The following is a 57671-nucleotide window of genomic DNA, read 5'->3' on the forward strand; positions in this document are numbered from 1 at the left end:
TCATTTTGCTCTAATAAATCTACGGCATCGGTAACATTTTTTAAAAGTGTTCCAACCGATAGAATAGCAATGTCTGTACCATGTTTTAAACAAATTCCTTTTCCAATTGTTATTGTTTCAAAAGGCCTTTTCCAATTTAATATATGGCCACGACCTCTAGGGTAACGGATGGCCATGGGGAAATCAATTCCCAATTGTACCGTGTACATTATGTTTCTAAGTGCAATGGCATTACTCGGGGCAAAAATCACTAAATTAGGAATACAGTTAAGATAGGCTAAATCAAAAACACCATGGTGTGTTGCGCCATCTTCACCAACTAATCCTGCACGATCTAGACAGAAAACTACAGGTAAATTCTGCAGCGCTACATCATGGATGACCTGGTCGTAAGCCCGTTGTAAAAAGGTAGAGTAAATATTACAAAAGGGTATATAGCCTTGTGTGGCCATACCAGCAGCGAGTGTCACAGCATGTTGTTCTGCTATCCCAACATCAAAAGCGCGATTTGGGATAATTTCCATCATGTGTTTTAAAGAACTCCCTGTAGGCATAGCAGGTGTAATTCCTATAATTTTATCATTTTTTAAAGCTAACTCAACAATGGTCTCACCAAAGACATCTTGAAATTTTGGTGCGACTTTTATTTTAGATTTTACAGGTAATTCTCCGGTTTTAGCATCAAATTTTCCTGGTGCATGATATTTAACTTGATCAAGTTCTGCTTGTTTTAAGCCTTTCCCTTTGGTAGTAATTATGTGTAGAAACTTAGGGCCTTTTACGGTTTTTAGTCGGTTTAGTTCCATAAGCAATACAGGTAAATCATGACCATCAATGGGGCCAGAATAATTAAAATTAAGCGCTTCAAAAATATTGTCCTGCTTTTCGGTGCCTTTTTTAACGTTGGTTAAATATTGTTTTAATGCCCCTACACTTGGGTCGATACCAATGGCATTGTCATTTAAAATAACCAATAAATTAGCGTTTGTAACTCCAGCGTGATTTAAACCTTCAAAAGCCATTCCACTTGCAATTGACGCATCGCCAATCACGGCAATATGGTGTTTGTCTTTACCTTGGAGCTGTGAGGCAATCGCCATACCCAAGGCTGCAGAAATGGAGGTAGAGGAGTGGCCCACACCAAAGGCATCATAAATACTTTCTCTTCGTTTTGGGAAACCGCTAATCCCTTGGTATTGTCTGTTGGTATCAAAAACAGCTTTTCTTCCTGTAAGTATTTTATGGCCGTAGGCTTGGTGGCCAACATCCCAAATTAACTCGTCTTCTGGGGTGTTAAAAACGTAATGTAGGGCAATTGTTAATTCTATAACACCTAGACTAGCGCCTAAATGGCCTTCTTTAGTAGCGACGATATTAATAATAAAGCTACGTAATTCCTTAGCTAAAAGCGGTAAGTCTTCTGGCTTTAGTTGACGTAAATCTTCAGGTAGATTAATATGGTCTAAAAATGTTTTCATTTCATTGCAAATGTACAGCATGTAAATGTACTTTTTTATTCAAATAGAATTGTATTTTTACAATTATGATAAATCCATTTGATGATACTTACTTTATGAAATTTGCGCTTCAGGAAGCTGAGCTTGCTTTTGAAAAAGGTGAAATACCGGTTGGTGCAGTTATTGTAGTAGACAATAGAGTGATTGCAAGGACACATAATCTTACAGAGCTCTTAAATGATGTTACTGCACATGCCGAAATGCAAGCTATTACCTCGGCCGCAAATTTTTTAGGAGGTAAATACTTAAACAAATGCACATTGTATGTCACTTTAGAACCTTGTCAAATGTGCGCAGGTGCCTTGTATTGGAGTCAAATTTCTAAAGTGGTGTATGGCGCCTCTGATTTACAAAGAGGTTTTAAAATCATGGGCACGCAATTGCATCCTAAAACAGAGGTTGTTAGTGGTGTTTTGGCTGCTGAAGCCTCAGCGTTAATGAAACGCTTTTTTGTTGAAAAGCGTAATTTAAATTAAATAATTTTAAACTTTAAATCATGAAAACACCTATTTTAATAATACTAAGCTTAATGTTTGTTATGAGTTGTAAAAGCAAGCAAGAAGCAGTTTCCAATAGTTCAGTTGAACAACCGAGCACAGTTTTAATTTCTAAAGGAAATCTTCATGGTTCTGGAGCTGAAGGTATAACTGCGCAAAACATGGTGATTACCAATCAAAGTGACTGGAATAGCCTAATGAAACAAATGGATTCCGTTAATAATGTATCTAAAGGTTTTGAAGAAATAGACATTGATTTTTCTAATTATTTTATCATTGCCATATTTGCTAATGTTAAGAGTAGTGGTGGCCACCAAATAGAAGTTAATGTATCTGGTGATGAGACTCGCCAGTTGGTTAATGTTAAGCATATAGCTCCTAAAGGTATGGCTACTAGTGTTATGACACAGCCGTATTATATTGCTAAAATTCCAAAAACGGATTTACCGATAGTTTTTAAATAAAACCTACAAGGTTCTTTAGATCTTGTTGCAGGTTGAAAATAATGCAAAAAAAAACGCCCAACCAAAGGTTGAGCGTTGAAACTTGTAAGATATATTACTTATAATACCTGCACATTTGCAGCTACTAATCCTTTTCTTCCTTCTTCTTCGTCGTACTCAACGTTGTCACCTTCGCGTAATTCTACGCCATTAAGGTTTGATACGTGTACGAAGATGTCTTTTCCTGTTTCTTCGTTGGTAATGAATCCAAATCCTTTTGAATCATTAAAAAATTTAACTGTTCCAGTCATTATAATATAAATAAAAATTAAAGTGCAAAGATACTATAATTTTGAAGCCTAATGTTAATTAATTGTTTTATTTTGATTACTAGCTTTAATTATTGTAAATCAATGGGTTAATTTAGACGGGTGAAATAGGCTCTTACGCCTTATGTGTAAAGGTCTAAACTTGTACTGACTTTATCATAAAATGATTTTGATTATTTTTTTGAGTCGCGTTGGTTTTCGCGCATCTTATCTAGATTTTCCTTGGTAAGCATATAATCTTTAACATCTTTACCTTTCCAGCGGTAGTATGAAAACAACGGAAAAACGATTAAAAACATACCAACCACTCCAAACCCTATTAGCTTTTCTTTGTAATCTACATTAAAAATTAGACCGCAAGCAATACTTGTTATTGAGGCGATAAAGGCAATAAAGGTGATGATTTTAATGGGTTTCATAGTCATTATTTTACTTACAAAATGGTAAGCTTAATATTAAATTTCAGGGTTGTTAAGAGGTAATATTAATTAACTCTTGACGGTAAGCTGTTAGTAATTTAGATTTTGAAATAAAGCCAACGTAAACTCCATCTTTAATAACAGGTAGGTTCCACGCATTACTATTTTGGAATTTCTTCATAATAACGGTCATTTTATCCGTATCAAGATTAATAATGGCAGGTGGTTTTTGCATTACTTCCAAGGCTATAACTTCGTCGTACAATTTTTGGTCAAACATTATAGATCTAATGTCATCTAATAGAATAACCCCTTTTAAGGTTTTATTTTTTTCGTCTAAAACGGGGAAAATATTTCGATTCGATTTAATAACGGCATTATTCACAATCTCGCCTAAGGTCATTTTAGTCGTTACACTTGTAAAATTGGTTTCAATAACTTTATGTATGTCCATTAAGGTTAAGATGGCATGGTCTTTATCGTGCGTAATAAGATCCCCTTTTCGGGCTAATTCCATGGTATAAACCGAATGTGGTGTAAAGTGTCTCGTGATTGCAAATGAAATTGCAGCAGTAATCATCAACGGAATAAATAGATCATAACCACTCGTTAATTCAGCAATTAAAAATATGGCCGTTAAAGGCGCTTGTAATACACCAGCTAATAAGCCAGCCATACCAACTAGTGTAAAGTTACTTTCGGAGACGGGTGAATTAAACAGACCACAATGGTTAATAAACTTAGCAATACAATTGCCCATTAAACTTCCCATGAAAAGTGTAGGTGCAAAAATCCCCCCAACACCACCAGCACCAAAAGTTATAGCACTGGCAAAAATTTTAAAGAAAACTAGTCCGGCTAAAAGTCCAATAACGACCCAAATATTAGACAGGTCTAAGTCAAAAATATTCCCTTTTAATGCGCTTTCAGGATTCCCAGCAATTAGGCTGTTCATTGTATCAAAACCCTCTCCGTAGAGTGGTGGAATAAAAAAGACCAAAACACCAATGGCAACGCCGCCAACAAGTAGTCTTTTTATGGGGGAGTTTAATTTGTCAAAAAAAGCTTGAACTCTTACATAAACCTGATTAAAATAGATGGAGGTAAAGGCAGCACATACGCCTAAAAAAGCGTAAAATGGTACATCTGATATAACAAAATTATCTTCAATACTAAATGGTAACAACACATCATTTCCAAAGAAAAAATAGGAGGTTATTATAGCAGATAGCGAGGCTAATAGCAACGGTAGCATTGATACCATTGTTAAATCTAAACTAAACACTTCAATCGCAAAAATAATAGCCGCAATTGGTGCTTTAAATATCGAGGATAAGGCACCGGCAGCCGCACAACCTATAAGTAAGGTTTTAGTCTTCTGGTTCATTCTAAATAACCGAGAAATATTAGAGCTTATGGCAGCACCTGTAGCAACAGAAGGTCCTTCTAATCCCACAGACCCCCCAAAACCAATAGTTAAAGGCGCTGTAAAAATAGATCCAAACATTTGATATCGTTTTATAACGCCTTTACGTTTGGCAATGGCGTGCAAAGTTGAAGGGATACCATGGCTTACTTTTGCTCGTATAATGTATTTTATAATTAAATAAACCAAGAAGAATCCAATTAAAGGAAATACAAAATAAAAGGCATTATGATAATACCTTACTAAATTGCCTTCTAGTAAATGCTGAATAAAGTGTGTTAAGTTTTTAAGTATCACAGCTCCAATTCCTGAGGTAATACCAACTAGTACACTAAGAAAAAACACAAACTGTTTATCTGAGATGTGTTTAGTTCGCCATATTAAGATTTTTTTCAGTATGGGATGTTTTCTCGGCATAGTCTAAATCTAATAAAAAATCCTGCAATAAGCAGGATTAAATATTTTTAAGATTTTAAATTTAATTTTAGGCTTAATTCGCTGAGCTGCTGATCGTCAATTGGTGCAGGGGCATCAATCATCACATCGCGACCAGAATTGTTTTTAGGAAACGCAATAAAATCTCTAATGGTTTCTTGGCCGCCTAAAATAGCAACTAATCTATCTAACCCAAAGGCTAATCCGCCGTGTGGAGGTGCGCCATATTCAAAAGCATCCATTAAAAAGCCAAATTGTGCTTTAGCTTCTTCTTCAGAAAAACCTAAGTGTTTTAGCATAATGGCTTGAGTCGCTTTGTCGTGAATTCTAATAGAACCACCGCCTATTTCATTTCCGTTTAATACTAAATCGTAAGCGTTTGCTTTTACTTCGCCTGGATTGCTATCTAATAATTCTAACTGTCCTGGTTTAGGTGAGGTAAACGGGTGGTGCATGGCATGGTAATGTCCGGTTTCTTCATCTAATTCTAATAAAGGGAAATCCATAACCCATAATGGTGCAAATACTTTAGGGTCTCTTAAGCCTAAACGCTCCGCTAACTCCATACGTAAGGCACTTAATTGAGCTCTTACCTTATTGGTATCTCCAGATAATACTAAAACTAAATCACCTGCTTTAGCGCCTGTAACTTCGGCCCATTTTGCTAAATCATCTTGGTCATAAAACTTATCTACCGAAGATTTAAAACTTCCATCGTCATTACAACGCGAATAAATCATACCTAAAGCACCAACTTGTGGACGCTTTACCCAAGCAATAAGTTTATCAATTTCTTTTCTTGTATATGAGTTTCCTCCTGGTACAGCGATACCAACCACTAATTCCGCATTGTTAAATACACCGAAATCTTTGTGTTGGGTAACCTCGTTAAGTTCACCAAATTCCATCCCGAATCTAATATCTGGTTTGTCATTTCCATAAAGGCGCATGGCATCATCATAGAGCATTCTCGGGAATTTCTCAATCTCAACACCGTTGACTTCTTTTAGTAAATGACGGGTTAAGCCTTCAAAAACATTTAAAATATCTTCTTGCTCTACAAAGGCCATTTCACAATCTATTTGTGTGAATTCTGGCTGACGGTCCGCACGTAAATCTTCATCTCTAAAGCATTTTACAATCTGAAAATATTTATCCATGCCACCAACCATAAGCAATTGCTTGAAAGTTTGAGGCGATTGCGGAAGGGCGTAAAATTGGCCTTCATTCATACGAGAAGGTACCACAAAATCACGAGCCCCTTCTGGTGTCGATTTAATTAAATAAGGCGTTTCTACTTCTATAAAGTCTTGATTTGATAAATAATTACGAACCGCCTGTGTTACTTTGTGTCTAAAAATTAAACTGTTCTTTACAGGATTACGACGAATATCGATATAACGGTATTTCATACGTAAATCATCACCACCATCCGTTTTATCTTCAATGGTAAAAGGAGGTGTTAATGAAGTATTTAAAATGTTTAATTCAGAGACTAAAACTTCAATGTCACCAGTTGGAATATTTGGGTTTTTAGAAGCACGTTCAATCACCGTTCCTTTAACTTGAATAACAAATTCACGTCCTAATTTTGAGGCCTTTTCCATAATGGCTTTTGGCGTGCGTTCTTCATCAAAATATAATTGCGTGATACCATAACGATCGCGAAGGTCTAAATAAACCATAAATCCTTTATCGCGAACACCTTGAACCCATCCTGAAAGTGTAACTTCTGTATTGCTGTGTGATGCTCTTAATTCACCACAATTGTGACTTCTGTACATATTGAAATTTTAATTTTATCCGTCGTTGCTACTGCAATGTTGGATGCGGGTGCAAATTTAAGTAAGTTTAATTATTATTGGATAATGAAATGCGATTTTTCACTATTTTACTTTAGCTAATGCTGCTATTGTTTAATTAGCAACATTAGAAGTGTAAAAAAACAAAACACGTCTTATAAAATGTTTCTCTATTTTACATGACGTGTTTTGTAGCGTACTATCAAATGATATGCATTATCAATTTACTCCAGTGTTTCTACCTCATTAGCTCTTAGCGGTGAAGACGTAAATTTTAAGCGCATCCACATTTTTAGTCTTACGCTTAAGAAGAATAAAATAGGCACAACAATTAAGGTTAAGAATGTCGCCACTAATAAACCATAAATAACAGTCCATGCTAATGGTCCCCAGAATACTACGTTATCACCACCCATATAAATGTTTGGATTAAAATCGGCAAACAAGGTAAAGAAGTTAATGTTTAGACCAATAGCTAACGGAATTAAACCTAATATCGTTGTAATTGCCGTTAAGATTACAGGTCTTAAACGTGCTTTTCCTGCTTTTACAATACTTTCAAAAAGGTCTTTTGATTTTAAATAATCCGTTTCTTCTAAGTCTAACTCATTTTTCTTTCGGTCTATAATAAGTTGTGCGTAATCTAAGAGTACCACACCATTATTTACTACAATTCCGGCTAGTGATATAATACCAACCATGGTCATCATAATAACAAAAGCACTTCCAGAGATAACAATCCCTCCAAAGACACCAATAAAACTCAAGAAAATCGCAATCATAATAATGGTTGGTTTAGAGATGGAGTTAAATTGAAATATTAAAATGAAGAAAATTAAGCCAAGTCCTGTAAAGAAAGCCCCCATTAAAAAGGCCATTTGCTTGTTTTGCTCTTCAATTTGCCCTGTATAATCAATATGAATATCTTCAGGTAAATTTTCATAGCTTTTCATTTCATTTTGAATCTGAGTTACTATAGCGCCAGCATCATTATAGCCTGGAGCTAAAGCAGAATATACCGTTACAACACGTTTGGTATCCTTATGTTTTATGGCACTAAAACCAGAGTTGTTTTTTTGTTTAGCCACCGTAGATAAAGGAATCTCTTTGAGTTGACCCGTATTATCTCTAAAAGTAATATTCTGATTAAATAGCGCACTTTTATCATAACGATTAGCTTCATTAAAACGGACGTTTATATCAAAGTCATCGCCATCTTCTTTATAGATACCTGCTTTAGAGCCAAAGATAGAATTACGTAATTGATTTCCGATTTGTCGCGCTGAAACCCCTAATTCACCAGATTTTTCACGGTCAATTTCTACTAACATAGAAGGTTTATCCTTGTTAACGTCAATTTTAAGCTCGTCAATTCCGGCAATGTTTTTAGAATTGATAAAAGCACGCATCTGTTCTGCTGTTGAAATCAATTCATTATAATCATTCCCTTCGAGTTCAATATTAATTGGTGATCCTGCAGGTGGTCCATCTGCATTTTTTTCAACAGAAATTAAAACACCAGGATAAATACCGACTAAAGCTTCTTGTACCTTTTGGCGTAACAATTCGCTATCTTCTCCACGACGGAATTTGTATTCGCGCATAGAGGCTGTAATTTTAGCTTTATGTGGCATTTCTGCTCCAGATCCCATATCTGCTTGTGGGTTTCCAGCACCTTCGCCAACTTGAGAAACGGCACTTTCAACTAAAAAGTTTCTACCATCATCCATATACTGATCAGCGTTAATAACATCAAAAACACGTTCTTCAATCTGTTTGGTGATTGCATTTGTTTTTTCAATTGCTGTTCCTTGAGGGTATTCGATATAAACAATAATTTGGTTGGGCTTATTATCTGGAAAGAACTCTACACTGGTACGTTGCGTTGCTAATGAAATACCAAAAGCCACAAAAGCTGCAATTAATAAAAACAACGTGCTAAGACTTAAAATAATTGGTGTTTTACCAGATAGGGCATTTCTTAATCTGATTTCGTACCAATTTTCAAATTTCACTAAAGCTTTATTTTGAAAGCTATTTGCCCAGCCTCTAATAAAAAAGCGGTAGGCCCAAAGTAAGATTGCAGTAAAAATCATAATGGTACCTAAACCTCTATAAGAGCCACCTAAAATTAGAATTAATATCCCTAAACCACCTACTATAATGGTTGTTTTTATGATTTGTTTTAAAGGCATATCCCTATCTTCAGTAGTCATATAACGCGATACTAATACCGAATTAAAAAAAATAGCGACAATTAAAGATGATCCTAAAACGATAGATAGTGTTATAGGCAAAATCTTCATAAATTCACCCATAATACCAGGCCAAAGTCCTAGTGGGATAAATGCAGCAACTGTTGTTGCGGTTGAAATGATAATAGGAAAAGCAATTTCTCCAATCCCTTTTTTCGCCGCTTCAATACGCCCCATGCCTTCATCTTCCATTAAACGGTAAACGTTTTCTACGACTACAATTCCGTTATCGACTAGCATTCCTAGTCCCATAATAAGTCCAAAAAGTACCATAGTGTTTAAACTATAGCCAATGAGACCCAAAATCATGAGTGACATAAACATAGACATCGGAATTGCAAAACCAACAAATAAGGCATTCTTAAAACCTAAAAAGAACATTAAAACCGTGACCACGAGAATGACACCAAAAATGATATTGTTTACCAAATCATCAACCTGTCCTATAGTTACTGAGGATTGGTCGTTAGTAATGCTAACTTCAACATCTTGTGGAAATTCATTATCAATAGCATCTTGTACGATAACTTGAATTTGCTCCGCAGCAGCCACCATATTTTTACCAGCACGTTTTTTAACGTCTAGCATTACTACTGGCTTTCCAGATTTTCTTGCAAATGTGGTTTTATCTTCTTCATGAAAGGTCACTGAAGCCACATCTTTTAAATAAATAGGATTATTGTTTTCAGATTTAACCACAAAATTTTCGAGCTCAGAAGGGGTTTCAATTTCACCAATAATTCTTATGGTACGTCGTTGGCCACTCGCTTTTAGGTTACCCGCAGACTGGGTTACGTTTCCATTATTTATAGCGCCAAGGATATCATTAAAGGTCACTTTGGCAGCCATCATTTTATAAATGTCCACAGCAACTTCGACCTCTTTTTCTTGAGCACCACGAATATCTGCCTGTTTAATTTCCTGTAAATCTTCAATTTCTTCCTGAAGGTATTCGGCATAATCCTTAAGGCGTTCAATAGGGTAATCACCAGAAATGTTAATGTTAAGAATTGGCATTTCTTCAGAAAGACTCAATTCAAACACATCAGGTTCTACTTTGGCATCGTTAAAGGTTGGCCAATCTTCACCAGCGGTTTCCGAATCAATTTCATCTTTTACTTGTTGTTTAGCTTCTTCTACGGTGATATTTTCATCGAATTCTACAATAACCATAGAATAATCTTCCTGTGATGTTGAGGTAATTTCTACAACATTACTTACCGTTTTTAGGCGATCTTCTACAGGATCCGTAATTAGCTTTTCAATATCTTCAGCCGTATTTCCTGGGTAAATAGTACTAACGTAAATCTTAGTTTCATTGACTTCGGGAAAAGACTCTCTTGGCATGTCGAAAAAGGCTGATATTCCTAAATAGAAGAATACAGCAATTAGCACATACATTGTGGTTTTGTTGTTAATTGCCCACGATGACCATGCAAATTCTTTATCAGTGTTTTTTTTCTTTTTTGTCATTAGTGTGTAGTTTACAGGCGTTTGATGTTAACCTTAGCCTTTAAAGTTGTTGGGTAAGTACGTTTTAATTTATTAAGACTTAAGACGCGTTACTCTCGTCTATTTTAAGTACTTCTACTGATTGTCCGTCTCGTACACTTCGCGCACCTTCTTGAATGATTTCTACGCCAGCTTCAAGTCCATTTAAAACTTCAATAATGTCGCCTTGTGTTTTTCCTGTTTTAATAATAATACGTTTAGCGGTACCAATACCATCAGTACCTTTTTCAGTAACAACATAAACATACTGTTCGCCTTCTGAGTTTTCTGAAACCACACTTTGAGGGATTAGTAAAGCTTCTTCATTGGTATAATCATTGATCTTTAAACGCGCCGTTAAATTTGGTTTAATTGAGTTGTCTTTGTTAGGAATTTCAACTTCAATTTTGAATGTTCGGTTATCAGGATTAATAAAATCACCTGCTTGTCGAATTTTAGTTTCAATCGTTTTCCCTAAAACAGGAATCGTAACGTTAACATTTTTTCCTCTAGTTACATCCGAAACATAGCGCTCTGGTACTTCCGTTTCTATATACATATCGTTTAAATTAACAATACGCATCAATGGTGATTGACCTGCTGCAACCACATTTCCTTGCTCGGTAATGATATCATCAATAGTACCAGAAAAAGGGGCTTTTATAGTGGTCTTTGCAATTTCTTTGTTCATTTGATTAACGGACTCTTGCTGTGATTCATAAGTGGATTTTGATTGTAAAAAATCAATTTCACTACCGATGTTTTGTTCCCATAGGCGTTGTTGACGCTCATAGGTCGTTTTTGCTAATTCGGTTTGAATCTTTAATTGTGCCAACTGCTGGCTTAATCCACCATCATCAATTTTAGCTAGGGTTTGTCCTTTAGAAACTTTCTGGCCTTCCTTAACATAGACATTAGTTAAAATACCATTGTATTCTGGTGTAATTGTCAATAGGTTTTTAGTCGTAACATTTCCCTGAAGTTCTAAAACGTGATTAAAAACTTCAGTTTCAGCTTTAAATGTGGTGATTAAAGGCACATTTTTAGTAGTGTCTAAGGTTTTTATCTTTTCATCGAGACGTTTAATTTTGTCAGTGATGGCTTGTTGATCTTCAACCAGTTCAACCCTTTTTTTACGGATAGTTTCTAGGTTTCCGCTTTCTATAGCACTTTCTACAGAATTTTTTTTCTCCCCAGAACAAGAAACCGCTAATGTGGCAACGATTATTAAAAGATATATATGTTTCATTTTTTTGATAGTGTTAATCAGATTTATGGTTAGGTGTTTATTATTTTAATTGTAGTGACTAAAATTAGTTGTCAATTGGTGTGTTTAATACGGTTTCTAAAGCCGCTTTATAGTTCACAACATCTAACATGGCTTGTAACAACTCTTGTTGTGCTGTGTATAATTGCGTTTGTGCTTGTCTAAGATCAAAACTAGAACCGATACCTTCAAAAAATTTGGTTTGGTTTTTTGTTTCAATACGCTCGGCAAGTGCTAAGTTTTCTTTTTTATTCTGATAATCTTCAATAGCGAATTGATAATCGCTTTTTGCAGATGCAATTTCGAGTTTAATGCGCTGTTCCGTTTCGGTTAATTCTGTTTCAGATTTTTCTAAATTGATTTGTGCACGTTGGGTTGAGGCACTTCGCATTCCTGAACTAAAAATTGGGATGTCAAGGCTTAATCCAAATAAAGACGATCCAAACCAATCTTGAGATTTTTTGGCAAAAGTAAATTCGTCACTGTAACCAGAATAGCCACCATTAATAAAAGCATTTAAGGTTGGTAAGGCTTTACTTTTTTCGAGTTTCAATAACAAGGCTTTAGACTCAGCATCATTCTTTGCAATTAGATAATCTATAGTGCTTTCAGGGTTGGCTTCAGCTTCAAGAATTCCCAAGGTCATATTTTGTGTTGTTAAGGCCTCTAAACTGTCGGTTAATTCTAACGGCTCGTAAACATCCATCCCCAAGTTGATATTCAACATTTGATAAGCTAGTGTTTTAAGTCTTTTAGAATTGTTAAGATTGCTTTTTAAACCAGAGAGTGTGATTTTTAGTTGTTCAACACTTTCTTCTTCTTCCAATCCATTTTCAAAAATCTTTGTGGTTTCAAAAAGGTTCTTTTCAAGTACGTCTATATTACGTTCTAAAATAGTAATGCTTTCTTCTGCTAACAAGACATTGCCATAGGCATCAATAACGGATTTTCTAACTTCTAGATCTGTTTTTACTTTGGCATTTTTAGAAATTTCTAAATATACTTTTGCCGATTGTAAGCCAACAATGTAAGAGCCATCAAATACTTTTTGATTTAAGGTTGCAAAGCCAGTCATGCTTTGTTTAGTTCCAAAAATAACTTCTGAGAATTCGCCAGGTTGACCCCCAAAAAATTCAGCCGGAATCACTTGTACTTGTTGTTTTAAATTGTTCTGGTAATCTATACTTGCACTTATTTGCGGTAAACCACTGGCTGTAGTTTCCCATTTTTGTTGCTTTGCAGCATCAATGTCTCGCGTTGCGTTTATGGCTGATCGATTGTTTTCTAAAGCGTAGTCTATAGCTTCTTGTAGTGAAAGACTAGTAGGTTGGTCTTGTGAAAAGGCCATTTGAAAAACAATGAATCCGACTATTATAGTGAATGTTTTTTTCATTATTTAATTTTGATTGGTATGTAATTGAGTTAGTGTTTCTAAGCCTTTAGGCGAGCAAATACCTCTTAAATGGTATTCTAAATAATTATTCATTAGCATTGGTGTAGAGAAATTTTCGCGAGGAAAAATATCTTGATCTTTTAATGATATGATGCCATTAAAATATAATCGCGCTACAAAATTAATATCTATAGAGTCTCTATAGAGTTTTTGTGCAACACCACGTTCTAAATTTTCAGTGACGCACCCCAACATTTTTACAAATTGCTTACTTTTTAAAGAAGCATATATTTTTGGGTAATATTTTTGAAGCTGATATTGAGGCGAGGACTTTTCGTCCTTAAGATTGTGCATTACAAAACGTTTAATTTCATAAATTTCTTCAATAGGATTTTTATCTAAAGTGCAAATCTCATCAATACCGCACGAAATATTATCTAAAATGGTAAGCGCAGTTGCTTCAACTAATTTTGTTTTGTTTTGAAAATGTTGGTAAATGGTTTTTTTAGAAATCCCCATTTCATTAGCAATATCATCCATTGTTACGCTTTTAAAACCAAATTTTAAAAATAAATCAACAGATTTTTGTACTATTTTGTCTTTCATATTTAAGGTTCCATATAAAAATGGAATAACTATTTTATTAAAGCGCAAAACTACAATAGGAAACTTTAAAAACCTAAAAAGTTTCCTAAGTTTTAATGTTTATTTAACGTGTGCTTCTTATATCCTTAAAGCTTTAGTGTGTAACAGCCTTTATTATTGAAACAATTGAATTATTTTTGTTCCATGCAACACATTGAACAGTACCAAAAATCATTTCTAAAACATTTAGAAAGTTTTACCGAAAACAAAGAGCCACAGAACCTCTATAGTCCTATAAATTATATTCTTCAATTAGGAGGAAAGCGCTTAAGACCAGTTTTAACTTTAATGACGGCTGAAGTTTTTGGCGAAACGGCTCATAATGCAATGGATGCTGCTTTGTCCATTGAGGTTTTTCATAATTTTTCATTAGTTCACGATGACATTATGGACGATGCCCCTTTACGAAGAGGGAAACAAACAGTACATGAGAAATGGAACTTAAACACAGGAATCCTTTCTGGAGATGCCATGTTGATTATGGCTTATCAGCTGTTTGAGAATTATGATGCTGAAACATTTCAAGCTTTGGCAAAATTATTTAGTAAAACGGCTTTAGAAGTTTGTGAAGGTCAGCAATACGATATCGATTTTGAAACTCGGGATGACGTGTCTATACCAGAGTATCTTAGAATGATTGAGTTTAAAACCGCTGTTTTAGTAGGTGCAGCGATGAAAATGGGGGCGATTGTAGCCAAGACTTCTGAGGATAATCAAAATGCTATATATGAATTTGGGCGTTTATTAGGTGTTGCTTTTCAACTTCAAGATGATTATTTAGATGCTTTTGGAAATCCAGAAACCTTTGGGAAACAAGTTGGTGGTGATATTATAGAAAATAAAAAGACCTATTTGTATTTAAAAACATTAGAATTAGGTTCTGATGATGATAGATTGAATTTACAGACTTTTATGACGGATTCCGAGCTTTCAAATTCTGATAAAGTTGAAAAAGTAAAGGCGTTATTTTTAAAATCTACAGCTGCGGAAGCTACACAAAATGCCGTTGAAGCATATACTAATAAGGCTTTTGATGTTTTAAAAACTTTAAATATTTCAGAAGACAAAAAATCAGTACTTCGCTTGTTTGGAGAACAATTAATGAATAGACGTGTCTAATGGGGTTGCCATCAAATTTTGAAGCATTAATTAAAGCCGCTGAAGGCTTAAATCTATATAGAAAACTTATTATTCAACTCAATAAAGATTTGTTATATGCTAATATCGATTTAGAATTTAATGAAGAAACGTTGCCAACCAGTTTAAAATTGGTACTTCAGGAAACGGTTTTTCATCTTATAAATTCTAAATTTTCAGATTATCTAAATTTACTTTATATCGTGGATGTTTCTGAAGCTAAAGTCAAATCTCTCGATGGAAGCGATGCCTTAAAATTATCAGAGGACGTTACCTTTATTATTTTACAACGCGAATGGCAAAAGGTCTGGTATAAAGCTAAATATTCTTAAAATAAAAACTTATATCGGATAATTTTATCTTAATTAAAAAATATAGTGTATTTTTGTCCTCTAAATTAGTATTATAATATGTTTTCTAAAGCTTGTGAATACGGTATTAAAGCCACGATTTTTATCGCAGTTAATTCCTCTGAAAACAGACGGGTTAGTCCAAAGGAAATATCTGAAGAAATAGATTCACCCCAGGCGTTTACGGCTAAAATTCTTCAAGCCTTAGTGCGACATAAGGTTGTAAAATCGGTAAGAGGTGCCTATGGTGGTTTTGAGATTGATAAAGGGAAAATTGCAACAATAAAATTATCACAAATTGTTTTTGCTATAGATGGTGATCAAATTTATAAAGGCTGTGGTTTAGGGTTGCATACTTGTAATGAAAAGCACCCTTGTCCTGTTCACGATAAATTTATGGTGGTAAGAGAAGAACTTAGAGACATGCTAGAAAACACAACGTTAGAACAATTAGCCTTAGACATTAAATCTGGTGTTGCATTTTTAAAGATTTAACGCATCTAATTATAAGATTCCAATTTTAAATGGGTTGGGATTCATAAAAAAATTTGAACATAAATAGGATAAATTTATCCGAAATAAGATTAATATGGAAACACTTGAAAAAAACATTGAAAAAGAAATAGGACAATTTGTTGCCGACGATTTTAGAACTGCAGCGATATTCTCTAAATATAAAATTGATTTTTGTTGCAATGGCAACCGAACAGTAGAGGAGGCTTGCGAAAAAAAAGGTATCGATAGTCATGTTTTATTAGAAGAACTCAACCATGTTTTAAATTCTAAAACCGGTGAGTCTATAGATTATAAATCTTGGCCATTAGACTTATTAGCTGAGTATATTGAAAAGAAACATCACAGATATGTGGAAGAAAAAATACCGGTTTTACGTCAGTTTTTAGACAAATTATGTAAAGTGCATGGAGAACGTCACCCAGAGTTGTTTGAAGTTAATAAGTTATTTACGGCGTCTGCAGGTGAATTAGCATCGCATTTAAAGAAAGAAGAATTGATTCTTTTTCCTTTTGTTAAAAAGATGGTTAAAGCAACGTTAGATGGAGGAGCCGTGCCATCGCCACAGTTTGGTACAGTGGAAAACCCCATAGCGATGATGATGGAAGAGCATGATAATGAAGGGCAGCGTTTTAGAGATATCGCTGAGCTTACGGATAATTATAATCCACCAGCAGATGCTTGCAACACATATAAAGTTACTTATGCAATGTTAGACGAATTTGAAAAAGATTTGCATTTACACATTCATTTAGAAAACAATATTTTATTTCCTGCGGCTATAAAGTTAGAACAGCAATTTGGTTAATAGCAATCCTTAATTATTTTTAACTTTGAAAAAGGCTCAAAATGTTGTGATTCATTTTTGAGTCTTTTTCTATTAATTATTACATTTCAAAAACCAAAGTTGCCATAATGCCCAAAAAATTAGTTGTCATATGTTTTATTAATTTTCTTGTGGCCGCTTTAATGGGGTTGGCATTACGCTTTTCATTTTTAGAATCCATTGGTGTAAATTATCGGTTTTTAACGCATGCACATTCTCATGTTGCGATGTTGGGCTGGGTATATTTATTGCTGTTTACGCTTTTTGTCCATTATTTTACTAACGATAAACCTAAGGTTTTTAATCGCTTATTTTGGTTAACGGAATTTGCGGTTATTGGTATGATGGTGAGTTTTCCGCTTCAAGGTTACGCGGCAATTTCTATTTCATTTTCTACATTGCATATACTTTGTAGCTATTATTTTGCGTATTTAATATGGAAATATCATAAAACCAATTCTAGTGTTACTCAAAAGCTATTAAAGACCGCGTTGTTGTTTATGGTGATTTCCACTCTCGGAGTTTGGTGTTTAGGCCCCATAGTTTCAACATTAGGGTCAACATCTGCATTTTATCATATTGCCATTCAGTTTTTTTTACATTTTCAGTTTAATGGTTGGTTTTTAATTGCGGTCTTGGCTGTGTTTTTTTACCTTTTAAAAGTTGAAAACTCAAGGGTATTTAAGCAGTTTTTTAATCTGTTAATTATGTCAACGCTATTAACGATGGCTTTACCAATTCAATGGTATGCACCTCATAAAGGTTTACTTTGGCTAAATGGCTTTGGGGTTATACTTCAGGTTGTGGCACTTTATAAATTCTTTCAACTTATAAAACCCAGATTAAATGTTTTGGTAGCTGTTAAATCTAAACTAACGACTTATATGTTCAGTTTTGCGCTTGGATGTTTGGTTTTAAAAATAGTATTTCAATTCTTATCAGTATTACCAGAGTTTGCAGAAGTAGTGCATAACCATCATAATTTTGTTATTGGTTTTATTCATTTGTTAATGTTAGGTGTTATTTCAGGATTTCTATTTGCTTTCATTTTAAAAAGTGATTTAATAAACGCTTCTAAATCTTTATCTATTGGCATTTATTGCTTCCTTTTAGGCTTTGTTTTAACTGAATTATTACTTTTAATTCAGGGTGTGATGTTTTATTTCGGTATAGGATTACTTTCAAATTATTACCTATTACTATTTTTGTTTAGTATTTTTTTGCCACTGGGAATCGGATTCATATTATTTAATATTATGAAAAATAAGACTGAAAAACTAAATCATAAAAACGACACATTATATTTTTAGTCCTTAAGTTATGGAAATACAAAAGATAAATTCACATAGAAATTGCGACCTTGTCTTGGAAAATTATTCCAATCGGCATAGGTAGAGTAGTTGGTATCTAAAATATTTTCAACACCATATTTAAGGACTGTTTTTCCTAATTTATTATAAAAGATGTGACCTAAATTTAGATTTAAAATCGCATAATCAGCTGTTTCATTTTCTCCATACATACTACTATAATTGCTTTGGTTGCCGTTACCATCTAATTGTAATGCGGCATTAAATTTTGAAGTGTTATAATTGAATTCAGCAAAATAGGATATCGGTTTTATGAGTGGCAGGTTCTCGCCATTATTGCCTTTTCCGTAATTATATCCAAGTGTTCCATTGATAGCAAAGCGTTCAGATATTTTGTAACTACTATTCAAATACGTACTAAAAATTGAAGCATGGTCTAAAGCACTATTTACGCGCACACCATTGGCACCGATAGTCATAGAGCTTACATTTGGTGCTAAATCTCCAATAATGTAATCCATAATGTGGAAATAGGATGTTGTTATACCAATTTCAAAATCATTGAATTTTTGTTTAAAGTTAAAGTTGGCTTCTAGGGCTTTTTCGTCTTCTAAATTCGGGTTGCCTATATAATCGTAATTATCAAAATTGTTGAATAAATAAAAACCATAGCCTTCGCTAACTGAAGGTGCGCGTTCGCCATAACCTAAACCAAATGAAAGGTCATAATTTTCTTTTTTAAGTTGATATGTTGAAGCCAAACTTATAAGAAAACGGTCTTGTTCATCTTTAACTTCAGGATGAAAAATCTGAAGGCTTTGTACACCAACGGCTTTAGATATTTTGTTTCTGTGATAACCTAATCTTAGAGATGATGACAATGTTTCGTAATCATTAAAATGAAAATCGTCCTTAATAAAAACACCAGAATATAAAGTTCTAATATCTGGCCAAGTGTACATAAACATGTCAGGTTCGTTGGGGTTATTAGAATACATGGTCATTTCTGCCAAAGACTTATTGTAAAATCCATTTAGGTTGAGTATTAGACGATGTTTGTCTTTTATTACATGCGCTTTACTATAGAATCCATAGGTGTCGCTCCAACCAGGCATGTCCATTCTTATAGGTACAATAGGACGTTTAGTATCGTCCATAATATGCGTAATGGTATTGAAATACAATTTGGTTTCTATGGATTTTAATGCTTTGTCTTCAGGTTTGTAGTAATGTGTTAACGATGAAATTAAGGCTTCGGCCAAAGACACATCCATAGGCAAAGCAGGATAGCCAACATCTGTGGCTTTATCATAAATTAAATTGGCATCGATATGTTGGGTTTGAGAGAATTTGTAACCCGATTTTAATGATATATTATATTTTTCAAACTGAGAATATAAAATTTCTTCGTTGCCACCAGCATCATAATTATCGGATTTTCTATAAATACCATCGGTAGTTATAAAAAAAATGTTTCCTGTATAGGTTAAGTCTAATCCTGTAGCTTTATAGTTTCCGTTAGTTTCGTAACCCAAATCCAATCCAGATTTAAAACCTGAACCATTAAATTTTGATGTCGGTAATTTTAAGTCGATACCACCACCAATTGAATGGCCATGTTCTGTGCCTTCTTGTCCTGAGCCAATGGTTACTTTTTCGAGATTAGAGACATCGACATACGAGGTGATTGGGTCCATTTTATCTGTACATGCACCAAAAATTTGCATGCCATCAATAGTGACCACCAAACGTTCGGTTGCCATATTATTTAGCGTAGGTTCCCAAGCGTAATTGCCACGTTTTATCATGGTAACTTTATTCGACTTTTCTAAATAATCATCAATGCTAGATAGTGTTTTTTCTTGTCTGTGATTGCTTAGTTTTCGTCTTGAAACTACAATGACTTCTTCTAGTTTTGTAGTGTCTTTTTTTGTCTCATTGATGGCCTTTTGTGAAAATCCAAAAGAAGCCATTAACAGAGATAATACGACTGTTATTAGCGTTTTCATAGCTAAATGTTTTTGTGATTAAAATGATAGGGAAGCATCTTTTGCCGCTGTAGGTACTTTTTACCAACAGTTTCCTAATGTAACTCCGAGAATTGTTGCTGAAAAACATCGACAATGGCTACGTACTTGGAAATATATCTGTCATATTGAGCGTCGTTAAGAAATGTATTTTAGATATAGTATTTAAAGCATTTCGACCGCGCTCAATGTGACAGTAAAGAATAAATTAGAATTCCACTTCTAAATACAAGCTGCTAGATTCATTTTCATCCGTAACGTCTTCACCTTTTAAAACTTCGCCATTTTCATTCAATAATTTTAGGTTCAATTTCCAATAACCAGTCATGGTTAGGGATAAATCACCATAGTAGAAATTATCGGCATTATTATAGGTTAAATCAGTGTTATTTGGTGAGCTATGGTTTCCCATACCTGGCATACGTGGGTCTAAAGTGATGGTGTAGTCTTCCACAACGGGAAACGTCATCATGTTTTCCATTTTAAACAGGCCAACTTTCATAGTATTTACGGCAATATTTGGGTCTTTTGGTTCAATTAATGCCACAATATATTTAGTGTCATCGTTTCCCATAAAACTTGCAGAATTCTGGTTTTCATATTGCATAACCGAAATGGTTTCTGTCACTGAATAATCTGTATCATTTATATTGTAATTTAGAGTTAATGACCAACCCGAACCATCTTCATAAGTCATTTGATAGATGATAAAACCTTCGTAAACGGTATCTTTTCCTAAGGCTTTTGTTATGGCCGATTTTGGACAAGAATGCTCCATAGTTGGCATTTGCATTATGGGTATCCATGATAAAGTTGCATCTTCAATATAATTGCCTGTATGGTTATCTTTTAATCGAAGACTAATGTGATTATAGCCAGTTTCAAAAAATCCTTTTTCATTGTAAAGTTCTATGGTTTGGTCGCCATTTGCAATGGTTTGAATCAATTCTAAACCTTCAACTTCATTTATTATTGATGAATTATCATCGTCGTCTGTAGCGCATGAAAAGAACAGCGCAATAAATGCGATTGGTAATATATATTTAAGTTTCATTTTTGTTTTATTTAAGTTGTTTTTAAGTGTAATTATCCTATTTGAAACCGTTTGGGGTTCAAAAAAAGAAGTTTGCGCCTTGGTAGCGCATCAGAAAAACTAACTTAAATTTGGTGGCGGTGTTTCGATGTCATAAAATCCTGAAATAGGCTGTTTTAATCTAAAATCGAAAGTGTTTTTAAGGTTTGAAACGTTAGAAAAATTATTAACGGTTTGTTTTATAGTTGCCGTGAGTATAAAGACATCTAAACGTGATGGGTCGGTTAAATGCTTTGGTGTATCTGAATTAGAATCTGTGTTGTTTTGCACCAATTCTTTTGTTAATTGACACTTACCATTACAGCCTTTTTGGTCGTCTTTTTGAATACAAAGGGTTTTTGCGATAAAGTCTTGGTTAATCACAAAATCGGTTATAATTACCACATTGTTTATGCTGTTCGTTAATACAACGAACGCCATAAACAAGGCCGTAGCTTTATATATAACCTTTATTATCATGATGCTAAATTTGGACTATTTTGTCTTTTCTAAAATGATTTTTGTCAATTAATTCTAATTTTTAAAATGGTCAAAATAGGTGGCTGTTAAACCCATTAAGGTTGTCTTTTTTTTCTTTAAAGTTGAAATATCTTCTACATCTTTTATAGCTGTAATTTCCTCTAAAATAGGAATAAGTATCACATGAAGTTGATTGTGTGCTTCGCCTGTCATATCACAGCTTTTTATGATGTAACTGGTTTGTTTTGAAAGGGCATCTCCTAAAATTTTTCCATTTGAAGTTGTATTGGTTTTTAAAATCGAATCGATGCGATTCATACCAATATGCGTCTCTTCATTCGCTATCCATTTTTCATTATTATTGAGTGATAAACCTTCAACTTTAAGGGCTTGTATGTCAGTCTTGGTGGTTTCGTTTTTACAGCTAAAAGCTAGGACTAATAGGAAGACGATAAAGCTGTTTTTCATAATTGTAATTTTGAATATTAACATGCCTATTATTGGCTAAAAATCTTTTTTCTTTGATTTGAATACAATTCGTAAAATAGGCATAGCAACCCACAAGCTCAGCATTACAAATGAAACAATAAGACCAAAGCTAGTTCCAAAAAATTGTTTAAAAACAGCACCTGTATAACCTAACAATGCCGAAATATCTAGTTTTAATAGTATCAGCGTTCTTGATAAATCTATGGGATTTAGCATGGTGCCAATTAACGATACTTTGTCTAATGGGTAATCTTCAAACATTATTAAGGTCATTAAAAACAGCCCATCATAGATGACCGCAAGGAATAACCAAATTAATATGGCATAGCCAAAACCTTTGATTTTATTTTCGTTTGATAAGGCAATATTAAAGGCTAAAGCAGTAAAGATTAAGGTTAAAAATGTGCCTGTTATTAATAGTAGAGAAAAATCCCAAATGGCACTACTTTCAAACAAACCATAAAATACAAACGGAATGCCTAAACCTAAAATTAAACTCATAGACAATGATAAAGCGACACCTAAATATTGTCCTAAAAAAATAGAGGAGCGTTTTAAAGGTTGCGCTAACAATAGCTCGGTAAATTCTTTGGAATTATAATAATACATGACGCCAAAAATGGTTCCAATTAAAGGGACTAAAACAATGATGACATTCATTAATGTAATCACTGCTTTTGAGAGGTCGTTATTTAAAAACAACAAGACAACACCTAATAATAAATAGAAGGCGAAATACACGTAACTCCAGCGGCTGCGCATTAAATCAAAAAAACTATATTTTAATATCTTAAGCATAAACTTCTAATTTTATTTAAACTTCTCGACTGTGCTCGAAGAGACATACTTTAATGAATTGTCTGGTTGAGCATTATCGAGACCTTTAAGCATGATTGTTAGATAATATAGACGCAATCGCATGTTCAAAATCGGGTTGATTGGTCTTGGTTTTTAATTTTTGAATACTGCCTTTAAAGTAGATTTTGCCTTCGAGGATAAACACAATTTCATCTGAAATTTCTTCAACAAAACTCATAATGTGTGACGTAATAAGAATGGTTTTGCCTTTGGCTTTTTCCGCTTTAATTAAATCCTTTAATCTAATTAAGGATATTGGGTCTAATCCCGAAGTGGGTTCGTCTAAAATCACAATGGGACTATCGAACATAAAGGTTAACACCAGGTTCACTTTTTGTTTGGTACCACCAGAAAGGTTGCCTAATTTTTTATCTAAAAACGGTTCTAGTTTAAATAGTTCAATTAAGCGTTGGTCTTCAGAGGTTGGTTTTCGTAAATCCTTAATCATTTTGATGAGTTCCTTTACTTTGAGATTGCTTGGAAAGTTGGCTATTTGTGGTAAATAGTCAATTTTATGTCTGTAATCGGAACTTTTTTTGATGTTTTCATTCAATACGGTAATGGTACCTTTATCAGGAATTACCATCCCTAAAACTGATTTTATTAAGGTGGTTTTTCCTGAACCATTAGGCCCGAGTACAGCGAATATTCCACCGTCAGCAATGGTTAAATCAACACCACTTAACACGTGGTTTTTACCAAATTTTTTATGTAGGTTTTCAATCGTTACCATGTTAGTTTTTTTATTTGTGGGTTGTGGTCCAATAAATCATCTGGTGTAAAAACAGGTGATACTTTTTCGGAAAAATCAATGATATCTATAAACATACTTCGCAATAAAATAATGGTTTCTGGAGTGCGATTTACGATATAAGAAAATAGTTTTACAGGCCTGTAAGGCACGTCGCCAATACCGTTTTTGTTGAGGTCGTAACCCGTGTAGTTGCTCCAATAATTTCTGTCAAACTGATTATCGTTTACTTTACTATTGTAAGCAATATCAAAGGAATTGTATAAGAAGTTATTTTCTGTAAAAATATTGGTGTAGCAAGCCCCTTTTACTTTTACTGCCCAGCCATTGTTTTCGAAGGTATTGTGCTTGTAATTAATACGGTTAGAGCCTTCAACGTTAATGCCGATGGTGTTGTCTTCAAACGTGTTGCCTTTAATTTCGCCATCATTTATTTCTTTAAGCAATAAACCATAAGAAGCCGTTCCCCAATTTTTCTTAAATATATTGTTGTACATTTTTATGCGTCTCGAGAACATGACGGCAACACCAGCGCCATTGTTTTCAAAAATATTGTCTTCGTAAGTGTCATCGTTAGAGAACATAAAGTGTAAACCATAACGCACATTTAGTGCGCTAACGTTGTTTTTAATGGTACAATCGTCTGAGAATTCTAAATATATACCATCGCGTACGCGTTGAACAAAATTGTGTTTAACAAGTACGTTTTTACTATACCAAAGCTGAATGCCGTTTCCGGAATTATATTCTTCAACAGCATCACCTATTATTTTGTTGTGATAGACTTTTCCGTCTCTTGATTTTTCAATATAAATGCCGAAAAATAATTTCTCTAAAACCAAATTCTGAATCAGGAAATTTTTACTGTTTTTGACTCTAATAGCGGCATAATCTTCTAGGTAACTATTGCCAACATTTATAATAAATAAGCCATCAACCGTGACATTATCTGCAATTACTGTAATGATTTCACCTTTTAATTCGCCATCAATTACAGGGTAATTTTCACCAATAATGGTCAAGGGCTTATCTACTATGATATTATGTGCTTTATAGATGCCTTTTTTTACGATAATGGTATCAAAATTTTTTGCGTTTGCAATACCGTCTTTTAATGTTGAAATCGGACAGGTTTTACATACTTCAATAGGTTGTGCAACAGATGAGCTAGTAATTAAAAGGACAATTGAAAAGATGAGTAATTGCTTCATAAAACTAGCTTTTGAATTTATCAAGTAGGGTTTTCCACGTATATAATTCGCCACCTTTATCGGCTTGCAACTTTTCAGCATCAGCCTTATTTTTAAAAGCCGTAAGAAATGCGCCCATCGGACTAGGAATGTTTTCGCTAATTAAAAATGTTGCTTTTGTCGCGTCAATTAAAGTTTCAGGTTCGGTGTAGTTGTTAGATAGGTATAATTCAATTTCAGAGGTTTCAAATTCATCCATAAAATTAATCATACACTCTGTGGCGTCAAATTTATAGACTTTCCCCTTATTAGTTACCACTTCTGCAGCGTGAGTTTTATCTACTATAGTCATTGAGCAATAGTGGCAACCGTCACTTCCGTAATTTATCGGTTCTGGTGATACGTTGCAACTGAAAAATAGAAGTAGTAATGTGAAAATTGAAAAATATTTTAGTGCTTTCATGACTTTAGTGTTTTAGAATTATAGTTTGTCTATTGTGTTGTTGATTTTAAGCTTGTTTTTCGGCCTATCCAAAAAGCAACAAGCGTCAATGCCATGCCTAGAAACATGAGATAACCTCCTATATGTGGCCAAGAGTCTACATCAAAATTTAATAATTTTTGATAACCAATTAATGGCGGTTTGTAGCTCATTGGTGTGCCATCTGGGTTGGTGACTTTAATAATAGCATTAGGGTCTAAATTGCTACCATAATCTATTAGCCAATTGTTAAAATCATACATACCTAGTATCCCTAAAACAGACATAAGTATAAACCAAGCTAAAAAATAGTTATAGCTAACTTTTTCTAAGTAGCCTAATAAGCCAATAATTACTCCCAGTATTGCCATGGTTAATATAACAATAGGGAACACCGTGAACTCCCACATATCTTCTGCTTTTGGAATGGTTTGCATACCGATATAATGGTTTAAGCCGTCTATATTTTGTAGGTCAAATTCTTCTACGCCTTCAATACCTTGTATATAGATGTTCATCCCTAATGGCTCTGGATATTGTGGTGCGCCAAGCATAATATTCCATAATGGGAATTTAAAAAGTCCTAATAATAGTAAAGCGCCTATTATCATTATAATTCCAGCCTTTTTCATAATATTACTTCCCGAACAAACGGAATCTTTTTAGTTAATCGTTGAATTCTTTGGAGTCACCTTTTTAAAACGAAGATTTTTTGAACTTCATTATATCGTGATGATTTTGAGATTTCTGCTTTCGCAGGAATTGTAGTGATTTAAAAAGAAAGGCGAGAGCGATAAATCAACTCTCGCCTTTGTATTAGAGAAATAAACACTAAAACAAAATTTCTCTAAGCTAATTATTTAAAAATAAGCGTGGGGCTATTCGCCTAATGACCAAGACAATTCAATGTCTGAATCTTCTGGTGATACACGAATATAACCTTGCATTTCTTGGTGTAATGCTGAACAGAAATCTGTACAATAGAACGGCCAAACACCAACTTGTTTCGGTTCCCAAGTTAAGGTTCTCGTTTGTCCTGGAGCTATTAGTAATTCAGCATTATTTGCACCAATCATAGCGAAACCATGAGGCACATCAAAATCTTGTTCTAGATTGGTAATATGGAAGAACACTTTGTCACCAACTTTTATACCTTCAATATTATCGGGTGCAAAATGACTACGAATCATCGTCATATAAATATGAACGTTTTTACCATCTCTAACGATTTTAGCATCAGCACCGCTTAAGGTTTTCTTCTCATGTTGATTTTCGTCTAACCGGTATATTTTTTTCGAATTATTTTTAACGATTTCAGCAGGAATAGCAGCCGCATAATGTGGCTCGCCATGCGTAGGGAAATCTAAAAGTAACTCCATTTTTTCACCTGAAATATCATATAATTGAGCCGAGTGTTCCATTTCTGGGCCTGTTGGTAAATAACGGTCTTTTGTTATTTTATTCATTGCAAACATGTATTTGCCAAAAGGTTCCGATGAGTTTCCTCCAGGAATTGTTAAGTGTCCAACAGAATAATAGGTTGGTTTTCTATCGATAACTTCCCAGGTGCCTAATTTCCATTTTACAACTTCAGAAGAAATAAAGAAGGTGGTATAGGCATTTCCTTTTCCATCAAACTCAGTGTGTAATGGTCCTAATCCTGGTTGTTCAACAGAACCGGCTAAAACATCTTCAAAATTCAAAATTGGAATACCGTAGGCGTCACCTTCAAATTTTTCATTTTCTATAGCATCTAGCATTTTTGTGAATGAGTGTACCGTTAAATTAGCTGATAATTTACCATTACCTACAATGTATTCTCCTGAAGGATCAACATCACAACCATGAGGCGATTTAGGTGTAGGGATTAAATACACAGCGCCAGGAACTTCTGAAGGATTAACGACACGCACTTCTTTTTTCATGGTAGAAGTAGCCGTATGTGTATGCTCGTCATAAACGTTATGTGCATAATTAGCCGGCATCATGGTACCACCACCATTATTAACGTATGCTTCGATTTTTTTCCAGTTAATGGCCGCAATAAAATCTTTATCGTTTTGTGAGGCGTTAACTTCTAAAAGCGTATTTGCTTCTTCCGTATTGTAAGTGGTGAAGAAGAACCAACCATGAGATTTTCCACGTCCAGGGTGAGATATATCGTAGTTGAAACCTGGCATTAAAACTTGAAATTTAATATCCATGTGTCCAAGTTCTGGATCTACAGAAATAAAAGATAAAGCGCCTTTAAAGTTACCTTTGTACTCATTAATCGGAATGTCTTTTTGTGGCACAGGAACAGAAAAACGCGTACCTGCTACAACATACTCCGTGTTTTCAGTAACAAATGAGGAACTATGATTACCTGCACTATTTGGAACTTCAATAATTTCTTCGGTTTCAAAAGTGGTTAAACTAATTCTTGCTATACGAGGTGTATTATTTCCATTAATAAAAACCCATCGCCCATCTAATTTTCCGTTAGTTTGAGAAATGTCTGGGTGATGCGAATCGTCCCATGGTACAAAACCATAAGAGGTTTCAAACATAGGTTTTGTTTCTTCAGAATACCCATAACCATTGGTAGGGAATTGAGAAAACACAGGAATTTCTTTGAATAAGCGTCCTGAGGGCAAACCGTAAACCGTAAGGTTACCACTATAACCACCAGAGATGAATGCGTAATGTGAATCGTGCTCTCCAGGTGCTACATATACTTTTTCTGCATTATTACTAGATAAGGCACCAGAATTGCTAGACTTACTAGAATTGTTACAGCTTGTAAATGCCGCAAAAATCGCTACAATTGCAAGTGTCGATTTTAATATTTTTTTCATAATCGTATGATTTAAATTGTATTTATACTAGTTTGTTGGTTTAGTTAATAAAGCTATGTTTATAAATGTGTACAGTACCGTTTTGGCAAATACTTATCATAATAGTTGAGTTATAAGCATAAGTATTTAATTGTAAACTTTATTAAAGCAAACAAGGCTAACATAAAAACCAATTGAAGTTTATAGTATAAGATTATTATAAGGTTCTAAAATATTCTAATACGGCTCTTGCATCCTCTTCTGAAAGGCCTTGGTTTGCCATTGGAGCACCATTAAATTCCATTAATAAATCTTTAGCTAATGGATCTTCTTTGACCATTACCTCTGGATTTAATATCATGTTCATTACCCATTCTGGGGTTCTTTTTTTCAAGATACCTGTTGGTGGTGGACCTATAAATTTCTTATCTACTTTATGGCATGCGGTACACATTTTATTGTAGACTTCCATTCCTGTCGCTACTAGGTCTTGATCTATTTCTTCATCTAGAGTTATAGAGGTAATTGGACCAACACCTTTGTTAGAAAGTTCGATGCGTTCTGTTGCAGGTACTTTTTTTTCAGTTTTTTCAGGTGCTTTTTTACCGTAGCTAGATGCTTCCTTTTTTTTATCACTGCCACCACAGCTTATAGCAGTCGCAATAACCATTATTGATAATAAATTCAGTATTTTTTTCATTGTTTTTGATTTAGTTTTAGCAAATTTAAATTAGTTGATAAGATAAATACATGATATTTGTCATGTATTAGGATAATTTTATCTGATTTAAAATTATTTCAGTTTTTAAGCTATTAATAATTTAGTCAGAATGTAGATAAAATGGTCTAAAACAGGGGAGGTATTGATGTAGACTTATAAAAAATAAGGGGTTGAAAATTCTAAAATATCAACGTTATTTGTGGGATTTATTAAACCTAATCTGAAGATTTAGTCATACAATGTTTTTTGGGATAACAGTTTTATGAAGGTTTGAACAGGTCGCAATGGTGGAATAATTTTTGCTTTTTAAAACCAAAAACGCACAAAAGGCATCCAAGCTTCAGAGTAAATACTTCTGTCATTATCATAAAGCACATCGTATCTAATGCCTATTGTTACATTATTACTGGTATAACCTGCACCTATAAACAAAGCAGGATACCAATAATTTTCATCGCGATTGGTCACATAAGCATTGTCAAAATTTCTGCTGACGTGTAATTGTTCAAATTCTGTAGAGATTTGGACTTCTCTATAAGGATTAAATAAGCCAATAAGACTTCCGCCTAAAACGGTTGATTTAAAAATATCTTTTTGAGAACTGTAGGAGTAGTTTAGTCCAACACCAGAAGCAACATAAGGGTTAAAACGATAAACAGCACTTGGGGAAATAGAACCACTAAAGAAGCCATCTCCAAAATTAAGACCGAGACCACCACCAAATTCTACTTGACTCCAAAAGTTAGAGGAGTTAGAATTATTGCTCTGGGAGAATACATTAATAGTACTCAGGCAAATAACTAAAGCAGTAAGAATTGATTTTATTGTAAGTGTGCAGATCTTGTTCATATTGTTAGGGCGTGTTTTTAAATATGTTATAAATATAATAAATCCTTATCTATATTTAGTAAAAGTTGTATTTTTGGACAAATTATGTTGAAACGAAAACGTCTCAAAAACTATAATGGATAAATATTCCTTTCTCAACGCAGCACATACAGCATACTTTGCTGATTTATACGACCAATACCTTAAAAATCCAGATTCTGTAGAGCCAAGTTGGCGCGCCTTTTTTCAAGGTTATGATTTTGGGTCCGAAAATTATGGATTAGAAGGTGAAATTGTTGAAGGTGTTTCTACGCAAATACCAGAGCAAATCCAAAAAGAATTTCAAGTCCTAAACCTTATTGACGGTTACAGAAGTAGAGGTCACTTATTTACTAAGACAAATCCTGTAAGAGCAAGGCGAAAGTATGCGCCAACCTTAGAGGTTGAAAACTTTGGACTATCACAAAGTGATTTAGAAACCCAATTTTCAGCAGGAGAAGTTTTAGGCATTGGCTCAGCAACGTTACAAGTTATCATAGACCATTTAGAAAGCATTTATTGCTCATCTATTGGTGTAGAGTACATGTATATTAGAAAACCTGAAGAAATTAAGTGGATTCAAAAGAAGCTTAATGTTAATGATAATCACGCTAATTTTTCTGCAGATGAGAAGAAAAACATCCTAAGAAAATTAAATCAAGCCGTTTCGTTTGAAAACTTTTTGCACACTAAATATGTTGGTCAAAAAAGATTTTCACTAGAAGGTGGTGAAGCTTTGATTCCAGCACTAGATGCTTTAATTGAAAATGCATCAGAATACGATGTAAAAGAGTTTGTAATGGGAATGGCTCACCGTGGTCGTTTAAGTACTTTAACCAATATCTTTGGTAAATCTGCTAAAGACATCTTTAGTGAGTTTGACGGAAAAGATTACGAACAAGAAGTCTTTGATGGTGATGTAAAATACCATTTAGGTTGGACGAGTGATCGTGTAACCGATAAAGGCAAAAAAATAAATATCAATTTAGCGCCAAATCCTTCGCACTTAGAAACTGTAGGTGCCGTAGTGGAAGGGATTACGCGTGCTAAACAAGATGATAAATACCCAGATAATCCTTCTCAAGTTTTACCAATAATTGTTCATGGTGATGCTGCCATTGCCGGACAAGGTTTAGTATATGAGTTGGTGCAAATGGCACAATTAGAAGGGTATAGAACCGAAGGAACGATTCATATTGTAGTGAATAACCAAATTGGTTTTACAACGAATTATTTAGATGCACGTTCTAGTACCTATTGTACAGATGTAGGCAAAGTAACACTTTCACCAGTATTACACGTTAATGCTGATGATGCTGAAGCTGTTGTTCATGCTACATTGTTTGCGCTACATTTTAGAATGAAATTTAAGCGTGATGTATTTATAGATATGCTAGGCTACAGGAAATATGGCCATAATGAAGGTGATGAACCTAAGTTTACACAACCATTATTATATAAAGCGATTTCTAAGCATAAAAACCCAAGAGACATTTATGCAGAACGCTTGTTAGCCGAAGGGGTAATTGACAAAAGTTTTGTTTCTAAAATTGAAAAAGAATACAAAGATAGTTTAGAAGAAAAACTCGAAGATTCTCGTAAAGTAAAGAAAACTGAAATCACACCATTTATGCAAAATGAATGGACAGATTTTATTTCGGTTGAGGAAGATAAAATGATGAAGCCTGTTGATACAACGTATCCTAAAGAAGGGCTGAAAGAAATTACCAAAGCCATTTCTAGCTTACCAGAAGACAAGAAGTTTATTAGAAAAATTCAACGTTTAATTGAGTCTAGACAAGCGATGTTTGATGAGGATCGTTTAGATTGGGCTATGGCAGAACATTTGGCTTACGGATCTATTTTATTAGATGGAAGTGATGTTAGAATTTCTGGTCAAGATGTTGAGCGTGGTACATTTTCTCACCGTCATGGCGTTGTAAAAGTTGAAGATAGTGAAGAAGAAATAGTGCTTCACAATAATATGAGAGAGAAACAAGGTCATTTCTATATTTATAACTCTCTATTATCAGAATATGGTGTAGTAGGTTTTGATTATGGTTATGCCATGGCAAGTCCTAAAACATTAACCATCTGGGAAGCGCAGTTTGGTGATTTTAGTAATGGTGCCCAAATAATGCTTGATCAATACATTTCTGCGGCAGAAGATAAATGGAAGCTTCAAAACGGTTTAGTTATGTTGTTACCTCATGGCTATGAAGGCCAAGGTGCAGAGCATTCTTCGGCACGTATGGAGCGTTATTTACAATTATGTGCTAAAGATAATATGTATGTGGCAGACTGTACGACACCTGCTAACATGTTTCATTTATTACGAAGACAAGTAAAAGCAGGTTATAGAAAACCATTAATTGTTTTTACACCTAAGAGTTTATTACGTCATCCTAAAGTCGTTTCTACAGTAGATGAATTTGCAAATGGAAGTTTCCAAATGCTTATTGATGATGCTAATGCTAATGCAGATAAAGTAAAATCTTTAATATTTGTAACTGGTAAATTTTATTACGATTTATTAGAAGAGCAAGAAAAATTAGAAAGAGATGATGTTGCTTTAGTAAGAATAGAGCAATTGTTTCCTTTGCCGGCTGAAGAAATGAGGACGGTTATTCAAAAATATAGTAATGCAGATGAGATTGTTTGGGCTCAAGAAGAACCAAGAAACATGGGGGCTTATGCTCACATGTTAATGCATTTTGATGAAGCTAAACAATTTAGAGTTGCTAGTAGAAGACCTTACGGTGCGCCAGCAGCAGGTAGTTCTGTACGCTCTAAAATAAGACATAAAGAAGTTATTGATTATGTTTTTGATAAGACTAAAGATAATAAGAGAAAATAAAAACAACGTAAGACCATAAGTTATAAATAAAACAATATGATTTTAGAAATGAAAGTGCCTTCACCAGGCGAATCAATTACTGAGGTAGAAATTGCAGAATGGTTAGTGCAAGATGGAGACTATGTAGAGAAAGACCAAGCGATTGCTGAAGTCGATAGTGATAAAGCAACATTAGAATTACCTGCAGAAGTTAGTGGAACAATTACACTTAAAGCAGAAGAAGGTGATGCCGTAGCTGTTGGTGCTGTAGTATGCTTAATTGATACTAGTGCTGAAAAGCCAGAAGGTGACGCTCCTGCAACTTACGAAGGCGGTGATGAAGGTGGTGGTGATAAGAATGTCGCAGATGATTTAAAAAAGGAACAAGACCAAACACCTAATACAGGTGAAAAAGCACCAAATCCTGCTCAAAAAACATATGCTTCAGGTACAGCAAGTCCTGCGGCTAAAAAAGTATTAGCTGAAAAAGGAATGGATGCTAGTGCTGTTTCTGGTACTGGTAAAGATGGAAGAATTACTAAAGAAGATGCTGTAAAAGCTGTACCATCTATGGGGACTCCAACAGGAGGAAATAGAGGAACAACGCATAGTAAAATGTCTATGTTACGTCGTAAAGTAGCAGAACGTTTAGTTGAAGCTAAAAATACAACAGCCATGTTAACCACGTTTAATGAGGTTAATATGACGCCTATTTTTGAGCTGCGTAAACAATATAAAGAAGACTTTAAAGCAAAACATGGCGTCAGTCTTGGGTTTATGAGTTTTTTCTCTTTAGCAGTTGTAAGAGCATTAAAAATGTACCCTGCAGTGAATTCTATGATTGATGGTAAGCAAATGTTAACTTACGATTTTGTAGATATTAGTATTGCAGTGTCTGGACCAAAAGGATTAATGGTACCAGTAATTAGAAATGCAGAAAACTTATCGTTTAGAGGTGTAGAATCTGAAGTGAAACGTTTAGCATTAAGGGCGAGAGATGGTCAGATTACGGTTGATGAAATGACAGGAGGTACATTTACAATTACTAATGGTGGTGTATTTGGAAGTATGTTATCAACGCCAATTATTAATCCGCCACAGAGTGGTATTTTAGGAATGCATAATATTATTCAACGTCCGATTGCTGTAGATGGTAAAGTTGAAATTCATCCAATGATGTACCTAGCTTTATCTTATGATCACAGAATTATTGATGGAAAAGAATCAGTTGGTTTCTTAGTTGCTATAAAAGAAGCTTTAGAGAACCCTGAAGAATTATTGATGGATAATGATGTAAAGAAAGCTTTAGAAATGTAAGGCTTATTATATAAGATTTAAAAAGCGCAATTCCATTTGGAGTTGCGCTTTTTTTTGTTCCTAACTAACAAGAACATTTAACTAACTAAAATTAATTAAAAAAATTGACAACAATATTGGCCGATACTACAATTACCGAACTTGTAATTATTAAGATTATAAATAGCTTATCCCATTTTCTAGATGAATCTTTTTTCATTGTTTCCATAACATTTTCGTCTTTTTTAAAAGCTCTGAATTAACCTAAAAATTCAGAGCTTTAAAGAATTGATTTTTATTTGTTGATTAATAGCTGATGTAAATTTGCAACTTATTATAATACAATGCAATACGTAGAACTACGTATTTTTTTGATATTCATATATAGAAAAAGCCCCGAACAATTGTTCGAGGCTTAGTAATCCCCTAATAACTAATTAATAGCTTGTTATTAACCCTAATTAATAACAATGTAAATATCATGAATAAATTGATGCAATACTATACGTAGAACTACGTATATTAGAGGTATTCTATGTTTTCTTTGGCAAATAAATACAAAGTAGCTGATTTTGAGTCTAGTAAAAGTTTAGCTCTAATATGGCTTTTATGTTTTTCAACGGTTCTTACCGAAATACATAATTCTTCAGCAATCTCAGCAGCCGTTTTGTTCTCAGCAATGAGTTTAAGAATGTTAGTTTCAGCTTCAGTTAAAGACTGTATTTTTTCAGGAATATCGTTAACTTCAATATAAGATAATAGCTCAGGACTAAAATAGGGCTTATCTTTAATGACGGATGTAATGCAATTTTCAATTTCCTCTAAAGCAAATTCTTTTAAGACATAACCATAAACGTCTAAAGCTTTGGCTTCATTTAATAAATCTTCATCTTTTTCGAAGGTAATTAGTATAATTCTAGTAGAAATATTATCAGTTTTACATTTCTCGGCAATCTGTAAACCGGTTAGAAAAGGCATTTTTATATCTAAAATAGCAATATCGGGTACATGAGCTTTAATGAGAGCTAAAGCTTCTTTTCCATTTTTAGCACTAGCTAAAACATTAAAGGACTTTTCAATTAAAAAATCATGAAGACCTTTGAGGATAAGCGGATGGTCGTCCGCAATAATAAGAGTAGGTTCCATTTTTTGCTATTAATTTTATATTAATACAAAATGATTATAAAAGACATTTAATATTAACAAATAATTTGAGGAATCAAAAAATAAAGATAAGAAGAACCTTTAAGTTATAATAGTAATTACAGTTTTAAATACAGGTATTTTTTTTCGTAATCTATAACAGCTTTACCTTTTTTTAAGATATCTGCACCCAAAATACCATCAACTGGGTCGGCATTATGATTGATTAAGCCGTTGTTAACATGCGATAAATTAAATAAGATTAAAGCAACACGGTTTTTCTTCCACTTACCAACTTTTATCGCATTAGAATTAGAAATCTGTGTCAGCATGTCAGATGCACCAGCACCAACCGCTTTTATTTCAGAATCTTTGACTTTAAGGTTAAAACGTTCAATAGCTTCAAAACCAACACAGCTGTTTGAGGCACCTGTGTCTAATATAAAACGGCCTTTAACACCATTAATAGATGCTTTTATTTCGAAGTGATTGGTTTTAGTGAATTTTAATTTCACTTTAGAATAGCCTTTATTTAAGAGGAAGTCTTTTAACGTTTCCATAGTTGTCGTTTATAAATTAGTAACCCAAGTATCATAGCAATTATCAAGCCGAGGATACTGAAAGCCAAAATATTTATACCACTTGAAGGTTTTACTGCAGTTAAGTCACCCGAATAGACAAAGGCACTCCAGTAATACGGCGATTTTTTTATATTAGAGATGTCTTCAGCTTCCAAATAGGTTAATTTAGAACTCTGATTGGCAGAAAATGCTGAGGCTGTTTGTTTCAGGTCACTATAGAAATTAGACATAATTTGAGCTGTAGAACGGTCGTTTATTTTCCAAAGTGAAACCACCATATTAGAAACACCTGCATATTTAAACCCACGAGCTAAATTCATGCTGCCTTCACTTTTTTGTAATACACCAACACCAGTTTCACAGGCACTCAACACTACTAAATCTTGGGTTAAATCTAAACTGTACAATTCTTGTAATTGTAATTTTGAATCGATAAAATCAATATTAGCGGGTGTTGTAAAATTACCACTATTGGCATGTGTAGAAAGATGTAAAATACTATAATCATTAGCTTGTTCTAAAACATCACTTTTGGTAGCTGAATTATACATTAAAAATTGCGTTTTAACCGCTTTGTCTATTTGTTCGGCTTCATCAATAGAGTAGGTGAGTTTTAAATTACGGTCTTCAAAAACGGGGAAAACACCAAGTACAGATTCATTAAACTGATAGGGTTGAGTAGAATTATAAAACGAAACGCTAGAATGATACGCCAAACGATGTGTCTTTACCATAAAGGGCATTTCAGCATATTTAGACGTTGTTGTTGGGGCAGTAAGAAGGCTTTCAAAAGGAATAAAATTTAAAAGTCCATCTGCGATAATCACTATGTTCTTATAGTTGCTGACGTCTTTCAATTTTAATAATTCATAAAGTTGAAAGGCATCTTCTGTAAATTTTGAAATGTCATTATTAATGGCTGAAGCCGTTTCAAAATAATCAATAAAATTTGAAATGCTATTTTGAACAGAATCATCAATTGATATACGAGTAAAACTCAGGTGTTTTGGAGACAGCACAAATTGATACAGTCCGTATTCACCATAAAAATAGTTAACCAAACAGGCTTGGTCTGATTCTAACTTTGATTTTAAGACATCAGTAGTAATGGCTTCAGAATAATTAGTACCATAAGTTTGATTAATAGAATCTTGTAAACGTTTTAAATCTGTACTTGTGGTAATTAGTTGCAGACGCAAACTATCACGCTCTATGCGCTGGGTGTTATTTATGGGCCGGCTAAGAAGTCGGTTACTGAATTGTTGCTGTTGCTTAAGTAGTTTTTGTTCTTTTATAAGTAGGCTATCATTAGGGTGTTTTTCTAAACGTGATTTTTTGCTGGAATACCATTTTAGGGCTAGAGCTTTATTTAATTCGGCGTAATTTAAAGCACGTTTTATGTAGTCTACGTTGCCTTTTACTTGGTACATGTCGTAGAGTAACGCGATACATTTTTCACTCCGAGATTTGTTAACACTAGCACTCAGAATATAACTTTCTTGATTGGTATGTTCTTCATTTAGCAATTGGGTCACATAGAAGCTTAAATCATAGCTCTGTAATTTCTTTTCGGGTTCAGTTTGTAAGGCTGCCCACAAATCAAAAATGTCTATAAAGGTGTTTTCAGGATATAAATTTTTAGCTTTTGGTAAATCGGGACCTTTAAAATTTGGTATTAAAATGGCTAAACAGTTTTGTAATGCGGCAATAGCTTTCTCGTTTTTCTCGCGTTTAAAATGTAATTGGGCTTCCTGAAAACTGAATTTTGCTCTGCTTCGTGCTGTTGTAAGCTTGTTTATTTTTAATCGTTTTAAACGATTTAGGTTAGAATAAGCTATGTCATAATCTTCATTTTTTAAAGCCGTTTCATAATTGAGTTGAAGCGTTTCAATAGATTGTTTATTAAAATCTGAAATGATGAGGTCGTTTTCTAAGAACAATCGCTTTTGATTGGATTCTAATAACAATTCGCTTTTTCGTTTAATATATTTTAAGTTGCGCTCCTGTTGTTTTTTTAAGCCTTCAATTTGTAATCCTTTAGCAACAATTGTGAATACTTGTTGGTGCTTGCTTAAAGATTGATAGAGTTTTGCTAGGTTGATATAGCCAGAAATTTGCTGCTGCTTATTGTTTTGTTTTTCTGAAAGTTGTAAGTAGTATTTTATTAAATGTTCAGCCTTTACATAAGCATTGGTTTTATGGTAAAGAATTCCCAAAGGAATAAGGCAATATTCTACAATGTCGTAAGAGGTTATATTGTGTTTGGTGTAAAGCTGATGCGCTTTTTCGTAATTAGAAATGGCTTTAGTTTGCTGATTTATGGTATTGAGATAATAGGCTTTGTTTACTAATAAATTGATGAAAGCATAATATTCATCTGCTGTGGAAAGTTGGGATTCAAAAGTTGTAATTTGAGTGTTGAGTTCGGCTAGACCTTCAGCATTTTTATGATTGTGAAAAATTTCAGTAGCATTATAAATAGCGTCTTCTAAATCTTGTGCAAAACAAGTTCCAAAGATTAAGAAAAACACTAAAATGAGTCTGTTTTTCATGCTGTTAAAATTTCCAAATCGCATAGAGTTGCAAATAGTTGTAGTCGTCTTTTAAATTAAACACATAACGTGCCCCAAGACTTGGGCCAATACGCGCAAAACCAGCTGTAGCTTCCATTAAAAAACCAGACCTAAAGTTGGTGAATGATTCCGTGAGTTCCGCGTTGTTTTCTATAGTGTTAAAAATTTGTGCATCGGGGTCTTGGCCTTCAAATTGTTCTATAAAAATAGATTGTTCTTGCTTTTCACTAACCGATATCGTTCCAATAATTCCGGCACCTAAACCAATAAAGTTGTTAACGTTATAGCGCATCAAAACAGGGACTTCCCAATCTATATTTTGGTAGGTGCTGTTGGTAGTCGTTCTCTGGAGAAAATCAAATCCAGTTGGGCCTTCAATTACGCTCTCTTCAATCGTAGTGTTGCCATCAAAAGAATGCAAACTATTGAGTAATTCTACTTGCCAATACCAACGATACGATTTGTAAGGTGAAATGGTAGCACCAATAAAATAGCTTTCAGAATTTTTTAAATCGGAAAAGGAATTATAGCCTGCTTTTACACCTACTGAAATACCAGGTAAAAAACGCGTGGTAGAATAGTTAGTAATAATAGGGTCGTTTTTATCGAAAATAATAGCGGTTCGGGATTTGGTTTTCTTTTTATGAAAGTCGTCCGAGAATTTTAATCGATACTTCACAAACCCTTTAGTAGAGTCGTAAACCTTTACATTTTTCTGCTCACTTCCGGGTAAATAGATATTTTTAAAGGTAAAAATGGCTTGTTTTTCGGTGTAAGTCGTGTCTAAACAACTGTATTTGACATCATATTTCGGACAAATCTTAACCTTAGGATACATGTCCAATACTTCTATAGATGATTTGTCAAACATATCTGGAATATCGGTTTCAAGGCGAATCGTCGTTGCAGGTCCTTCACCATTATTTTGAAAACGAATTTTAAATTTAGGACGTTTATAGCGTACTAATCTGTAATTTAAAAATGAAGCATTAGAAGACATCTTGTTGGGGTCGTGCGAGGTAACAATTTCCATTTCCATGTCTTTAACATGATGGTTGTCGTAACTATCATCTGGTATATAAACACCTCTCACCGAAATAATGGCAGAGGTATCTTTTAGCATTTCTTTTGTGGTTTTTAAGTTGTAGAATACATGGCGCTCTTCATTGGGCTTTAAATTCTCAAAGCTCAATTGTTTTGAATTTCTATAGTTGGCTTTAGCATCACTTAGCGTCATAGGAAGATTCCTTCTAACAGTGGTGTCTTGTGGTTGTGTTTGAAGCGCTAATAATTCATTCTCGGCAGCGGCATAATAAATGTCAGAATCAAAATCATTTGTATAAACAATGTCATCGCTTATATCTTTTTCATTGTGATAAGCTCTTGTTTCAACTAAATTAAAATTATCCGATGGGTATTTGTCTTCGTTATAAAATAGGAGGAATTTTCCATTAGTGGTATAGTTCTTTGTGTTTTTATAGCTGAACACTACTACGATGTCCTCTTCTGGAATTGGTTCTCTGTTGCGTTGCAGATTTAGCGCGCTATCCATTGAGGCTTCGTCTTCGTAGTCCTCATTGGCGTTGTTGACTTTTATTTTTTTTGGTCGTGTTACAGGAGGTTTTCCGGTGTCATAATTATTGGTTGCCCATAATCTAACGGTGTATTCGCCATTTTTTTTATAGGTTTTTTTAGGTGCCTTTTCTTTACTGAATGTGCCATCGCCAAATTCCCAAAAATTAGTGTAAAATGCTTTGGGTGCGCCTGCAATTTGATTAAGTGGTGGTGCATCGGCTTTAAATTCAACCTGATTACCAGTGTCTTTATAATCTATATTTATGGTTCTTCTAGTGGTATCAGTTTCAACTTGCTGCTGAGCAAAACTAAAACCAGAAATAAATAATGCGAAATAAAATAAGAATGTAAGTTTCATATGTTTTTATTTACTGTGTTTCAATGGTCATACTTCGACTTGTGTTTGTTTCTTAATTATTTGTTATTGTAACAAAATTTTGGCCAAGCGCGTTTCTTCTCATCTTTTTTCTGCGATTAAATTTAAGGATTATAAATTAATACTAATTATTAGCCGATTATTGTCGTTTCTGGAATACATAAAAAGCCAAGAAAATTAATTCCTGACTTTTATGAACTAAGTAGTAACCCTCTCTAATTTAAGGCAAGTCATTTATTAAATCTAACAAAGTTGCCTCGTTAACTACTGTAGTTTCCCCTAAAATAAACGTTATAATACCATTGTCTTCTATAGTCACGGGCTTTATTGCATATCTCCACGCGTCTTCTGATTCTGTTACAAAAATGACATGACATTCTAAACCAATCGGAATTTGTCCGTAATGCTCACTAAAAATGTTTATACTCTCATCAAAAGTATCTAATTGTGCTAATGCTGATTCTTCACCATCATAAGAGAGGTAAATAGCACTATTTGTTTTGTTAAAACCTTCTGGAGCTTGTACTTGGAGGGTTGTTTTTGGTCTAGGGTCACTAACAAATCGATCTACATTGGTCCAGCCAAAACCTTCAAAAGCTGCATAGTATCTGTTGCCTTCTAAAAAAACACCTCCGTTTCCAACAGGGTTTACTTCAACCTCGTCCCAAGCTAAATTACCATCAGCATCAATTTCGCCATTCCATAAGGTCATATCTGGGTCTGGGCCACCAGTTAAATCTGTAGGAATTATAAGTTGTAACCCGCAATTAGTGTCTAATACGTTTCCGTTTTGTGTTGCTTCTATAAAGAATTCACCACCCGAAATTAGTAAGGATTTATCACCTCCAGGTAAGACACCCATCGTCGGTTTATTGGTAGTTAACATGCTGCCTTTTTCAAAAAGTTCCACGTATTCTAAAGTGATATCTCCAGTTACAGGATTGCCGTTATTGGTAAGACAGTTGGTGTTAATGCTGATTTCAACACCATTTTCTGAGGTTAAGGCTATATAACCATCCGCTGCATTAAAATTAAAGAGTTGGGTATGGTTATCTAAAGCTGCTGCTCTAAGGTTATTGAACTCTTGAGCTGTAGGTGTCTCAATAGGTATGTTAGTTGGGTTGTTATCATCAGGATTACAGCTTGTAGCTAATAATGCAGTCATGGTGATTAGGGCAAAAAGGCTGAATAAATTTTTAGTCAAAATACATTTTGTACTTTTTTCAATGTGAATTTTTTGAGTCGTTTTCATAAAATTGATTTTTAATTGTTATTTGTAGTTATATAAACTGAATAGTAAAATTGTTACCCTGTTTTGATTTTTTTCTACTAGCATTAATTCGTTTTTTACGGCTAGTAAGATTGCTTTTTTGAGCCATGGCCTTAAGTGAAACCCATTCTTTTGATGTGGTTTCTAATGGCGTTTTATAAATAGATTTTTTGCTTTTTGTAGTAGTATTTAAAGTTGTGAATCCTAATACTATGGTTGCTGAAATTAAAATTGTACGTTTCATAATTTTGGATTTTAATTACTATTTTGTTTGTATTAGCCTTGTTTTTTATGGCTGTTACACCCTTATATCAAAACCCGTTTAGAATTGTTACCCTCAATTTGTAAAGATTTTTTAAATTCGTTGAAAATAAAGGGTTCATGAGCAAAAAGAAATTACACGAAGACCAGAAATATATCGATGGATTGGCTGCCAATAACACCTTTATCATTCAGGCTATCTATGATAAGTTTGTGCCTAAAGTGATTAATTATATTAAACAGAATAGTGGTGATGTTTACGATGCGCAAGATGTTGTTCAGGAAACAATTATTACTATATATAACCAGGCGAAACAGAAAAAGTTAGAACTCACTTGTCCGTTTGATGCTTATTTTTTCTTGCTCTGTAAGCGAAAATGGTTAAATCAATTAAAGAAAAGTGGTCGAAAAGAGGTAACAATAAATGAGGAAGTCTTATCTAAGGATGATGACGCTCAAGTTTTGTCTTTTGAAACTTCCGTTTTTGAAAACAAACAAACCTTATTTAAAGCGATGTTTGAAGAGTTAGGGGAAGCCTGTAAAGATTTGCTTAATGCCACTTTCAAAATTAAATCTATGGAGGAGGTTGCCAAAAGTCTTAATATAACATATGCCTACGCTCGGAAAAAAAAATCCTTATGTATAGGTCAATTGACGAAACTTGTAAAAGCATCACCCAAATTTAACCAACTTAATTATTAGTCGTATGGAAGAACAAGATTATATACAGTTTGAAGCCTACCTCGCTGGTGAATTGCCTAAAGATGAATTGTCTGATTTTGAAGAACGATTAAAAACCGATGCTCCTTTTAAGGAGGCCTTTCAGGTTTACAAGGACTTTACCTCGCATTTAGAACATGAGATTACCAATGAACAAGAAAATTCAGATTTTAAAGCCAATTTAGATGTCATTTCAACCATGCATTTTAATAAAACATTAGCACCTAAAGTATCTGAAGAACCAACTCAAAAATCCAATTTATACAAGTATGCTATCGCTGCATCTGTGGCTGTTTTAATAGGTGTCTTTGTTTTTACACAGTTTAATTATCCAACTTATGAAGATTTTAATTCCTACGAACCTATAAGTTTATCTGTTAGAAGTTCTGATGTTGCTGTTTTTAATAAAGCAGAGCAAAGCTTTAATGCTCAAAATTACGAAGCTGCTATTGCAGCATTCAATACCATTTTAGAAGATGATTTTTCAAATCTCGAAATTCAACTGTATAAAAGTATCGCTTTGGTAGAAACCAATCAGTTTGAAGAAGCAGATTTGTTATTTAATAAACTTTCAAATGGTAGTTCGGCTTATAAAGACAAAGCGAAATGGATTTTAGCCTTAAGTTATTTAAAACAAGAACGTAATTCTGCTTGTATTGATGTGTTAAAAACAATTCCAGAAGACGCAGAAGATTATGAGTCGGCTCAAAAACTTTTAAATCAGTTAGATTAAATAGTCGAGCTTTAAGATTTTAATATAGGATTAACGAAACTTTAGTTTATCCTGTTTACATTGCAAAACATACTAAAAAGAAAGTCATCAAATATCAAGATGACTTTTTTACTTTTGCCAAATGATAATTACAGATACCCATACCCATTTATATAGTGAGGCTTTTGATGATGACAGAGCAGAGATGGTGCAACGCGCTATTGATGCTAATGTAAAACGCTTTTTTATTCCTGCTATAGATTCCACCTATACAGAAGCCATGCTTCAGCTTGAAAAAGATTTTCCGGAACATGTGTTTTTAATGGCTGGTTTACATCCAACGTCTGTAAAAGACAATTATAAAGATGAGTTAGATCATGTTGAAGATTTACTCTCTAAACGACAATTTTGTGCGATTGGAGAAATAGGTATCGATTTATATTGGGATACTTCGACCTTGAAGATTCAAGTTGAAGCCTTTAAACATCAAATTCGATTAGCAAAACAATATCAATTACCAATTGTTATTCATTGTAGGAATGCTTTTGATGAGGTTTTTGAAGTTTTAGAAGAAGAGAAATCAGAAGATTTATTTGGGGTTTTTCACTGTTTTACAGGAACATTAGAACAAGCAAAACAAGCCATTTCTTATAATATGAAATTAGGTATTGGTGGTGTGGTAACGTTTAAAAATGGTAAAATAGATCAATTTATTAATAAAATAGATTTAAAGCACATTGTGTTAGAGACGGATTCGCCCTATTTAGCACCAAAACCCTATAGAGGTAAACGAAACGAGAGTTCTTATATAAATAAGGTATTAGAAAAATTAGCGGAACTTTATGGCAAAAGCGAAGACGACATTGCACGTACAACAACAGAAAACTCAAAAGCTATATTTGGTATTTAAATGACTAAGCAGCCACACATCCTATTAGTATACACAGGCGGTACCATTGGTATGATCAAAGATGTCTATACAGGATCGCTTAAAGCTTTCGATTTTGATAGCCTTTTGATTAAGATTCCTGAGTTACGACTTTTAGACTGTTCTATTGAAACTATTTCTTTTGAAGAGCCTATTGATTCCTCAAATATGCATCCTAAATACTGGGCCGATATCGCTACAATTATAGGTGATAATTATACTGATTTTGATGGGTTTGTAGTCTTGCATGGAAGCGATACGATGAGTTATACCGCTTCTGCACTAAGTTTTATGTTAGAAAATTTAGCTAAACCAGTGATATTAACAGGGTCGCAATTACCTATTGGAGATTTGCGTACAGATGCTAAAGAAAACTTAATTACGTCTATACAAATGGCAGCTTTACACATTGAAGGCTTGCCAGTAATACGAGAAGTTGGTTTGTATTTTGAATACAAATTGTATAGAGGGAATAGAACCACAAAATTAAATGCTGAACATTTTGAAGCTTTTGAGTCATTTAATTATCCGAATTTGGCAGAATCTGGGGTACATTTAAATGTGAATTCTGAATCCTTATGGAGACCAAAGCCAAATTCAGAATTGGTTTTGCGTACAGCTATGGATACTAATGTAGGTGTGCTAAAATTGTTTCCTGGAATTTCGAGACCAATCTGTGAAGCTGTATTTAAAAGTAAATTAATAAAAGGATTAATTATTGAGACTTATGGGTCGGGAAATGCCACAACTGAACCTTGGTTTTTAGAATTAATTGAAAACGCAGTAAGAAACGGGCTACACATTGTTAATGTTACACAATGTGCAGGTGGAAGTGTCAATATGGGACAGTATGAAACTAGCTCACAACTCAAATTATTGGGCGTAATATCTGGAAAAGACATTACTACAGAAGCAGCCATTGCCAAATTGATGTATCTTTTAGGAGAGAATGTAGACAAAAACGAATTTAAAACCATTTTTGAAACTTCTTTACGTGGAGAATTGTCCTAAAAATAACAGTTTAAATTTTAGTTTCCGAAGATTTTTTCGTTATTTGGCACAATGTAATTTTGAAATAAATTCTTAGAGAGAGGTGGCCGAGTGGTCGAAGGCGCACGCCTGGAAAGTGTGTATACCTCAAAAGGGTATCGAGGGTTCGAATCCCTTCCTCTCTGCTGATATTTTTATCTAATAATTGCATATTTTTTTTTATCTTTAACACTTTAACTAATAAAATTAAGATTTAGACAATGAAAAGATTATTTTCTATCCTCGCCATAACATGTTTAATGGCTATCGGAACTGTTAATGCTAATGCAACAACAGCATTTGCAAGCGCAACAGCAACAGTAACTAGTGTAACTCAAGACGAAGCAGCAGCTTCCGAAGATGTGAGTTTCCATCAAGAATTAAAAAAGCGTTTTATTGAAGGTGGTCCAGGCTTTATGGGTATTGTACTACTATGTTTAATTCTTGGATTAGCGATTGCTATTGAGAGAATTATCTTTTTAAACCTTTCAACAACAAACACTAAAAAATTAACACAAAATGTAGAAGACGCCCTAAACTCTGGTGGTATTGAAGCTGCAAAGGAAGTTTGTAGAAATACAAAAGGACCTGTTGCTTCTATATTCTATCAAGGATTAGATCGCGCTGATGAAGATGTCGATGCTGCTGAAAAAGCTGTTGTAGCTTACGGTGGTGTTCAAATGGGACAATTAGAAAAAAATGTGTCTTGGATTTCTTTATTTATCGCTTTGGCACCAATGCTTGGTTTCATGGGTACGGTAATTGGTATGATTCAAGCCTTTGATAAAATTGAAGCAGCTGGTGATATGCAACCTTCTTTAGTAGCAGGTGGTATTAAAGTCGCACTTTTAACAACGGTTTTTGGTCTTATTGTTGCGATTATACTTCAAATTTTTTACAACTATATCATTGCTAAAATAGATAGCATCGTAAATGATATGGAAGATGCATCAATTACATTGATGGATTTATTAGTAAGACACAAAAAATAAAAAACAATTATGCACAAAATATTAAAAATATTCGTCGCTATTCTTAGCTTGTTCGGTATCATTTCTCTTGTGAGAATACTTGCTGCCGGAGATGAAGCTATGGAAACGGGTGAACAAGCAGGTTTATTTGAGCCTATGGCCATAACAGCCTACGTTATATTAGGATTAACTGTGCTATTTGTAGTGGTTTTTGTTTTAAAAAATCTATTCACAAATACAAGTTCTCTTAAAAATACTTTAATAGGTGTTGGTTCGTTTGCAGCAGTATTAATTATTGCTTATGTAATTTCTGGTGGAGACACAATGGCTTATAAGAATGGAGATACGATGGCTACAGAAGGTCAATCTCATCTCGTAGGAGCAGGTTTAATAGCATTTTATATACTATTAGGAGTTGCTGCTATATCAATGGCTTTCACAGGAGTTAAAAAAGTAATCGGTAAATAATATAATATGGCAAAAAGAGCAGCACCCGAAGTAAATGCAGGATCAATGGCTGACATTGCTTTCTTATTACTTATTTTTTTCTTGGTAACAACAACTATTGAAAAAGATAAAGGTTTATTAAGAAGTTTGCCACCTATTGATGATACAGAATATGAGCCTCCAATTATTAAGCAGAAAAATCTTTTTACGGTTTTAATTAACCGTAATAACCAATTGCTTGTTGAAGACGAGCTTATGGAATTAGAAGATTTAAGACAAGCAACAATTGATTTTCTAGATAATGGTGGAGATACAAATCCAGCAGGTCAGCCTTGTGACTATTGCCAAGGTAAAGGTTTAGATACTTCTTCTGACCATCCGGAAAAGGCAATTATCTCAATGAAACACAACAGAGAAACTTCTTATGAGAAGTACATGGATGTGCAAAATGAATTAGTTGCAGCTTATAATTTTTTGAGAGAGCGCGAAGCAGCACGTTTGTATAAACAATATTATCCTAATGCGGATAAAGTTTTTACAGCGATGTTAGAAGAAAAGGAGAAGAATCAGTTTAGTAAGGATGAAGTACTTAATGAGCGTATTGAGACCATTAAGAAATTATTCCCAATGAAACTGTCTGAAGCAGAACCAGATAAAAGTTAAAAAGAAACAAATATGTCTAAATTTAGAAAAAAAGATAAAGGTGGGTTGCCAGCAATTTCAACGGCATCACTTCCAGATATTGTATTTATGTTGCTTTTCTTTTTTATGGTTGCAACTGTAATGCGAGATAGTTCTTTAATGATTGAAAACCAATTGCCTAGTGCAGATCAGGTTGAAAAATTAAAAAAGGACCGAACTGTATTCATATATGGAGGTAAACCAAGCAGTCAATATAGTCAATTTGGTAGTGAACCTAGAATTCAATTTAATGATGCGTTTATTGGCGTAAATGATGTTAAGCCATCAGTACTCCAAGCCATCTCAGAATTAAATGAAGAATTACAAAGCATGGTAGTTATTGGCTTAAAGGTTGATAAAGATACCAATGCAGGTTTAGTATCAGATATTAAGCAAGAATTACGTAAAGCTAATGCATTAAAGATTATGTATATTGCTAACGTTAAGACTGAACAGTAAAATAATATACTTACTTATATTAAGTTAAACGCCCTGAGTATTCAGGGCGTTTTTTTGTTTAATAGATCCCAAAGATTTTTGTAGTTTTATAAGCATGAAAGGTTATTTATTTCTTATTCTTACATTAATGGGTTTATTTGGATTTTCACAAAGTGATAATACCATTAATTCAACGCTTTATGAGAACTACAGAGAAGATCAGTTTTATGCTTCTGTGACCTATAATTTAATAAATGAAAAACCAGTGGGTCTTACTCAAAGCGGATTTTCTTCAGGTTTTCATTTGGGCTTTATCAGAGATATGCCAATTAATACGCGTCGGAATGTCGCTCTAGGTTTAGGTTTGGGCCTTTCGGCAAACATCTATAATCAAAATAATATTTTAATTGAACAAGTCGATAATAGTATTGTGTTTACAGACCTCGATGAATTTGACTATAATGTTTCTAAAAATAAATTCATTAACTATTTAATTGAGGTTCCTTTTGAGCTTAGATGGCGAACTTCTACATCAACTAATTATAATTTTTGGCGCATCTATACGGGTTTTAAAATAGGTTATATAGTTTATAGTAGTTCTAATTTTAAAAGTGATTCAGGTAGTGTTAAACTGTCTAATATTGATAGTTTTAATGAACTTCAATATGGATTAACTCTGAGTGCCGGTTATGATACTTGGAATTTTCATGTGTATTATGGTTTAAACCCTATTTTTGATTCTAATTCAGAATTTAAAGGCGAAGATTTGTCTATGAAATCTCTAAAAATAGGACTCATGTTCTATATTCTATAACCAATAATTTAGGAATAAAAATTGTGGTGTAAACCCTGTAAAGAATCCCATAATGAGTTCTTGATTATTATGTGCTTTTAGGTGTAAACGTGATGTTGCAATAGCTCCTAAAATAATCATCATTAAGGCAATAGTACCATTGATATTAATTTGATAATGGATTCCTAAAGCTACCGCAAACATAAAAAAGCCTGAAGCGGCAATTATATGAATACTCGCTTTAATTTTAAAGACAGCTAAGATAAAACAAGTCAATGTTGAACAAAGAATTCCTAAAAAGAAATAGTACAATTCTATAATTTCACTAGGAGGTAATACTCTTAATAGTATTAAGAAGGTGATAATAGAATTAATAAGGAGCGGAATTAAGCGCTCTTTTGTACTTTTAAGATAAATTGAGTCAACCTTATTAATAGTTTTTAGCAAAAAAAATAGTAGAATAGGTAGAATAATAGTTAGAATAACTATTGAGAAAACCTTAGCTTTCATGACGTGCTCTGGGATAAAACGTGGTGTTTTAGAAAAGTAAAATAATACGCCTAATAAAGGCATTATTAACGGATGAAATACAAACGATATGCTTTTTAAAATAAAATCTTTCATCCCAATCAATAGGCTTTTTTATAGTTCTTTTCTTAAACGCGCTACAGGAATGTCTAATTGCTCTCTATATTTAGCTACCGTTCGTCTCGCAATAGGATAGCCTTTTTCTTTAAGTATTTTAGAAAGCGCCTCATCAGTCATTGGTTTCTTTTTGCTTTCCTCTTCTATTACGGTCTCTAAAATCTTTTTAATTTCACGAGTTGAAACTTCTTCACCTTGATCATTAGTCATAGATTCTGAGAAGAATTCTTTAATCAATTTAGTTCCATAAGGCGTGTCTACATATTTACTATTAGCTACACGAGAAACCGTAGAAACATCCATTTCAATTTCGTCTGCAATATCCTTTAAAATCATAGGGCGAAGGTTGCGTTCATCCCCTGTTAAAAAATACTCTTTTTGATAATGCATTATAGAGCTCATGGTCACAAATAAGGTCTGCTGGCGTTGTCTTACAGCTTCAATAAACCATTTTGCTGCGTCTAACTTTTGCTTAATAAACATTACAGCATCTTTTTGTGCCTTAGACTTTTCTTTTGAGGCCTTATACCCTTTTAGCATGTTATTGTATTCCCTAGAGACATGTAATTCTGGTGCATTTCTTCCATTCAGGGTGAGCTCTAATTCGCCATCTACAATTTTTATGGCAAAATCAGGGACAATATGTTCTACAATTTTATTGTTGCCAGCATAAGAACCACCAGGTTTAGGGTTTAAGCGTTCAACCTCTTCAATGGCATCTTTAAGCTGATCTTCATTAATGTTGAACTTTTGCATCAATTTCTTATAATGCTTTTTCGTAAACTGCTCAAAGCCATTATCTATAATTGCAATTGCCATTTCAACATCAGGATGTTGCTCTTTTCTATGTAACTGAATACTTAGGCATTCTTGAAGGTTTCGAGCCCCAACTCCAGCTGGATCTAATTGATGTACAATTTGTAATACTTTTTCAACCTCTTCTGGTGTGGTGTAAACATTTTGTGTGAATGCTAAATCGTCTGTAATATCAGATAATGAGCGTCTTATATAGCCACTTTCATCAACACTACCAACTAAAAAATAAGCGATTTCTTCTTCTTGTTCAGATAATCTAAACGTATTTAATTGATTGATTAAATGTTGAGTAAACGACGTCCCGGCAGCATAAGGCACTGTTTTTTCTTCATCATCTACGCTGTAATTACTAGCTTTAGTGCGATAATCTGGAATTTCATCGTCGCTTAGATATTCGTCAATATTAATATCATCTGCTTCAATAGACTCGTTGTCATTATACTCTTCTTCAGAGTTATCAAACTCGTCAAAATTATCTTCAGAAGCTTCCGATTCCTTGCCCGTATCCAAGGCTGGGTTTTCTTCAAGTTCTTGCTTTAAACGTTGTTCAAAAGCCTGTGTAGGCAACTGAATCAACTTCATGAGTTGAATCTGTTGAGGCGAGAGCTTCTGAGAGAGCTTAAACTGTAAAAACTGCTTTAAAGACATAAGATTTCTATTGATTATAAATGTAATAAAAAAACCTGATACCTGATAGATTTTAGAAATCTGCCAGGTATATCAATTAGCAATTAAAATTCAGCATTTTGTGGTGTTCTAGGGTAAGGAATGACATCTCTAATATTACCCATTCCTGTAGCAAACATAACTAAACGTTCAAAACCTAAGCCAAATCCAGAGTGAACAGCGGTTCCATATTTACGTAAATCTAAATACCACCATAATTCTTTTTCATCAATATCTAAGGCCTTCATCTTTTCTTTTAAAACGTCTAAACGCTCTTCACGTTGCGAACCACCTACCATTTCTCCAATACCAGGGAAAAGGATATCCATGGCTCTTACTGTTTTTCCATCTTCATTTAAACGCATATAAAATGCCTTAATGTTAGCAGGATAATCGAATAAAATTACAGGACATTTAAAGTGCTTTTCTACTAAGAAACGTTCGTGTTCCGATTGTAAGTCGGCACCCCATTCTTCAATTATATAATTGAATTTCTTTTTCTTATTTGGTTTACAGTTCTTTAAAATATCTATTGCTTCGGTATAGCTAACACGCTTAAAGTTGTTATCCACAACAAACTTAATTTTTTCTATTAAGCTCATTTCACTACGTTGTGCTTGTGGTTTGCTCTTTTCTTCGTCTAATAAACGTTTTTCTAAAAACTCTAAATCTTCTCTGTTATTTTCTAGTACATAACTTAAAACAGATTTCATAAAGGCTTCGGCTAGATCCATATTACCCGCTAAATCCATAAAAGCGACTTCGGGTTCAATCATCCAAAATTCTGCTAAGTGACGCGAGGTGTTTGAATTTTCTGCTCTAAATGTTGGTCCAAACGTATATACTTTACCTAAAGACATGGCATAAGTTTCTGCTTCTAGTTGACCAGAAACCGTTAAATTGGTTTCCTTTCCGAAGAAATCTTCCTTGTAGTTTACAGAGCCGTCTTCATTTAAAGGTGGATTTTTAGAATCTAAGTTTGTTACTTTGAACATCTCACCAGCGCCTTCAGCATCACTTCCTGTTATTATTGGAGTATGCATATAGTTAAAGCCATTCTCGTTAAAATACTTATGAACGGCAAATGATAAAGACGAACGTAAACGCATTACGGCACTAAAAGTGTTGGTTCTAGTACGTAAATGGGCATTTTCTCTTAAAAACTCGAACGAGTGTTTTTTAGGTTGAATTGGGTAGGTTTCAGGATCAGAATCACCTAAAACCTCTAAGGTTTTAACAATGATTTCTACCGATTGTCCTTTCCCTTGACTTTTTACCAACTCACCCGTAACATGAATTGCAGCTCCTGTTGTAATACGCTTTAAAAGCGCTTCGTCTAAATTTTCAAAATCGACTACACATTGAATATTATTAATAGTAGAACCATCATTTAATGCAATAAATCGGTTGGCTCTAAATGTTCTTACCCAGCCTTTTACGGTAACATCTTGTAAGGTTGCATCTTGCGATAATAATTCAGTTACAGTTTTTGAAGTCATTTTTTAATTATTTAGTATGCTAATGTTTGTATTTATTTTTTTTGTTCTGTATCGTCTTCAGTGTCAACTTCAGAAGGAATAATATCTATTGAAGGTTTTCTTAAGACTTCTTTGTTGGCAATATTACGTTCTAAAGATAATAATAAGGAAGGTAATAGCAATAAGTTAGAAAGCATAGCGAATAGCAGCGTTATAGATACTAAAGCCCCTAAGGCTACTGTACCACCAAAGCTAGATACTGTGAATACTGAAAAGCCAAAGAATAACACGATAGAGGTATAAATCATACTCACACCTGTCTCTCTGAGCGCTGCGTAAACGGACTTTCTAATTTTCCAATGGTTAGTTTGTAATTCTTGTCTGTATTTTGCTAAAAAGTGAATGGTATCATCTACTGAAATACCAAAGGCAATACTAAATACTAATATTGTTGAAGGTTTAATAGGTACACCTATATATCCCATTATACCTGCTGTTACAACTAATGGTAGGAGGTTAGGGATAAGTGAAACTACTATCATCCTAAATGAACGGAATAGATAAGCCATAAATAAGGCGATAAGGAAAATGGCTAATGTTAGTGATATGACTAAATTTTTAACCAGATATTTGGTGCCTTTTTGAAAGACTAAAGCTTTACCAGTGATAATAACTTCATAGCGTTCATCAGGGAAAACTTTATTAATTTCATCTTGAAGATCATCTTGAATATGCTCCATTCTATCTGTACCTATATCCTTCATAAAGGTGGTGATACGTGCATATTGCCCTGTACTATCTACAAAATCACTAAGCATATCTGCATTGGAGCTTGTGTTTTTGGCATAAGAAGAAATAAATGTGTTTTCTTGACTTGTTGGTAATTGATAATATTTTGGATTCCCGTTATAATAAGCTTGCTTGCTATATTTAACCAAGCTCACTACAGAAATTGGTCGAGATAATTCTGGGGTTTCATTAATTAACTCTTCCAATTCTTCCATACGTTTTAAAGTGGCTAACTTCATTACGCCATTTTTACGTTTGGTGTCAATCATGATTTCTAATGGCATTATCCCATTAAATTCATCTTCAAAAAATCGAATATCTTTAAAAAAATCAGTGTTTTGTGGCATATCTTCTATAAGACTACCCGAAATTTTAATTTGATAAATTCCAATAATTCCAGCGACGATTAATACTAGCGCTGTGATGTAAATACTTATTTTTTTGTGCTTTACCATATTGACCATCCAATCGACAAACTTACCAATCCAACGCTTATTTAAATGTTCTAAATGGCGTTCTTTAGGATAAGGCAAAAAGGTGTATAGAATAGGAACAATAAGTAAACAAAGCATAAAAATAGCTAAGATGCTCAGCGATGCTACAATACCAAATTCTTTAAGTAAGGTGCTTTCTGTAAGGATAAATGTAGCAAAACCTGAAGCTGTGGTAACGTTGGTCATTAAAGTTGCATTCCCAACTTTAGTAATGACACGTTGTAAAGATCTTACTTTGTTACCATGTGATTTTACTTCTTGCTGATATTTGTTTATTAAGAAGACACAATTAGGGATACCGATAACAATGATTAAAGGTGGAATTAAAGCGGTTAATACAGTAATTTCATAACCGAGTAAACCTAAAATTCCGAAGGTCCACATCACACCAATACAAACTACAATTAGCGAAATAAAAGTTGCTCTAAATGATCTAAAGAACAAAAAGAAGATAAGTGAAGTTACAAAGAGTGCACCACCAATAAAAATAGGGATTTCATCTATAATACTCTGCGAACTTAAAGTTCTTATGTAGGGCATTCCAGAAATCCTAACATCGAGTCCGGTCTGGTCTTCAAAAGCATCAACTTTTGCTTGAAGATTGTCTAAGATAAAGGCTTTACGAGCTGGCGTGTTTATAATATCTTTCTTAAGGTAAAGCGCCGTTCTTATGGTTTGCGTTTCTGCATTAAATAAGAAATTATCATAAAAAGGATATTGCTCAAAAAGTTCTTTTTTAAGTTGGCTAACTTCTTCGCTACTCTTTATAGAATCTCTGATAAAAGGTTCTAAGTCAAACTTTACCTCTTCGGTATTTTTAACTAATTTTTGAAGGTCTTTTATTGATAGAACAGCATCGACTTCCTCTTCACCTTTAAAAGAATCCGCAAGCTTATTCCATGCATTTAGTTGTTTTGCACTAAATAAAGCTGAATCCTTAACGCCCAATACCACAAGGTTGCCTTCCTCACCAAAAATCTCTATAAAGTTATTATAGATAAGGTTAATTTCGTGGTCATCTGGTAGTAAATTAGCTTCGGTAGATGAAAAACGCATGTATTTCCATTGTGAGCTAAAAAAGAGTGTTGCCAATATAATGGCAATAAGTATAAAGATTTTATTACGAAGAATAAGTCTTGCAATAGCTTCCCAAAATCCTGTGGTAAAAAGTTTTAACATGCTTTCATAACTGCCTTAGAGCGAACTGCTAAGATATTGATTGAAATAAATAGTTGTTTTTATTACATACGAATAATTATAAAAACGTACTTAGAGATAAAAACAAGCCGCAAAGGTAGGAAAAACCTAAGAATTTGTTAGTTAATTAACAGGAATATAATTTAGGTTAAAGTGAAATATTGAAGGTGAATTTAAAAGCCATATTATCTTCTAGATGTGCTAAGTGGTACCCGCCATATCTGTAGGCAAAACTAAGACCAAAACCGAAAAATAACTTATTAATTTCTATGCCAGATTCTGAGTAGAGTTTGTCTAAAGTATTAAATTCTATCCCCTGATGTCTACTTTTACTATTCATTTCGCCTAATGCATAGCGTGAGATTAATACCAATTGAGGTTTAAAACGTTCAGTAATTTTAAACGGTTTAAACGCATGTTTTAATTGTAAGGTTGAAAACTTATCACTAAAGAATTCATTAAAATACATTGTTTCAAAACTATTTAGACCAGCAACTGAAAAACGCTGAAGAATGGTTTCTTTTCTAATATTATTAGGGTAAGCGTGGTATAAATGGGTTAGAGGCGCATCACCGCCAGCAATACCTGCTACTAAGGTGATGTTGGTAATGGCTTCGTTTTTATGTTTGAATTGTTGTATGGTTCTAAAATCGAGTTTAGAAAATGTAAATTCACTACCAAAAACAGAATTAAAACCCTGTGTTAACTGAAGGGTAAATTTTGGATAACCATCCTTAATCTCTTTAATTTTATCATTCTTTAAGCTGTAATGGCTAAAAGGACTCCATTGTAAACTTACTTTTGCGGTACTTAAATCAAAAGAGTTGTAGCTTTTACCATTTAAGTTATAGCTGTAATTATAAGTTGGAGTTATTTTTGAAACTGCAAATTGTGTTTCAGAAAGTAGGTGGTAAGAAAATTTGTGTTGTATACTTATGGATTTTGTAATGTGCCGATGGAATAAATCTATATTTAATAAACGAGGTTCAAAAAAACTAAAAAATCGTTTATCGGTTAAAAATTTAGAACTTCCGGTTTCTTTTAAATCATCAGTATAAGCAAGATTTACCCAAGTGTTAGAGTCTTTATTTACTCTAAAGCCACCACCAATATTATATTTTAAGCGTTTATCTTTAAAGCCATAAACCAGATAACCCTCTACACGGTAACGTTCTGAAAAATAATCATTAGTGATACCACCTAAACCTGTTCTAAAACCTTCGTATTGATTGAATTTTACAAGGTAGCGTAAATCTAAATTAAAGTACTTGAAGGGTAGGTAACCGTTACCAATTGTTTTTATAAATTCTGCTTTTTTTATAGAATCTCTGGCTTGGTCGGATTTTTCTTTTTCTGAAATGGGAGGTTGTTGCGCAAAGCTATGTGATACAATTGTTAGAAGAAGAACCACAAGCAGACGCTGTAACATGAATAAATTATGATTGAGATTAAAAAAGAAGCTATCTTAAAGTCTCTTTTTAAGTAGCCTGAAATTATTAAATAGTAATTAAATTATAAAGGTATTACAACTACTTAACGTTAGAATGCTTTCGTTTGTTTTAAGGCAGCTTCTTTTTATCTTAAAGTCTTAAACTGTCATAATTTCTTTTTCCTTAACGTCTAAAATAGCATCTATTTTCTTGACGTAAGTATCCGTTAAAGACTGTATATCAATTTCAGCATTTTTTTGTAAATCTTCAGAAGTTTCACTTTTTTTGATGTCGTTCATGGCATCTTTACGTGCATTTCTAATGGCAACTTTAGCATCTTCAGTTTCAGATTTAGCTTGCTTTGCTAAATTTTTTCTGCGTTCTTCTGTTAATGGTGGGACATTAATAATAATTAAATCACCATTATTCATCGGATTAAAGCCTAAATTGGCTAACATAATACCACGCTCAATTTCTTGAAGCATATTTTTTTCCCAAGGTTGAACAGAAATTGTTCTACCATCAGGTGTATTTACGTTTGCTACCTGACTCAGTGGTGTTTGTGAACCATAATAATCTACCATAACACTGCCAAGCATAGCCGGACTTGCTTTACCAGCTCTAATATTTGTTAATTGCTTTTCTAGATGCTTAATGGCTGCTTCCATTGCTTCTTCTGCAGTATCTTTAATAAATTTAATTTCGTCCATAGTATTAAAAATTTAATTGAGGGTTAAAAAAAGTTAAGGCTAAAACTTAGAGAATAACTTCGGTACCTATATTTTCTCCAGAAACTACTTTTAGTAAATTTCCTTTTTTATTCATATCAAAAACGATAATAGGTAGTTTGTTTTCTTGACTCAAAGTAAAGGCTGTTGTATCCATAACTTTAAGGCCTTTACGTAATACGTCATCAAATGTAATATAGTCAAACTTAACGGCATTACTGTCTTTTTCAGGATCAGTATTATAAATACCATCAACACGTGTTCCTTTTAAAATGACATCAGCTTCAATTTCAATGGCTCTTAATACAGCTGCTGAGTCGGTAGTGAAATACGGATTTCCTGTTCCTCCTCCAAAAATAACAACACGGCCTTTGTTAAGATGACTCATTGCTTTACGTCTAATAAAAGGTTCTGCAACTTCATTGATTTTAATAGCTGTTTGTAAACGGGTCTTTACATCAGCATCTTCTAAAGCATTTTGTAAGGCTAAACCATTAATTACGGTTGCTAACATACCCATGTGATCCCCTTGCACACGATCCATACCGTTCATGGCTCCTGCAACACCTCTAAAAATGTTTCCTCCTCCAATTACAATAGCAACTTGCACTCCGAGTTTGGTTATTTCTTTAATGTCTTTAGCGTATTCTGATAAACGTTCAGGATCAATACCATATTGGCGATTTCCCATTAGAGCTTCGCCAGATAACTTTAGTAGTATTCTTTTATATTTCATGTGTTTATTTCTATTGTTTTTCAATGGTCACATGTACATCCATATAATCATTACTTTGAGTATGAAAATTTAGTAATGGATGTTTCATTAGATTGTTAGTATTGCAAATTTAAGGCTTCATATGATGTATTACTCACCTATATTTTGAAATAAGACAGCGTTTTTAACTTATTTCATTTTATCTTTTAAAAGATGAGCAAAGCTACGTAATTATTAGCATCTGTAAAAGTGAAAAAAATGCCAAAAGTTTATTTT

Annotated in this window: 52 protein-coding genes and 1 tRNA gene (1 of these 53 cut by a window edge); 19 read left to right on the forward strand and 34 right to left on the reverse strand. The window is 33.8% G+C overall.

Going from position 1 to position 57671, the window contains the following annotated elements; translation table 11 throughout:
* Positions 1 to 1499, reverse strand: the 5' portion of a protein-coding gene (locus HM982_RS00500; RefSeq protein ID WP_246296547.1) for a 1-deoxy-D-xylulose-5-phosphate synthase. It extends 304 nt beyond the left edge of the window; only the first 1499 of its 1803 coding nucleotides appear in the window; the start codon lies at positions 1497 to 1499; its stop codon lies beyond the left edge, outside the window.
* A 44-nt stretch (positions 1500 to 1543) separates the two neighbouring features.
* Between HM982_RS00500 and HM982_RS00505 the strand changes: the two genes are divergently transcribed.
* Positions 1544 to 1993, forward strand: a complete 450-nt coding sequence (locus tag HM982_RS00505) for a nucleoside deaminase (protein ID WP_179351171.1) — start codon at positions 1544 to 1546, stop codon at positions 1991 to 1993.
* A gap of 20 nt (positions 1994 to 2013) precedes the next feature.
* Positions 2014 to 2478: a protease complex subunit PrcB family protein gene (locus tag HM982_RS00510; protein ID WP_179351172.1), complete on the forward strand. Its 465-nt coding sequence runs from the start codon at positions 2014 to 2016 to the stop codon at positions 2476 to 2478.
* Positions 2479 to 2576: 98 nt separating this feature from the next.
* Here HM982_RS00510 and HM982_RS00515 read toward each other — a convergent pair whose 3' ends face one another.
* From HM982_RS00515 to HM982_RS00550, 8 genes are all read right to left on the reverse strand, one after another.
* Positions 2577 to 2768, reverse strand: a complete 192-nt coding sequence (locus HM982_RS00515; protein ID WP_092446448.1) for a cold-shock protein — start codon at positions 2766 to 2768, stop codon at positions 2577 to 2579.
* 191 nt (positions 2769 to 2959) lie between these two features.
* A complete protein-coding gene (locus HM982_RS00520; protein ID WP_179351173.1) occupies positions 2960 to 3205 on the reverse strand; it encodes a hypothetical protein in 246 nt (81 codons plus the stop codon).
* A gap of 52 nt (positions 3206 to 3257) precedes the next feature.
* Positions 3258 to 5048, reverse strand: coding sequence for a chloride channel protein (locus HM982_RS00525; protein WP_179351174.1), 1791 nt, complete (start codon positions 5046 to 5048; stop codon positions 3258 to 3260).
* Between the two features lie 47 nt (positions 5049 to 5095).
* The gene (aspS, locus tag HM982_RS00530; protein WP_179351175.1) at positions 5096 to 6850 is read right to left on the reverse strand and encodes an aspartate--tRNA ligase; all 1755 of its coding nucleotides are present in this window, start codon (positions 6848 to 6850) and stop codon (positions 5096 to 5098) included.
* Positions 6851 to 7092: 242 nt separating this feature from the next.
* Entirely contained in the window at positions 7093 to 10596 is a 3504-nt protein-coding gene (locus HM982_RS00535) for an efflux RND transporter permease subunit (RefSeq protein ID WP_179351176.1), read from the reverse strand.
* 79 nt (positions 10597 to 10675) lie between these two features.
* Positions 10676 to 11863 carry an efflux RND transporter periplasmic adaptor subunit gene (locus HM982_RS00540; RefSeq protein WP_179351177.1) on the reverse strand — a complete coding sequence of 396 codons (1188 nt, stop codon included), beginning with the start codon at positions 11861 to 11863 and terminating at the stop codon, positions 10676 to 10678.
* 64 nt (positions 11864 to 11927) lie between these two features.
* Entirely contained in the window at positions 11928 to 13274 is a 1347-nt protein-coding gene (locus HM982_RS00545) for a TolC family protein (RefSeq protein ID WP_179351178.1), read from the reverse strand.
* Between the two features lie 3 nt (positions 13275 to 13277).
* Complete coding sequence (locus tag HM982_RS00550; protein ID WP_179351179.1) at positions 13278 to 13880, reverse strand: TetR/AcrR family transcriptional regulator; 603 nt, start codon at positions 13878 to 13880, stop codon at positions 13278 to 13280.
* 183 nt (positions 13881 to 14063) lie between these two features.
* Here HM982_RS00550 and HM982_RS00555 point away from each other — a divergent pair, with 183 nt between their 5' ends.
* The 5 genes from HM982_RS00555 to HM982_RS00575 all read left to right on the forward strand — a co-directional run bounded on the left by HM982_RS00555 (position 14064) and on the right by HM982_RS00575 (position 18055).
* The gene (locus HM982_RS00555) at positions 14064 to 15038 is read left to right on the forward strand and encodes a polyprenyl synthetase family protein (RefSeq protein ID WP_179351180.1); all 975 of its coding nucleotides are present in this window, start codon (positions 14064 to 14066) and stop codon (positions 15036 to 15038) included.
* Positions 15038 to 15388 carry a hypothetical protein gene (locus tag HM982_RS00560; RefSeq protein WP_179351181.1) on the forward strand — a complete coding sequence of 117 codons (351 nt, stop codon included), beginning with the start codon at positions 15038 to 15040 and terminating at the stop codon, positions 15386 to 15388. The genes HM982_RS00555 and HM982_RS00560 overlap by 1 nt, the downstream gene beginning before the upstream one ends.
* 78 nt (positions 15389 to 15466) lie before the next feature.
* Positions 15467 to 15901: an RrF2 family transcriptional regulator gene (locus tag HM982_RS00565; protein ID WP_179351182.1), complete on the forward strand. Its 435-nt coding sequence runs from the start codon at positions 15467 to 15469 to the stop codon at positions 15899 to 15901.
* A 94-nt stretch (positions 15902 to 15995) separates the two neighbouring features.
* Positions 15996 to 16727 carry an iron-sulfur cluster repair di-iron protein gene (ric, locus tag HM982_RS00570; protein ID WP_179351183.1) on the forward strand — a complete coding sequence of 244 codons (732 nt, stop codon included), beginning with the start codon at positions 15996 to 15998 and terminating at the stop codon, positions 16725 to 16727.
* Positions 16728 to 16834: 107 nt separating this feature from the next.
* The gene (locus HM982_RS00575) at positions 16835 to 18055 is read left to right on the forward strand and encodes a hypothetical protein (RefSeq protein ID WP_179351184.1); all 1221 of its coding nucleotides are present in this window, start codon (positions 16835 to 16837) and stop codon (positions 18053 to 18055) included.
* Positions 18056 to 18063: 8 nt separating this feature from the next.
* Here the strand turns inward: HM982_RS00575 and HM982_RS00580 are convergent, their stop codons facing one another.
* The 12 genes from HM982_RS00580 to HM982_RS00635 all read right to left on the reverse strand — a co-directional run bounded on the left by HM982_RS00580 (position 18064) and on the right by HM982_RS00635 (position 29789).
* On the reverse strand, positions 18064 to 20064 hold the full coding sequence (locus HM982_RS00580; protein ID WP_179351185.1) for a TonB-copper family protein: 2001 nt from the start codon (positions 20062 to 20064) through the stop codon (positions 18064 to 18066).
* Between the two features lie 226 nt (positions 20065 to 20290).
* Positions 20291 to 21136: a hypothetical protein gene (locus HM982_RS00585; protein ID WP_179351186.1), complete on the reverse strand. Its 846-nt coding sequence runs from the start codon at positions 21134 to 21136 to the stop codon at positions 20291 to 20293.
* A gap of 99 nt (positions 21137 to 21235) precedes the next feature.
* Positions 21236 to 21595 (reverse strand): hypothetical protein, encoded by a 360-nt coding sequence (locus tag HM982_RS00590; RefSeq protein WP_179351187.1) that lies wholly within the window; start codon positions 21593 to 21595, stop codon positions 21236 to 21238.
* A gap of 93 nt (positions 21596 to 21688) precedes the next feature.
* On the reverse strand, positions 21689 to 22102 hold the full coding sequence (locus tag HM982_RS00595; RefSeq protein ID WP_179351188.1) for a hypothetical protein: 414 nt from the start codon (positions 22100 to 22102) through the stop codon (positions 21689 to 21691).
* Positions 22103 to 22138: 36 nt separating this feature from the next.
* Positions 22139 to 22921, reverse strand: a complete 783-nt coding sequence (locus HM982_RS00600; protein ID WP_179351189.1) for an ABC transporter permease — start codon at positions 22919 to 22921, stop codon at positions 22139 to 22141.
* Between the two features lie 85 nt (positions 22922 to 23006).
* Complete coding sequence (locus HM982_RS00605) at positions 23007 to 23714, reverse strand: ABC transporter ATP-binding protein (protein ID WP_179351190.1); 708 nt, start codon at positions 23712 to 23714, stop codon at positions 23007 to 23009.
* Entirely contained in the window at positions 23708 to 24943 is a 1236-nt protein-coding gene (locus HM982_RS00610) for a nitrous oxide reductase family maturation protein NosD (protein WP_179351191.1), read from the reverse strand. Before HM982_RS00610 ends, HM982_RS00605 begins: the two co-directional genes overlap by 7 nt.
* 4 nt (positions 24944 to 24947) lie before the next feature.
* Positions 24948 to 25385 carry a nitrous oxide reductase accessory protein NosL gene (locus tag HM982_RS00615; protein WP_179351192.1) on the reverse strand — a complete coding sequence of 146 codons (438 nt, stop codon included), beginning with the start codon at positions 25383 to 25385 and terminating at the stop codon, positions 24948 to 24950.
* A gap of 29 nt (positions 25386 to 25414) precedes the next feature.
* Positions 25415 to 26035, reverse strand: coding sequence for a hypothetical protein (locus HM982_RS00620; protein ID WP_179351193.1), 621 nt, complete (start codon positions 26033 to 26035; stop codon positions 25415 to 25417).
* A 246-nt stretch (positions 26036 to 26281) separates the two neighbouring features.
* Entirely contained in the window at positions 26282 to 28240 is a 1959-nt protein-coding gene (gene nosZ / locus HM982_RS00625) for a Sec-dependent nitrous-oxide reductase (protein ID WP_179351194.1), read from the reverse strand.
* 196 nt (positions 28241 to 28436) lie between these two features.
* Positions 28437 to 28919 (reverse strand): c-type cytochrome, encoded by a 483-nt coding sequence (locus tag HM982_RS00630; protein WP_179351195.1) that lies wholly within the window; start codon positions 28917 to 28919, stop codon positions 28437 to 28439.
* 327 nt (positions 28920 to 29246) lie between these two features.
* Entirely contained in the window at positions 29247 to 29789 is a 543-nt protein-coding gene (locus HM982_RS00635) for an alpha-ketoglutarate decarboxylase (protein ID WP_179351196.1), read from the reverse strand.
* A 115-nt stretch (positions 29790 to 29904) separates the two neighbouring features.
* Here HM982_RS00635 and HM982_RS00640 point away from each other — a divergent pair, with 115 nt between their 5' ends.
* Together HM982_RS00640 and odhB are read left to right on the forward strand one after the other, a co-directional pair.
* Entirely contained in the window at positions 29905 to 32664 is a 2760-nt protein-coding gene (locus HM982_RS00640; protein ID WP_179351197.1) for a 2-oxoglutarate dehydrogenase E1 component, read from the forward strand.
* Positions 32665 to 32700: 36 nt separating this feature from the next.
* A complete protein-coding gene (gene odhB, locus HM982_RS00645) occupies positions 32701 to 33960 on the forward strand; it encodes a 2-oxoglutarate dehydrogenase complex dihydrolipoyllysine-residue succinyltransferase (RefSeq protein ID WP_179351198.1) in 1260 nt (419 codons plus the stop codon).
* Between the two features lie 501 nt (positions 33961 to 34461).
* Here the strand turns inward: odhB and HM982_RS00650 are convergent.
* The 6 genes from HM982_RS00650 to HM982_RS00675 form a co-directional block, all read right to left on the reverse strand.
* Positions 34462 to 35085 carry a response regulator gene (locus HM982_RS00650; RefSeq protein WP_179351199.1) on the reverse strand — a complete coding sequence of 208 codons (624 nt, stop codon included), beginning with the start codon at positions 35083 to 35085 and terminating at the stop codon, positions 34462 to 34464.
* Between the two features lie 116 nt (positions 35086 to 35201).
* Positions 35202 to 35642 (reverse strand): retropepsin-like aspartic protease, encoded by a 441-nt coding sequence (locus HM982_RS00655; RefSeq protein WP_179351200.1) that lies wholly within the window; start codon positions 35640 to 35642, stop codon positions 35202 to 35204.
* A complete protein-coding gene (locus HM982_RS00660) occupies positions 35630 to 38215 on the reverse strand; it encodes a CHAT domain-containing protein (RefSeq protein ID WP_179351201.1) in 2586 nt (861 codons plus the stop codon). Before HM982_RS00660 ends, HM982_RS00655 begins: the two co-directional genes overlap by 13 nt.
* A 4-nt stretch (positions 38216 to 38219) precedes the next feature.
* Entirely contained in the window at positions 38220 to 40169 is a 1950-nt protein-coding gene (locus HM982_RS00665) for a PKD domain-containing protein (RefSeq protein WP_179351202.1), read from the reverse strand.
* Positions 40170 to 40407: 238 nt separating this feature from the next.
* Entirely contained in the window at positions 40408 to 41439 is a 1032-nt protein-coding gene (locus HM982_RS00670) for a hypothetical protein (RefSeq protein WP_179351203.1), read from the reverse strand.
* A gap of 28 nt (positions 41440 to 41467) precedes the next feature.
* Positions 41468 to 41701 (reverse strand): hypothetical protein, encoded by a 234-nt coding sequence (locus tag HM982_RS00675; protein WP_179351204.1) that lies wholly within the window; start codon positions 41699 to 41701, stop codon positions 41468 to 41470.
* Positions 41702 to 41838: 137 nt separating this feature from the next.
* On the opposite strand from HM982_RS00675, the gene HM982_RS00680 reads away from it, so the two are divergent.
* The 10 genes from HM982_RS00680 (at position 41839) to HM982_RS00725 (ending at position 48458) form a co-directional block, all read left to right on the forward strand.
* The gene (locus HM982_RS00680; RefSeq protein ID WP_179351205.1) at positions 41839 to 42420 is read left to right on the forward strand and encodes an RNA polymerase sigma factor; all 582 of its coding nucleotides are present in this window, start codon (positions 41839 to 41841) and stop codon (positions 42418 to 42420) included.
* 4 nt (positions 42421 to 42424) lie between these two features.
* Positions 42425 to 43171, forward strand: a complete 747-nt coding sequence (locus HM982_RS00685) for a tetratricopeptide repeat protein (RefSeq protein ID WP_179351206.1) — start codon at positions 42425 to 42427, stop codon at positions 43169 to 43171.
* A 121-nt stretch (positions 43172 to 43292) separates the two neighbouring features.
* Entirely contained in the window at positions 43293 to 44060 is a 768-nt protein-coding gene (locus tag HM982_RS00690; RefSeq protein WP_179351207.1) for a TatD family hydrolase, read from the forward strand.
* Positions 44061 to 45089, forward strand: coding sequence for an asparaginase (locus tag HM982_RS00695; RefSeq protein WP_179351208.1), 1029 nt, complete (start codon positions 44061 to 44063; stop codon positions 45087 to 45089).
* A 76-nt stretch (positions 45090 to 45165) separates the two neighbouring features.
* A tRNA-Ser gene (locus HM982_RS00700) sits at positions 45166 to 45253 on the forward strand.
* Between the two features lie 75 nt (positions 45254 to 45328).
* Complete coding sequence (locus HM982_RS00705) at positions 45329 to 46099, forward strand: MotA/TolQ/ExbB proton channel family protein (RefSeq protein WP_179351209.1); 771 nt, start codon at positions 45329 to 45331, stop codon at positions 46097 to 46099.
* A 69-nt stretch (positions 46100 to 46168) separates the two neighbouring features.
* A complete protein-coding gene (locus tag HM982_RS00710; protein WP_317167411.1) occupies positions 46169 to 46546 on the forward strand; it encodes a hypothetical protein in 378 nt (125 codons plus the stop codon).
* A 6-nt stretch (positions 46547 to 46552) separates the two neighbouring features.
* The gene (locus HM982_RS00715; protein WP_179351211.1) at positions 46553 to 47188 is read left to right on the forward strand and encodes an ExbD/TolR family protein; all 636 of its coding nucleotides are present in this window, start codon (positions 46553 to 46555) and stop codon (positions 47186 to 47188) included.
* 12 nt (positions 47189 to 47200) lie between these two features.
* Positions 47201 to 47665: an ExbD/TolR family protein gene (locus HM982_RS00720; protein ID WP_179351212.1), complete on the forward strand. Its 465-nt coding sequence runs from the start codon at positions 47201 to 47203 to the stop codon at positions 47663 to 47665.
* A gap of 94 nt (positions 47666 to 47759) precedes the next feature.
* Positions 47760 to 48458, forward strand: coding sequence for a porin family protein (locus tag HM982_RS00725; protein WP_179351213.1), 699 nt, complete (start codon positions 47760 to 47762; stop codon positions 48456 to 48458).
* On the opposite strand, the gene HM982_RS00730 is transcribed toward HM982_RS00725, so the two are convergent.
* The 7 genes from HM982_RS00730 to pyrH all read right to left on the reverse strand — a co-directional run bounded on the left by HM982_RS00730 (position 48453) and on the right by pyrH (position 57416).
* Positions 48453 to 49061 carry a hypothetical protein gene (locus tag HM982_RS00730; RefSeq protein ID WP_179351214.1) on the reverse strand — a complete coding sequence of 203 codons (609 nt, stop codon included), beginning with the start codon at positions 49059 to 49061 and terminating at the stop codon, positions 48453 to 48455. The genes HM982_RS00725 and HM982_RS00730 overlap by 6 nt on opposite strands.
* Positions 49062 to 49079: 18 nt before the next feature.
* Complete coding sequence (rpoN, locus tag HM982_RS00735) at positions 49080 to 50546, reverse strand: RNA polymerase factor sigma-54 (RefSeq protein ID WP_179351215.1); 1467 nt, start codon at positions 50544 to 50546, stop codon at positions 49080 to 49082.
* 83 nt (positions 50547 to 50629) lie between these two features.
* Complete coding sequence (gene asnS / locus HM982_RS00740) at positions 50630 to 52063, reverse strand: asparagine--tRNA ligase (protein WP_179351216.1); 1434 nt, start codon at positions 52061 to 52063, stop codon at positions 50630 to 50632.
* 32 nt (positions 52064 to 52095) lie between these two features.
* On the reverse strand, positions 52096 to 54504 hold the full coding sequence (locus tag HM982_RS00745) for an efflux RND transporter permease subunit (RefSeq protein ID WP_179351217.1): 2409 nt from the start codon (positions 54502 to 54504) through the stop codon (positions 52096 to 52098).
* Positions 54505 to 54670: 166 nt separating this feature from the next.
* The gene (locus HM982_RS00750; protein WP_179351218.1) at positions 54671 to 55951 is read right to left on the reverse strand and encodes a DUF5686 family protein; all 1281 of its coding nucleotides are present in this window, start codon (positions 55949 to 55951) and stop codon (positions 54671 to 54673) included.
* A 159-nt stretch (positions 55952 to 56110) separates the two neighbouring features.
* Complete coding sequence (frr, locus tag HM982_RS00755; RefSeq protein ID WP_179351219.1) at positions 56111 to 56662, reverse strand: ribosome recycling factor; 552 nt, start codon at positions 56660 to 56662, stop codon at positions 56111 to 56113.
* Positions 56663 to 56708: 46 nt separating this feature from the next.
* A complete protein-coding gene (pyrH, locus tag HM982_RS00760; RefSeq protein ID WP_179351220.1) occupies positions 56709 to 57416 on the reverse strand; it encodes a UMP kinase in 708 nt (235 codons plus the stop codon).
* Between the last annotated feature and the right edge of the window lie 255 nt (positions 57417 to 57671).

Source organism: Winogradskyella vidalii (assembly GCF_013403955.1).
Lineage (GTDB): Bacteria > Bacteroidota > Bacteroidia > Flavobacteriales > Flavobacteriaceae > Winogradskyella > Winogradskyella vidalii.

Coding starts and splice junctions, on each gene's coding strand:
- HM982_RS00505 (WP_179351171.1), top strand. CDS start 1,544: ATGATAAATCCATTTGATGATACTTACTTTATGAAATTTGCGCTTCAG.
- HM982_RS00510 (WP_179351172.1), top strand. CDS start 2,014: ATGAAAACACCTATTTTAATAATACTAAGCTTAATGTTTGTTATGAGT.
- HM982_RS00515 (WP_092446448.1), bottom strand. CDS start 2,768: ATGACTGGAACAGTTAAATTTTTTAATGATTCAAAAGGATTTGGATTC.
- HM982_RS00520 (WP_179351173.1), bottom strand. CDS start 3,205: ATGAAACCCATTAAAATCATCACCTTTATTGCCTTTATCGCCTCAATA.
- HM982_RS00525 (WP_179351174.1), bottom strand. CDS start 5,048: ATGCCGAGAAAACATCCCATACTGAAAAAAATCTTAATATGGCGAACT.
- aspS (WP_179351175.1), bottom strand. CDS start 6,850: ATGTACAGAAGTCACAATTGTGGTGAATTAAGAGCATCACACAGCAAT.
- HM982_RS00535 (WP_179351176.1), bottom strand. CDS start 10,596: ATGACAAAAAAGAAAAAAAACACTGATAAAGAATTTGCATGGTCATCG.
- HM982_RS00540 (WP_179351177.1), bottom strand. CDS start 11,863: ATGAAACATATATATCTTTTAATAATCGTTGCCACATTAGCGGTTTCT.
- HM982_RS00545 (WP_179351178.1), bottom strand. CDS start 13,274: ATGAAAAAAACATTCACTATAATAGTCGGATTCATTGTTTTTCAAATG.
- HM982_RS00550 (WP_179351179.1), bottom strand. CDS start 13,880: ATGAAAGACAAAATAGTACAAAAATCTGTTGATTTATTTTTAAAATTT.
- HM982_RS00555 (WP_179351180.1), top strand. CDS start 14,064: ATGCAACACATTGAACAGTACCAAAAATCATTTCTAAAACATTTAGAA.
- HM982_RS00560 (WP_179351181.1), top strand. CDS start 15,038: ATGGGGTTGCCATCAAATTTTGAAGCATTAATTAAAGCCGCTGAAGGC.
- HM982_RS00565 (WP_179351182.1), top strand. CDS start 15,467: ATGTTTTCTAAAGCTTGTGAATACGGTATTAAAGCCACGATTTTTATC.
- ric (WP_179351183.1), top strand. CDS start 15,996: ATGGAAACACTTGAAAAAAACATTGAAAAAGAAATAGGACAATTTGTT.
- HM982_RS00575 (WP_179351184.1), top strand. CDS start 16,835: ATGCCCAAAAAATTAGTTGTCATATGTTTTATTAATTTTCTTGTGGCC.
- HM982_RS00580 (WP_179351185.1), bottom strand. CDS start 20,064: ATGAAAACGCTAATAACAGTCGTATTATCTCTGTTAATGGCTTCTTTT.
- HM982_RS00585 (WP_179351186.1), bottom strand. CDS start 21,136: ATGAAACTTAAATATATATTACCAATCGCATTTATTGCGCTGTTCTTT.
- HM982_RS00590 (WP_179351187.1), bottom strand. CDS start 21,595: ATGGCGTTCGTTGTATTAACGAACAGCATAAACAATGTGGTAATTATA.
- HM982_RS00595 (WP_179351188.1), bottom strand. CDS start 22,102: ATGAAAAACAGCTTTATCGTCTTCCTATTAGTCCTAGCTTTTAGCTGT.
- HM982_RS00600 (WP_179351189.1), bottom strand. CDS start 22,921: ATGCTTAAGATATTAAAATATAGTTTTTTTGATTTAATGCGCAGCCGC.
- HM982_RS00605 (WP_179351190.1), bottom strand. CDS start 23,714: ATGGTAACGATTGAAAACCTACATAAAAAATTTGGTAAAAACCACGTG.
- HM982_RS00610 (WP_179351191.1), bottom strand. CDS start 24,943: ATGAAGCAATTACTCATCTTTTCAATTGTCCTTTTAATTACTAGCTCA.
- HM982_RS00615 (WP_179351192.1), bottom strand. CDS start 25,385: ATGAAAGCACTAAAATATTTTTCAATTTTCACATTACTACTTCTATTT.
- HM982_RS00620 (WP_179351193.1), bottom strand. CDS start 26,035: ATGAAAAAGGCTGGAATTATAATGATAATAGGCGCTTTACTATTATTA.
- nosZ (WP_179351194.1), bottom strand. CDS start 28,240: ATGAAAAAAATATTAAAATCGACACTTGCAATTGTAGCGATTTTTGCG.
- HM982_RS00630 (WP_179351195.1), bottom strand. CDS start 28,919: ATGAAAAAAATACTGAATTTATTATCAATAATGGTTATTGCGACTGCT.
- HM982_RS00635 (WP_179351196.1), bottom strand. CDS start 29,789: ATGAACAAGATCTGCACACTTACAATAAAATCAATTCTTACTGCTTTA.
- HM982_RS00640 (WP_179351197.1), top strand. CDS start 29,905: ATGGATAAATATTCCTTTCTCAACGCAGCACATACAGCATACTTTGCT.
- odhB (WP_179351198.1), top strand. CDS start 32,701: ATGATTTTAGAAATGAAAGTGCCTTCACCAGGCGAATCAATTACTGAG.
- HM982_RS00650 (WP_179351199.1), bottom strand. CDS start 35,085: ATGGAACCTACTCTTATTATTGCGGACGACCATCCGCTTATCCTCAAA.
- HM982_RS00655 (WP_179351200.1), bottom strand. CDS start 35,642: ATGGAAACGTTAAAAGACTTCCTCTTAAATAAAGGCTATTCTAAAGTG.
- HM982_RS00660 (WP_179351201.1), bottom strand. CDS start 38,215: ATGAAAAACAGACTCATTTTAGTGTTTTTCTTAATCTTTGGAACTTGT.
- HM982_RS00665 (WP_179351202.1), bottom strand. CDS start 40,169: ATGAAACTTACATTCTTATTTTATTTCGCATTATTTATTTCTGGTTTT.
- HM982_RS00670 (WP_179351203.1), bottom strand. CDS start 41,439: ATGAAAACGACTCAAAAAATTCACATTGAAAAAAGTACAAAATGTATT.
- HM982_RS00675 (WP_179351204.1), bottom strand. CDS start 41,701: ATGAAACGTACAATTTTAATTTCAGCAACCATAGTATTAGGATTCACA.
- HM982_RS00680 (WP_179351205.1), top strand. CDS start 41,839: ATGAGCAAAAAGAAATTACACGAAGACCAGAAATATATCGATGGATTG.
- HM982_RS00685 (WP_179351206.1), top strand. CDS start 42,425: ATGGAAGAACAAGATTATATACAGTTTGAAGCCTACCTCGCTGGTGAA.
- HM982_RS00690 (WP_179351207.1), top strand. CDS start 43,293: ATGATAATTACAGATACCCATACCCATTTATATAGTGAGGCTTTTGAT.
- HM982_RS00695 (WP_179351208.1), top strand. CDS start 44,061: ATGACTAAGCAGCCACACATCCTATTAGTATACACAGGCGGTACCATT.
- HM982_RS00705 (WP_179351209.1), top strand. CDS start 45,329: ATGAAAAGATTATTTTCTATCCTCGCCATAACATGTTTAATGGCTATC.
- HM982_RS00715 (WP_179351211.1), top strand. CDS start 46,553: ATGGCAAAAAGAGCAGCACCCGAAGTAAATGCAGGATCAATGGCTGAC.
- HM982_RS00720 (WP_179351212.1), top strand. CDS start 47,201: ATGTCTAAATTTAGAAAAAAAGATAAAGGTGGGTTGCCAGCAATTTCA.
- HM982_RS00725 (WP_179351213.1), top strand. CDS start 47,760: ATGAAAGGTTATTTATTTCTTATTCTTACATTAATGGGTTTATTTGGA.
- HM982_RS00730 (WP_179351214.1), bottom strand. CDS start 49,061: ATGAAAGATTTTATTTTAAAAAGCATATCGTTTGTATTTCATCCGTTA.
- rpoN (WP_179351215.1), bottom strand. CDS start 50,546: ATGTCTTTAAAGCAGTTTTTACAGTTTAAGCTCTCTCAGAAGCTCTCG.
- asnS (WP_179351216.1), bottom strand. CDS start 52,063: ATGACTTCAAAAACTGTAACTGAATTATTATCGCAAGATGCAACCTTA.
- HM982_RS00745 (WP_179351217.1), bottom strand. CDS start 54,504: ATGTTAAAACTTTTTACCACAGGATTTTGGGAAGCTATTGCAAGACTT.
- HM982_RS00750 (WP_179351218.1), bottom strand. CDS start 55,951: ATGTTACAGCGTCTGCTTGTGGTTCTTCTTCTAACAATTGTATCACAT.
- frr (WP_179351219.1), bottom strand. CDS start 56,662: ATGGACGAAATTAAATTTATTAAAGATACTGCAGAAGAAGCAATGGAA.
- pyrH (WP_179351220.1), bottom strand. CDS start 57,416: ATGAAATATAAAAGAATACTACTAAAGTTATCTGGCGAAGCTCTAATG.